Here is a 57671-nt window from a genome sequence, read left to right as displayed (position 1 = left end):
AGGCGCTGGGCGCCATTACCGCGATGGTGCTGGACCGGGCGGCCGTGATCGGCATTTCCGGGCCGCTCTCCGCCGGTGTCGAGGGAATAGAGAGCATGGCCGCCGGGCTGGTGCCGATGGTGCCGGTCGCCGCGCCGGATCATCCGCTGGGCCGCATGGATCTGATCGCGCCGGGGGCGGGGCGCAACTATACGCAGCTGGTGCTGACCGACCGATCACGCTTCACCGAGGGGCAGGATTTTTCCGTGAGCAGCCCCAAGACCTGGCGCCTCGCCGATCTGGGCGCGAAACATGCGTTGCTGCGCGAAGGCATTGGCTGGGGCAATATGCCGCTGCCAATGATCGAGGGGGATCTGGTCGCGGGCACGCTGGTGCGGCTGGCCATGCCCGACCATAGCGGCGGCACCTATCGCTTTTCGGGCATCTGGCGCCGCGATACCCCGCCGGGGCCGGCCGCCAGCTGGCTGCTCGACCAGTTCGTCGGGCTGGGCCGGGACGACATAGAGCCGGACGGCATGAGCGACGTCTGATCCGTCACCCAGCCGCCCGGCTTTCTGTTCGTTCAAAACCTTAATGTCGGAAGGCCACCCCAACTCCGTTCGCTTCGAGCCTGTCGAGAAGCGGCTAGCAGCGCAATTGGCGTTTCTCGACCTTGGCCTGTCCTGAGCGCCTGCCTCGCAGGCAGTCGAAGGGCTCGAAACGAACGGAGGTTGTGAGGCCGTTCCTTTTAGCGCTGGATGAAGGCCAGGATATCGGCGTTCAGCACATCGGCATTCACCGTCAGCATGCCGTGCGAATAGCCTTCGTAGATTTTCAGCGTGGCGTCGGGCAGCAATTCCGCCTGCAACACGCCGGCATTCTTGTACGGCACGACTTGATCGTCATCGCCATGCAGCACCAGCGTCGGCACCGTGATCGCCTTCAGATCGTCGGTCTGGTCAGTCTCCGAAAAGGCCTTGATCCCTTCATAATGGGCCAGCGCGCTGCCGTTCAGGCCCTGCCGCACCCAATTGTCGATGACGGCGGGCTTCACATCGACGCCATCCAGATTGAAACCGTAGAAGGGACCACTGGCGACATCGCGGAAGAATTGAGCACGATTGGCGGCGAGGCCAGCGCGCAGCCCGTCGAACACATCCATCGGCAGGCCGCCGGGATAGCGTTCCGTCTTCAGCATGATCGGCGGCACCGCGCTCACCAGCACCGCCTTGGCGACGCGGCCCTGCGGAAGGCCATGGCGGGCGACATAGGCAGCCACTTCGCCGCCACCGGTCGAATGGCCGATATGGATCGCGTTCTTCAGGTCGAGATGTTCGACGACAGCCGCGGCGTCGGCGGCATAATGGTCCATGTCATGACCGAAATCGACCTGGGTCGACCGGCCATGGCCGCGGCGATCATGGGCGATGACGCGATAGCCCTTGGACAGGAAGAACAGCATCTGCGCATCCCAGTCGTCTGAAGACAGGGGCCAGCCATGGTGGAACATGATCGGCTGGGCATCCTTGCTGCCCCAATCCTTGTAGAAGATATCGACGCCGTCAGTGGTGGTGATGAACTGGCTCATGGGATGGCTCCTTGCTGGGTCTCGGCCGGATCGTCCGGGCTGAGACAATGTCTAGCGCAACTTCATCGTTCAGATCATATGTATAAAATCCACACTATCATTCGATATTATTGAAAAGCTGGCGGCGGTCCCGAGGATCGCCGCCAGCTGTCCAACTCGCTGTCTCGCTTATGCGGTCAGGTCGAACCTGTCGGCATTCATCACCTTGGTCCAGGCGGTCACGAAGTCGCGAACGAACTTCTCACCAGCGTCGGAGGATGCATAGACCTCCGCCAGGGCGCGCAATTGCGAATTGGCGCCGAAGGCAAGGTCGGTACGGGTTGCCGTCCACCGTTGCTCGTTGCTGGCCCGGTCGGTACCAACGAACGTCTCGTCGCTCTTGTCGTCCACCTGTTTCCAGGCGGTACCCATGTCGAGCAGGTTGACGAAATAGTCGTTCGTCAGCTGCCCGACCCGATCGGTCAGCACGCCATGCTGCGACCTGCCATGATTGGCGCCCAGCACGCGCAAGCCGCCCACCAGCACCGTCATTTCGGGCGCGGACAGGCCCAGCAGCTGCGCCCGATCGACCAGCAACTCTTCGGTCGGCACATTGTAGCGCGTCTGAAGATAGTTGCGGAAACCATCGGCCTTGGGCTCCAGCACGTCGAAGCCGTCGGCATCCGTCTGATCCTGCGACGCATCGGTACGGCCCGGCGTGAACGGCACCGTGACGCTATGGCCGGCCGCCTGCGCCGCCTGCTCGATGCCGACGCTGCCGCCCAGCACGATCAGATCGGCAACCGACGCGCCGCTGTCGCTGGCAATGCCGTCATACACTGCCAGTACCCGCGCCAGTTCGGCCGGTTCGTTGACGTCCCAGTCCTTTTGCGGGGCCAGACGCAGGCGACCGCCATTGGCGCCCCCGCGATGGTCCGACCCGCGATAAGTGACCGCAGACGCCCAGGCGGTCTTGACCAGATCGGCGACCGACAGGCCCGACGCGGCGATCTTCTGCTTGAGCGCGGCGACGTCCGCCTCGCCGAGCGCAGGCCCGGTCGCGGCAGGGATGGGATCCTGCCAGATCAGGTCTTCGGCGGGGACTTCGGGGCCGAGATAACGGACCTTCGGCCCCATGTCGCGATGGCACAGCTTGAACCAGGCGCGAGCGAAGGCGTCGGCGAAATAGGCGGAGTCTGCCCGGAATTTCTCCATCACCGCGCGATAGGCCGGGTCTACCTTCATCGCCATGTCGGCGGTGGTCATCATCGTGGGCACCTTGACGCCGGGCGTATGCGCCTTGGGCGCCAGCGTCTCTTCGGGATTGCCGACCGGCTGCCACTGCTTGGCGCCTGCTGGGCTGCGGACCAGCTCATATTCATGGTCCAGCAGCATGTCGAAATAGGTCATGTCCCAGGTGATCGGCGTCGGCGTCCAGGCGCCCTCGATCCCGCTGGTGATGGTGTGATCGCCCATGCCGCTTTCATGACCGCTCTGCCAGCCCAGGCCCTGCTGCGCGATATCCGCGCCTTCGGGTTCTGCGCCGACCAGCGATGCGTCGCCTGCACCGTGCGCCTTGCCGAATGTATGGCCGCCTGCCGTCAGCGCGGCCGTCTCCTCGTCATTCATGCCCATGCGGGCGAATGTTTCGCGAATGTCGCGGCCCGACTGGAGCGCGTCGGGATTGCCACCTGGCCCTTCGGGATTGACGTAGATCAGGCCCATCTGGATCGCGGCCAGCGGGCTTTCCAGCGCCATGTCTTTTTCGGGCTGGATGCGGGTTTCATTGGCCTCGTCACCGACCCAATTTTCTTCCGTGCCCCAGTAGATGTCCTTCTCCGGTTCGAACACGTCCACGCGTCCGCCGCCAAAGCCGAAGACGGGGCCACCCATCGATTCAATCGCGACATTGCCGGCCAGGATCATCAGGTCGGCCCAGCTCAGCTTCTGCCCATATTTCTGCTTGATCGGCCACAGCAGACGGCGCGCCTTGTCCAGATTGCCATTGTCCGGCCAGCTGTTGAGTGGCGCGAAACGCTGCGACCCCGAAGAGGCACCACCACGCCCGTCGCCGGTGCGATAGGTGCCGGCGCTATGCCAGGCCATGCGGATGAAGAAGGGACCATAATGGCCATAATCCGCTGGCCACCAGGGCTGGCTGTCCGTCATCAATGCGGTCAGATCCGCCTTCAGCGCATCATAGTCGATCGACTTGAACGCGGCGGCATAATCGAAATCCTTGTCCAGCGGATTGCCCGACAGGCCGTTCTGCTGGAGGATATCCAGCGACAGCTGATTGGGCCACCAGTCGCGATTGGTTCGGCCCAGCAATGTGCGCCGCGCGGCCGGATCCTTCATCGGACAACCCAGCGGGTCAGAGGTCTTGGCATCCATGGGTTATACTCCTGTCATTTCCCTGCGGCATTTTTGTAGAAGGGCAGACGGCCCGATCCAAACCGGGAATCTTGCTCTGTCTGATCGATAATATCGGTCGAAGGCGTGACGATGACGGCCACCGGTCGATGGTCGCAAGCTGCACGGATGGGCATGGCGAAGCGTCCCGTCATCACGAGGCGTTCAATGCAGAAAGGGCGAAGACGTTCCAGTTGCGAAAGGAACGCGGATATCAGTTGCGCGGCGTGAGGCCGCCCAAGGCGATATCGACCAGTTTCTCGGCAACCTCGTCCGGCTTCAATGGCCCTTCCGGATCATGCCAGCGTGCCGGCCAGTTCAAAGCCCCAGCCAGCGCGAAGGAGGCGAAGCGCACATCCACCGGCGCGATCGATCCGTCGGCAATCCCCTGCGCGATCATGCCGCGCACCGCTTCGTCAATCTCCCGCTTGCGCGCGCGGAAACGGGTGGCGCTATCCATCGACAGCACTTCCTCACTGGTGCGGATCACGCATCGGCCGAAATCGTCCATATTGATGCAGGCATAGCGCAGCAGGAAGGCGCGCAGCCGGTCATGCCCGCTGCCCGGTGCCCCGGCGGCCACATCCGCCGCCTCGCGCAGCATGGACAGGCCGCGATTGACGCATTCGACCAGCACCTGCTCCTTATTGCCCAGATAATGATAGATGGTCGGCTTGCTGATGCCCAGGCTGGCCGCGACATCATCCAGCGAAGCGGCATGATAGCCGCGTGCGTTGAACATCCGCACCGCCGCCAGCAGCACGGCCTCCCGCTTTTCCGCCCGGTCCTGTTCCCTCTCCGACTTGCTGCGAAAGGGCGAGGTGAGGGCGGGGGCAGGCGTGATGGCGACGGACTTGGGCAATAGCGGCTCCTTGGGCGCTGCGAGCATTGACAAGAAACACCGGGACAATCAATATACTCACCAGTAGATAAAATACGAGAGAGTATATGCTGACGGAGATTCAGGCCGCTATCCGCGACACCGTGCGTGATTTCGCACAGGATATGATCCGTCCGCACAGCGCTCGCTTCGAATCGGAAGGCGGCTATCCGCCCGCCTTGTTCCAAGAAATGGCCGGCCTCGGCCTGTGGGGCATGACCGCACCCGAAGCCTTTGGCGGGGCGGAGGCCGACGCCGTCTCCTACGCGCTGGCTCTGATGGAGATCGCAGCGGCGGACGGCGCGCTGTCCACCATCGTCTCGATCCAGAACAGCATCCTCGTCTCGGGCCTGCTCAAGGATGGCAGCGATGCGCAAAAGGCGCGTTTCCTGCCGGACCTGATCGGCGGACGCACGATCGGCGCCTTCGCCTTGACCGAAGCCGACGCCGGCTCCGATGCCTCGGCCGTGCGTACCCGCGCGGTGAAGGTGGACGGCGGCTGGCGCATCAGCGGTGCCAAGCAGTTCATCACGTCGGGGAAGATTGCCGGTCTGGTGATGATCGTCGCCGTCACCGATCCCGACGCCGGTAAGAAGGGCCTGTCCGTCTTCATCGTGCCGACCGACCGTCCCGGCTATGGCGTCGACAAGGTCGAGCATAAGATGGGGCAGGGCGCGTCCGACACCTGCGCGCTGCGCTTCGACGATATGTTCGTGGAGGATGATCTGCTGATCGGCCAGCCGGGGCAGGGCTACGCACTCGCGCTCGCGAACCTTGAAACCGGCCGCATCGGCATCGCCGCCCAGTGCGTCGGCATGGCGCAGGCTGCGCTGGACATCGCGGTCGCCTACGCCAAGGATCGCAAGAGCTTCGGCAAGGCGATCATCGATCATCAGGCGGTGGGCTTCCGTCTGGCCGACCTCGCCACCCGGTTGGAGGCGGCGCGCCAGCTCGTCCTGCATGCCGCCCGGACCAAGGATGCGGGCCTGCCCTGCCTGTCCGAAGCCTCCATGGCCAAGTTGTTCGCCTCCGAAGCGGCCGAGGCGATCGTGTCCGGCGCGATGCAGACGCTGGGCGGCTATGGCTATCTGGAGGAATATGGCGTGGCCAAAATCTATCGCGACGTGCGCGTGTGCCAAATTTACGAAGGCACGTCGGACATTCAGCGCATGGTGATCGCGCGCAGTCTTTAATTACGCCATTTCAGGAGAGAGATCATGCAGGACGATCCCGTCGTCATCGCCAGCTATGCCCGCACGCCGATGGGCGGATTTCAGGGCATATTGTCGTCGGTCAAGGCGACCGATCTGGGCGCCGCAGCCATCAAGGCCGCCGTCGAGCGCGCCGGCGCGTCGAGCGACGCCATCGACCGCATCTATATGGGCTGCGTTCTGCCCGCCGGCCTTGGGCAAGCCCCCGCGCGTCAGGCGGCGCTGGGCGCTGGCCTTGGCCTCAGTACGGAAGCCACCACCGTCAACAAGATGTGCGGTTCGGGCATGCAGGCCGCGATCATGGCGCATGAGGCACTTAGCTGCGGCGCGGCCGACATCGTCATTGCCGGCGGCATGGAAAGCATGACCAACGCGCCCTATGCCCTACCCAAGCATCGCGGTGGCGCGCGCATCGGCCATGACCGTATCATCGACACGATGATGATGGACGGGTTGGAGGATGCCTACGAACCAGGCAAGGCGATGGGCGTCTTCGCCGAAGAAGCGGTTCGCGACTATCAGTTCACGCGTGAGGATCAGGATGCCTACGCCATCCGCTCGCTCGAACGCGCCAATGCGGCGATCGGCAGCGGCGCCTTCGCCCGCGAAATCACGCCGGTTACGGTCAAGAGCCGGGGCGGCGACACGATCGTCGATACCGACGAGCAGCCGGGCAAGGCCAAGCCGGACAAGATACCTTCGCTGAAACCCGCCTTCGTCAAGGATGGCACCATCACCGCCGCCAATGCTTCCTCCATTTCGGACGGCGCAGCGGCACTGGTCATGACCCGCGCCAGCGTGGCGGAGAAGCTAGGCCTCAAGACGGTGGCTAGGGTCGTCGCGACCGCCGGCCATGCGCATGAGCCGTCCAAATTCACCACCGCGCCGGTGCCTGCCATGCGCAAGGTGCTGGACAAGGCCGGCTGGACGGTCGCCGATGTCGACCTGTTCGAGGTCAACGAAGCGTTCGCCGTGGTCGCCATGATCGCCGCGAAGGAACTGGGCATTCCGGACGATCGGATCAACGTCAATGGCGGCGCGACCGCGCTGGGCCATCCGATCGGCGCATCGGGCGCCCGCATATTGGCGACACTGATCGCGGCGCTGGAAACGCGCGGGCTCAAGCGCGGCGTGGCGAGCCTCTGCATCGGCGGTGGCGAAGCGACCGCCATGGCCGTCGAACTGATCTGAACGGAGAGGATTGAAATGGACATTAAAGGCGTAGCGGCGATCGTCACCGGCGGCGCATCCGGGTTGGGCAAGGCGACCGCCACAATGCTGGCGCAGCAGGGGGCGAAGGTCGCGATTTTCGACCTGAATGAGGATGCCGGACGCGCGACGGCGGAGGCGCTGGGCGGTGTCTATGTCGCTGTCAACGTCGCCGACGATGCCAGCGTCGCGGCCGGTCTGGACGCTGCGGAGGCTGCGCATGGCGTCGCCCGCATCCTCGTCAACTGCGCGGGCATTGCGCCGGCAGTCAAGACGGTGGGCAAGGAAAATGTGCCGCACCCGCTCGATACTTTTGCGAAGACGGTGACGGTCAACCTGATCGGCAGCTTCAACGTCATTTCCAAATTCTCCGCCCGGCTCGCTGCGGCGGACGAGGTGGACGGCGAACGCGGCGTCATCGTCAACACCGCCTCGGTCGCGGCCTATGACGGGCAGATCGGCCAGGCGGCCTATAGCGCGTCCAAGGGTGGCGTGGTCGGCATGACCTTGCCGATCGCCCGCGATCTGGCCCAGCACAAGATCCGCGTCATGACGATCGCGCCGGGGATCTTCCTGACGCCGATGCTGGAGGCATTTCCGCAAAATGTGCAGGACGCATTGGGCGCTCAGGTGCCGCACCCCAGCCGGCTGGGCAAGCCCGCCGAATATGCCCAATTGGTGGAAAGCATCGTCCGCAACCCGATGTTGAACGGGGACGTTATCCGGCTCGACGGCGCGATCCGCATGGCGCCCAGATAACGGAAAACCCCCGGCCCGGCGTGCAGTCCGGAACGGGGGCTGGGGAGACCGGCCTTCAAGGCCGGATCTGGAAGGCCCTCACCCTCCGTCCGCATCCAGCGGGCGGAGGGCATTTTCTGTGACCCTATTCCTCGATCATCAGCGCGCCGAAGGGCGGCAAGACGCCCGGCGTGGCCCCATTGACGGCGGCGAGCAGCTTGTTCGTCGGTGCGATCTCTTCGGGCCATGCGGCCGGTTCGCCCGACAGGTTGAACAGGCAGAGCAAAGACTGGCCATCGGCCTGACGGCGGAACAGCAGGCGCTGGTCGTCGGCCACCACTATCTCCAGACTGCCGTGGCGCAGCGCAGGGTTCGCCTTGCGCAGGGCCAGCATGGCGCGGGTGTGGTTGAGCAGGGAGGCGGCATCCCCCTCCTGCGCATCGACGGCGCGAGCGATATTCTCGTCGCCGACCGGCAGCCAGGGTTCGGCGGTGCTGAAGCCCGCTTGCGCCGCGTCGGCCGCCCAGGGCAGGGGCGTGCGCGCACCGTCGCGCGACAGGGTGAGCGGCCAGTTGGCGATCGCTTCGGGGTCTTGCAGTTTCTCAAATGGGATATCGACCTGGGTGATGCCCAGTTCCTCGCCCTGATAAAGGATCGCATTGCCCCGCAGCGCGACCAGCAGCATCGCCTTCAACCGACCGAAGGCGGCGCGATCGTCCGGCGAACACCAGCGTGACAAGGCACGCGGCGCATCATGATTTTCGAACGCCCAGCTTGGCCAGCCAAGGCCCGGCTCGTCGGGCCAACGCTCGACCGTTTCGGCGACCAGCGCAGGGGTCAGCCTGTCGGCATAGAGGAAGTTGAAGCCATAAGCGCTGTTGAGATGGCTTTCGCCCGCCGTATAGGCCTTCATCTCCGTCTCGGAGAGGTCGCCGCCGACTTCGGCCACCGTAAAGATCGCGCCATATTCGTCGCACAGGGTGCGGATGCGCTTGATGAAATCGACCACGCCGGGGTGCGACTGGCTATATTGCTTGATCTGATAGTCGAAGGAGCGGGTGCGCGGCTTCCCCGTATCGGGCGCAGGCGGATTGTCGCGCAGCAGCGGATCGTGCATCGAATGGTTGAGCGCATCGAGACGGAAGCCATCGACGCCGCGATCCAGCCAGAAACGCATCGCGTCCAGCAATGCATCCTGCACCGCCGCATTATGGACGTTGAGCTGCGGCTGGCTGCTCAAAAACTGGTGCATATAATATTGGCGGCGACGCCCGTCCCAGGTCCAGGCCGGGCCGCCGAACACCGATTGCCAGTTATTGGGCGGGGTGCCGTCGTCCCTGGGATCGACCCAGACGAACCAGTCGGCCTTGTCGCCCGTGCGGCTCGCCCGGCTTTGCGTAAACCAGTCGTGCAGATCGGACGTATGGGCAAAGACCTGATCGATCGTGACTTTCAGCCCCAAATCGTGGGCGCGCGCGACCAGCGCGTCGAAATCCGCCAGCGTGCCGAAGATCGGATCGACATCGCAATAATCGGCGATGTCATAGCCGAAATCGCGCATCGGGGAGGTGAAGAAGGGCGATATCCAGATCGCATCCGCGCCCAGCTTTGCGACATGGTCCAGCCGCTGGGTGATGCCATTGAGGTCGCCGATCCCGTCGCCATTGCTGTCCTGAAAGCTGCGCGGGTAGATTTGGTAGATCACCGCGCCCTTCCACCAGGGCTGATCGGTCGATGTCGTCGCAAGCGTCATGAAGGCGTTTCCGTTTTCAGGGTTTGGCGGCGCAGACGGCATAGCCGAAAGCAGGGAGCGAGAGGGCAAGGCTGCCCGGCGCCTGGGGAGCGGCCGGACAGCTGCCGGCCAGCGACGTGAAGCCGCCGCTGGCTGTGTCGACCGCGATATTGCTCGTAACAGGCGCTGCGGACGTATTGAAGGCGACCACAACCTCGCGGCCCGTGTCGGGATCGAAGCGGGATACGGCGAAGAGGCCGGGCTTGTCCGATCCGGCGCGCAGGAGAGTCGCGCCGCGCGACAGGGCAGGGGTATCGCGGCGGATCTGCGCCAGCCTGGCGATGGCGCGATAGAGTGGATGATCGGGATTGAAATTGTCGGTCGCCGTCGTTGCCTGCGTACCGACCAGCCGGTCCGCATTATATTCGGCGACCCTGGACGCGACCATGTCCTGCCGGGCCTGCTGGTCGTTGCCGGTGCCCGCGAACCCCTGCTCGTCACCATAATAAAGCGTCGGCACGCCCCGCAAAGTCAGCAGCATCGCATAGCCCAATATGGCGCGCGCCAGTTCCTCGTCCGCGCTCATGTCGGGCTTGGCCTGACGCAGGAAATAGGCAAAGCGGCCCGCATCATGATTGCCCAGGAAGGTCGGCAGTTGCAGCGCCGCCGCCTTGCCGCCTTCATACAACGCATCGTCATCCCCCAGCCGCGCGAGCATCTCGGTGCCGGTCTTGCCGCTGGCCGCATCGACGGCGGCGCGCATGAAGGCGAAGTCCAGCACGGCGGGGAAGCCGGCATTGCGGGTCCAGCTGGCCAGCAGCGCCGGATCATAGGCGTCGGTCGCAACCTCGCCGAAGATATGGAAATGAGGAATGCCCTTCGCCGCCGCATGGGCGCGGATGGCGGGGATGAAGGCGCGCCAGAATTCGGCATTCACATGCCGCGCGGTGTCGATGCGATAGCCGTCGATGCCGAACCGGTCGATCCAGCCCTTGTAGATGGCGATGAAGCCGGCGACCACGCGCGGGTCTTCGGTGGCAAGGTCGTCGAGGCCGACGAAATCGCCATATTGCGAACTCTCGCCCTTCCAGTCGGTGTCGCCGCGATTGTGATAATAGATGGGATCGTTGAGCCAGGCGGGAACTTTGATCTTTTCCTCCCCCTTGGGCACGACCGGCGTGTAGGCGAAGGCGGGATCGGTCAGCTTCGCCCAATTGGCGGCGCTGCCGTCGCGGTCGCCGGCAAAACCGTCATTGATCGGCTTGCCCGCTGCGCCACCCCGGCGCGACCAGGGATAGTCGGCCTTGCTGCGATAGGGCGCCGCGCTGCTCGGGCTTTCCCGATATTGGATCACATCGGCCGTATGGTTGGCGATGATGTCCATATAGACTTTCATGCCGCGCTTGTGCGCCGCATCGACCAGCGCCTTGAAATCGGCATCCGTGCCGAAATGGGGATCGACGGTGGTAAAGTCCGTCACCCAATAGCCATGATAGCCCGCGCTTTCCTGTCCCTTGGCGCCCTGCACCGGCTTGTTCTTGAATATCGGCGCCAGCCAGATCGCGGTCGCGCCCAGGCCCTGAATATAGTCCAGCTTCGCCGTCAGCCCCTTCAGATCGCCGCCATGATAGAAAGCGCGCGATGTCGGATCATAGCCGGTCTGAAGCGGTCCGCCCTTCAGGCCACCACGATCATTCTTCGGGTCGCCGTTGGCGAAGCGATCGGGCAGCACGAAATAGACGATTTCCTGTTCCGGGCCACGGGCGCGCAGATCGGACAGCGTATCCGCCTGCGCATGTCCCACGCCGATCAGGGCCGCAGCCATCCCGGCGGCCGTCACGAGGAAAGTCGTGGCCGTTCGACCCATCATGGGCATCCCTTTGCTTGAACCTTGAAAAAGGCCCGGCGACGCGCAGCCGCCGGGCCACTCTACACATCAGAAGCGGTAGTTGAAGCCCGCCATGAAGCGGCGGCCATAGCTTTGATAGTTGCGGACCTGGATCGATGCGCCGGTATCCACCGACACGAAGGGTTCGTCGGTCAGATTCTGGCCCTGCACGAACAGCGACAGGCCATCGAGCGCGCTGCCCTTCTGGAAATCATAGCCGACCTGCGCGTCGACGATGGTTTCGGCGAGCGCCCGGCGCAACTCGCGCTCGCCACCAAAGCCGACGAACTGGCCGACGAAGGCGGAACGATAGCGGGCCGAAGCACGGGCGTTGAAACCCCATTTCTCGAAGAAGAGCGTGCCGTTGGCGACCCAGCGCGAATAGTCGGGCAAGTCTTCCGATGCGGCGCCGACGCCCGGCTTGATGCTGGTCTTGGTATAACCCACGCCACCGGTCAGGCCGAAACCGTCCAGTGCCGGCATGATAATGTCGAACGGCACCGTTCCGGCGACTTCGAAACCGTACAGCTTGCCGCCCTTGCCGTTGACCGGGCGGGTCAACGTGCCATCGGGATCGGTAACGCCCGGCGGCAGAACCACGGGCAGGCCGGTATAATCGAACGCGGCCGTTTCGCGGTAGACATAGCTTTGCAATTTCTTGGCGAAGAGTTGCAGGCTGACATAGCCCTTGGTGCCGAAATATTTCTCGAAATTGAGGTCCGCCGCCCAGGCACGATAGGGGCGCAGATAGGGATTGCCGCCGGTGCCGGTGATGACGCCGCTGGCCGTGTTATAGCCATAGTCCAGGCTGACCTTCATATCCTCGAACCGGGGCCGCTGGATTTCGCGCGCGGCGGCGAGGCGGACCACGAAATCGCTGGGGAAGCGCAGCGACATATTCATGCTGGGCAGCACATCCCAATAAGTGTCGCCTCGCGTCGTTGGCACCAGCGAAGCCGCCGCCAGGTTGACGAAGCCGCGCGACTTCTGTTCCGTATTCTGCGCCAGCACGCCGAAATTGCCGCTCAGTTCGGCCGATCCGACGTCCGATTTGATATTGGCCATCAGATAGGCCGACATGACCCGCTCGGTCACGGAATAGGCCTTGGCCGGCACGTCCTTGCTGGGATTCAACGTCTTGATATAGACGCCGTCGGCCAGCAGCTTGAACGGATCATAGGACAGGATCGGGCCGACGCCGATGAAGCTCAGGTCCGTCGCCGCCAGACGATATTGTTCCGGCAACACCAGCGACGTCGCGCCATTGGCCAGATTGAGCACATATTCTTCCGGCGTCTTCGACTTGGTGCGATCGACATAGCCCAGGCCCGCGGTGATCTTTGACAGGAAGCTGCCTTCGATCTCCTTGCCGAACTCGACCTGATAGCTTTTGATCTCATCGTCGATGATGCGGTTGTTATAATAGCCTTCCTGATGGCCGAGCGGCGCGCCGCCGCCCCAGCCGAGCGGGTCGGTCAGCACCATCAGATTGGGGTTGCTATAGTCCAGCTGATGGCTGGTGAAACGCGTGCCCTTGCCGTCGCTGACGAAGTCCAGCCTGTCGGTCGCGCCATTGCCGGGGCCATAGCCGGTGCCGGCATTGGATTCGAGCGACAGCTCGTTGCGGTCGGTGCGCGAATAGCCGAAGTCGAAACTGGCCGACCAGCCATCGTCGCCGGTATATTTGGCGTTGAACCCGCCCGAAAAAATCTTCGACTTGCGTTCATAGCCATGGTTGTTGACCACGGCTTCTACGCCAGTGAAGGTGCCTTTGCTGATGAAGTCGCCGTCGGTGCCGATGCTGGCGGGCACCAATGTCGCGCCGCTCCAGTAGAGCGGAAATTCGACGCCGCGCTTGATCTGCTTTTCCTTGAAGTCGCCGTAAAAACCATCGAACGTCAGCAGCAGCGTATCGGTCGCCTGCACCTGCACCGCGCCCTGAATGCCCAGACGCTTCAATTGCGTGGATACGCCGAACGGCTTGATGCCGCCGATCACCTTGTCGCCATTGGGCCCGTCGGCATAGCCCCAGGCCTCGAACTCCTTGGACTGATAGGGTTCGTCATTATAGGCGGCCGACAGCGACACGCCGATACGGTCGCCGGCAAACTGGCCGACATAGGTGCCGGTCAGGCGATAGCCCTTGTCCTTGCTGTCGGCATTCACCTTGCCAAGGTCGGTATAGACGCCGCGCGCGCCGACCGAGAACAGTTCCTTGCCATAGTCGAGCGGGCGGATGGTGCGGATATCGACCGTGCCGGCCAGACCCTGATTGATGAGGTTGGCCTGCGGCGACTTGAACACATCGACCCGGCTGACGACTTCGGAGGGATATTGGTCGAATTCGACGTTGCGCTGTTCGCCGGTCGATGTCTGCGGCCGGCCGTTGAGCGTGGTCGAGGACAGGTCGGCGCTGGCGCCGCGGATAGCGATCGAATTGGCGCGACCGAACAGGCGCTGCGACGTCAGGCCTGGCAGGCGGGCGATGGATTCGCCGATCGATGCGTCGGGCAGCTTGCCGATATCTTCGGCCGACACCGATTCCACGATCTGCGCGGCATTCTTCTTCACATTGACGGCGCTTTGCAGCGCGGCGCGGAAACCCGTGACGACGATCGTATCGCTACCGCCTTCCTGCGGTGCCTCCTGCGCGAAGGCGGGGCTGGCCGTGGCCATGATGGCCAGAAGCGAAGCGCCCAGCAAATGGACGCGGTTATGATGTTGAGCCACTTTATCCTCTCCCCCAAAGACACCGGACAGACCCTATTCGCCGATGCTGGAATCCCTCGCCGCCGGCATGGCTGTTCAGCGCCATGTCCCTGCGGGTTCGCCTTTCATACGCTGCCCGCGATCCTCCCCGCCAGCAGGCATACGTATGCGCATATTATGCGAGGCCATGGTCTGTGACCGGATTGTCACGCTTACCCCTGTCGCGAAGGCCGCAATTGCCTTGTTTTCTCAGGCCATCTACCATGGCCGGGGCGCATCGGTCCTTCGCGCCGGGAGAGGAAAGATGGGGCGTCCGCCCGGCAACAAGCCGACCAGCTTCGACATCGCCTATCTGGCTGGCGTCTCGCAGCCCACGGTCAGCCGCGCGCTGCGCGGATCGCGATCGGTCAGCCGCGCCACCCGCGAGCGGATCGAGGCGATCGCCCGCGACCTCAACTATTCGGTGGACAAGAACGCGTCTTCACTCCGGTCGCAGCGGTCCAACACCATCGCCTTACTCTTCTTCGAAGATCCGACCCCGGACGAATCGAACATCAATCCCTTCTTCCTCGCCATGCTGGGATCGATCACCCGCCAATGCGGCGCGCGCGGGCTGGACCTGCTCATTTCCTTCCAGAAGATGGAGGATGACTGGCATGTCCGCTATCAGGACAGCCATCGCGCCGACGGGCTCATCCTACTCGGCTATGGCGACTATACGCTCTACCAACGGCGACTGACCGAACTGGTCGATCATGGCACGCATTTCGTGCGCTGGGGGTCGGTGGGGGCGGACACGATCGGCCCGACGGTCGGGTCGGACAATGTGGGGGCAGGCAGGCTCGCGGGCGATCATCTTTTGGGCCTCGGCCGCCGCCGCATCGCCTTTCTCGGCCAAGCCGACGAACATTATCCTGAATTCGCCGATCGCTATGTCGGCCTGTGCGATGCGATGGCGGCGCAGGGTATCGCGCCCGATCCGGCGCTTCAGGTTGATGCGCTGACGGCGGAAGATGCCGGCCATGCTGCCGCCCGAACGCTGATCGGGCGGAACGCGCCCTTCGACGCGATCTTCGCCGCCAGCGACCTGATCGCGATCGGCGCGATGCGCGCACTGGCGGAGGCGGGCCTCACCGTGCCGGGCGATGTCGCCATCGTCGGTTTCGATGATATTCCAGCCGCCAGCCTGACCACGCCGCCGCTCACCACCATCATGCAGGACATGAAAGGCGCGGGGCAATTGCTGGTCGATACGCTGGTCGCACAGGTGGAGGACAGGCCGCTACCACCCACCATATTGCCGGCGCGATTGGTTGTCCGGCGCAGTACCGGCGGGTAGCTAACCCACAAGCCCCTGCGCACGAATATTCATGGCAGGCCCCAATTCGTGACGCAGGCTCTCCACGGCCATCTGCACCTTGGGCAGCAGATGGCGGCGCTGGGGATAGACGGCCCAGATCGGCTCGTCCGCCGGCTGGCAATCTTCCAATATCAATTCGACCATGCCGTGCTTCAGATAGGGCAATATGTAGAAGTCGGGCAATTGGCAGATGCCCAGGCCCGAAATACAGGCCTCCATCACGGCATCGCCGCTATTGCAGCGGAACCGTCCCTTGGGGTGGTGCACCGCCGCCTTCCCGCCGACGGCGAAATGCCAGGTCGTGCTGCTCCCCGCGATACATTCATGCGCAGACAAGTCGCCGACCGTCCTCGGCGTGCCTGGGCGGGCGAGATAGGCGGGGGCCGCGCAAGTATGCAGCGTGCGGGATGCGACCCGTGTCGCGATCACGCGGGGATCCGCGACATGGCCGGTCCGGATCGCCAGATCATAGCCCTCCGCCACCAGATCGACGACGCGATTGGACAGGTCGATCGTCACGTTCAGCTTGGGATGGGGCATGGCGAAACGGCGGATGATGGGTGCCACGAACCTTTCACCCATGGCCGTCGAGCATGTCACGCGCAACTCCCCCTGCGGTTCGCCCTTTTCCCCGATCAGCGCGATCGCATCGTCCCGCTCCTGCGCGATCCGTTCGCATCGTTCGAAAAATATCTGTCCGGTGTCGGTCAGACGCACGGTTCGGGTCGTGCGATGGAATAGTTGCGCCTGGACCCGCTGCTCCAGCGCCATGATCGATCGGCTGACATGGGTGGGCGACATGCCGATGGCGCGCGCGGCGCGGGTGAAGGACCGGGCCGTCGCCACCGCGATAAATTCGTCTATCCCGTCCCAAGCCGACATATTATCCCTCAGATGACATAGTCTATTTCAAAAAATCCCTATTAACGCATAAGTGGAGCAATGATAGAGCGGCTGCATCATCGCAAAATCAAGGAAGTCGCATGAAGACCCGTGCCGCCGTCGCATTCGAAGCCAAGAAGCCGCTCGAAATCGTGGAAGTCGATCTGGAAGGCCCCAAGGCCGGCGAAGTGCTGGTCGAAATCATGGCGACCGGCATCTGCCATACGGATGCCTACACGCTGGACGGTTTCGACAGCGAAGGCATTTTCCCGTCCATCCTGGGCCATGAAGGTGCGGGCATCGTGCGGGAAGTCGGGGCGGGCGTCACCTCGGTCAAGCCGGGCGACCATGTGATCCCGCTTTACACGCCCGAGTGCCGCCAGTGCAAAAGCTGCCTCAGCGGGAAGACCAACCTGTGCACCGCGATCCGCGCGACCCAGGGCAAGGGGCTGATGCCGGACGGCACGACCCGCTTCAGCTATAAGGGGCAGCCGATCTTCCATTATATGGGCTGCTCGACCTTCTCCAACTTCACCGTCCTGCCCGAAATCGCGCTGGCCAAGATCCGCGAAGACGCGCCGTTCCAGTCGAGCTGCTATATCGGTTGCGGCGTGACGACGGGCGTGGGCGCGGTCATCAACACGGCCAAGGTGCAGGTGGGCGACAATGTCGTCATTTTCGGGCTTGGCGGCATCGGCCTCAACGTGATTCAGGGTGCGCGCCTTGCCGGCGCGAACAAGATCATCGGCGTGGACATCAATCCCGATCGCGAAGAATGGGGCCGCAAGTTCGGCATGACCGACTTCCTCAACAGCAAGGGCCTGTCGCGCGAGGACACGGTGGCAAAGATCGTGGAACTGACCGACGGCGGCGCCGACTATACGTTCGACGCCACCGGCAATACCGATGTTATGCGCACCGCGCTGGAGGCCTGCCATCGCGGTTGGGGCACGTCGATCATCATCGGCGTGGCCGAAGCGGGCAAGGAAATCGCGACCCGTCCTTTCCAGCTCGTCACCGGCCGCAACTGGCGCGGTACGGCCTTTGGCGGCGCCAAGGGCCGGACCGATGTGCCCAAGATCGTCGATATGTATATGACCGGCAAGATCGAGATCGATCCGATGATCACGCATGTCATGGGCCTGGAGGAGATCAATACCGCCTTCGACCTGATGCATGCCGGCAAGAGCATCCGCTCCGTCGTCGTCTTTTGACGCTGGAGCGAAACGGACACGCCATGGGACTCGAAACCCTCTCCACCAACCGCAGCTTCGGCGGCGTGCAGGGCGTGTACAAACACGCCTCTGCCGCCACCGGCACCGACATGACATTTTCCGTCTATGTCCCCGACCATGCACCCGGCGCCAAGCTGCCGGTGGTCTGGTATCTGTCCGGCCTGACCTGCACGCATGCCAATGTGACGGAAAAGGGTGAGTTTCGTCGCCTGTGCGCGGAACTGGGCCTCATCTTCATCGCGCCGGATACGTCGCCGCGCGGCGAGGGCGTGGCGGACGATCCCGACGGCGCCTATGATTTCGGCCTTGGCGCCGGCTTCTATGTCGACGCGACACAGGCGCCGTTCGCGCCGAACTACCAGATGTGGACCTATGTCACGCAGGAACTGCCGGCGCTGATCGCGCAGGCTTTCCCGACGGACATGGATCGCCAGTCGATCATGGGTCACAGCATGGGCGGCCATGGCGCGCTGACCATCGGCCTCACCTTCCCGGATCGCTACAAGGCCGTGTCGGCCTTTTCCCCCATCGTCGCGCCAACCCGGGTGCCTTGGGGGCAAAAGGCGCTGCCCGGCTATCTGGGCGACGACCAGACCGCATGGCGCAAGCATGACGCCGTCGCGCTGATAGAGGATGGCGCGCGCATTCCCGACCTGCTGGTCGATCAGGGCGACGCCGACAACTTCCTGACGAACCAGCTGAAACCGGAATTGCTGGAGGAAGCGTGCAAGGCGGCGGGCATCGCGCTGACGCTGCGCCTGCAACCGGGCTATGACCACAGCTATTATTTCATCTCGACCTTCATGGCGGATCATCTGCGCTGGCATGCTGATCGTCTGGGAAGTTCGTGACGGTCATATCGGAAGGCCGCCAGTCGTCATCGCTTATAAGGATGAAAGGAAACCGATGAGCATTGATCTGCTGGGCCGCTATTATGCTGCCTTCAATCGTAGCGATGCCGCCGCCATGCTCGACCTTCTGACCGACGACGTCGTGCATGAGCCGTCCCAAGGGGCCGTGCGCGAAGGCAAGCAGGTTTTCGCCGAATTTCTCGACCATATGAACCGCTGCTACAAGGAAGAGGTGATCAACCCTGTTTTCCTCGTCACGCCGGATGGGGGGCATGGCGCGGCGGAGTTCATGCTCGCGGGACGCTATCTGGAAACGGACGGCGACCTGCCGCCGGCGCGGGGGCAGGACTATCGGCTACGGGTCGGTACTTTCTTTCAGTTCCGCGACGGCCTGATCGCGCGGGTCAGCAACCATTATAATCTGGCCGACTGGCTGGCGCAGGTGCGATAGCCTAGTCAGGCGTGCCTTTTCGCGCCATTCTGGCATAGCTGTCATCCATGACCGTCAGCCTTTCCATCGTCGATGCGCGCAGGATCGCGCTGGCTGCCCAGGGGTTCGGACGCACGCGTCCGGCATCGCCGACCAAACTCCATCTGCGCAAGACTACCGATCGGCTTGGCCTGCATCAGATCGACAGCGTGAACATCCTTGCCCGCGCCCATTATATGCCCGCCTTCTCGCGGCTGGGCGCTTATGATCGCGACTGGCTGGATGCGGCGGCCTGGGGGCGGCCGCGCGATCGGCGCCTGTTCGAATATTGGGCGCATGAAGCCTCGCTGCTACCGGTCGATCTGCATCCGCTGCTGCGCTGGCGCATGGCGCGCGCGGACCGGGGGGAGGCAGGGTGGAAGGGGCTGCGGGTCTTCGCCAATGAGCGGCGAGCGGACGCCATGGCCCTGCTCGACCGCATCCGTGCGGAAGGCCCGCTCGCCGCCGCCGACTTCGAAGGCGGGCGCAGCCGCAGCGGTTGGTGGGAGTGGGGGGAAGCGAAGCAGACTCTGGAGTGGCTGTTCTGGGCCGGCCATGTCACCACCGCGACACGCCGTGGCGGGTTCGAGCGGCTTTACGATGTGCCCGAACGGGTTATACCCGCCGCCATCATCGACCTGCCCACGCCGCCGCCGCATGACGCCCGAAAATCGCTGATCGACCGATCCGCCAGAGCATTGGGCATCGCCACGACGGCGGAATTGCGCGACTATTTCCGGCTTCAGCCCGATGACACGCGCGCCGCCATCGACGAACTGCGCGACGAAGGCGTGCTAATCCCGGCCCGGATAGAAGGGGCGAGCCAGACCGCCTATCTCCATCGGGACGCGCCTGCGCCCCGCCCCGTGCGGGCTGCGGCGTTGCTGTCGCCCTTCGACCCGCTGATCTGGGAGCGGTCACGCACTTTGCGCCTGTTCGATTTCCATTATCGCATCGGCATCTACACGCCGGTCGACAAGCGCACCCATGGCTATTACGACCTGCCGTTCCTGCTGGGCGACAGCATTGTCGCCCGCGTCGATCTCAAGGCGGATCGAAAGGCCGGCATATTGCTGGTGCAATCCCATCATCTCGAAGCCGGCGCACCGCCCCACACATATGACGCATTGCAGGCGGAATTGCACTTGCTCGCCAACTGGCTCGGCCTGTCCTACCGGGGAGCGTAAAGCGCCCCTCGATAGGATCGATCTCCTCAGCGATAGCCCGCTGCGACAAGGATGGCGAGCAGGTTCATCCGCTTCACCTTCAGGGAAGGCGCCGCGCTGACGTCGATCCATTCGTCCAGCGAATGGCCGCGCCCGCCCGTCGCCGCGCGCGAAATGGTGATGCCGGGGATGCCCAGGTTCATCGGCACATTGGCGTCGGTCGAAGAGAAGCTGAGCCGCGCGCTCACGCCCTCGGTCGCATAGGCGGCGATGGTTTGCTGCACCAGCGGGCTGGCCGCGTCGGTGTTCCCCGCGGGCCGATCGCCGATCAACTGCTTATCCACGCTGATCGCGCCATCCTTGGTCGATCGCGCCGCATTTTCCGATGCCACGCCGGCATCGACCTGCGCCAATACAGCCTGCTCCAGCTTCGCCAGTTCCGCCGCGCTTTCCGATCGCATGTCCAGCTGCAGCCAGCTTTCGCGCGGGATCGCGTTGACGGAAGAACCACCACCCACAACGCTGGCGCTGAACGTGGTCTTGGGCGATTTGGGCACCGGAATCTTGTAGATATTGACGATCGCCTGGCTCATCGCCGTCATCGGATTGACGATGCCGAAGGCGCCGAAGCTGTGGCCGCCCGGTCCCTTGAACGTCAGCTTGTAGCGCTTGGACCCCACGCCACCATTGGTCAGGCCATCGACCGACCCGTCGTCGATCGAAAAGAAGCTGGCGATGCGATCCTTATATTTACCCTTCAGGAACAGATGCTTCACGCCGCGCAGGTCGCCCAGCCCTTCCTCGCCCACGTCGCCAACGAACAATATGTCCATCGGCGCCTTGATCTTCGCAGCGGCCAGAGCCTTGATCAGGCTGAGTTGGGTGGCAAGGCCCGCGACATCGTCGCCGATCCCCGGCGCATGCAGCGTGTCGCCCTCGCGCCTGACCGTGACATCGGTGCCTTCGGGAAAGACGGTGTCGAGATGCGCCGCCACGACGACCAGCTTGCCGCCCGGCTTGCCGCTGCCGCGCAGCAGGCCCAGCACATTGCCTTCCTCGTCGATTTCCACGTCGGCAAGGCCTGCGGCGTGGAACATGTCGGCATAGGCCTTCGCGCGGACCGCCTCCTTGAAGGGCGGGGCCGGGATCTGGGTCAGGGCGATGATATTCTCGACCCACTGCCCATGTTCCTGCTCCAGCGCGGCGAGCGCGGTCTTGACCGCCGGACGTGCCTTCATCGTCGCCATCAGCTTCGTGTCGGCAGGGGAGGGTGCGGCGCTGGCCGCTATCGCAGGCAGGGCGATGAGCGAACCCGCCAGCATCATGTTCAACAGCGACCGATTCATTCTCATGCCCCTTATAATGGATGACGGCGCCGACAGGGCGCCGTCATCTGTATCTTAGATCAGAAGCTGACCTTCGCGCCCACCGTCATGTAACGGCCGATGCTGTCATAATGGATCGAACCATAGGTGGTCAGCGGCGGATCGCGATCGAACAGGTTGTTCACATTGGCGAACAGCGTGAAGCGATCGGCGATGGTCGCCTGCGCGCCCAGATCGACATAGACGCGCGCGGCAATGTCGTTGTTGGCGATGTTCAGCAGGTGGTTGAACTTGCCGCCGCCGACATAGCGAACGCGGGCATCGATCGACACGTTCTGGCTGGTGTAGTTGATGCTGCCCGTCGCGCGCCAGTTCGGCGTGCCGAAGTTGACATTGTCGCCCACGTCGCCGGCCCGGTCGACCGTGCTGGTGCCGTCGTTGATGATGACCTTGGGCACATAGGTGGCCAGACCGCGGAAGCGCATCGTGCCGCCCAGGCTGTCGCTGACCTTGTTCAGCGGCAGGGTGTAGGTCGCCTCGATATCCACGCCCTTGGTCTTATATTCGGCCAGGTTGATATAGGTCGTGTAGAGGGTGGTCGGCGCACCGGCAGCATTACGTTCGATCTGGCTGCACAGCACGGTGTTGCCGTTGGCGCAGTTGGTGATGACGTCCTGCGCACCCAGCGAGGTGATCGCGTCCTTCAGCTTGATGTTGTAATAATCGACCGACAGGTTGAAGCCCGGCAGGAACGTCGGCGTAAATACCGCACCAAGAGTCAGCGTGCTGCCGATTTCCGGCTTCAGATTGGCGTTGCCGCCGCCAAAGCGGGTGATCGCATAGGTCTGGCCGCCTTCCACGACGGTGGTGAAGCTGGTCGTGCTGGTAGTGAACAGTTCGGCCAGGCTGCCCGAACGGATGTCACGCGAACGCGACACACGGATCAACAGATTGTCGAAGATGCGATCGGTCAGGCCCAGCTTCCACGACCAGATGCCGCCGCTGGTGCTGTAGCGGCTGTAACGGGCCGCGCCATTGACGTCGATCTTGCTGAAGGGCTGGTTTAGCAGCGGGATGGCGACTTCGCCGAAGCCTTCCTGCACGTTGAACCCGCCATCAAGCGGTGAGAAGTTGAAGCGGCTGAAGCCCTTGGCGGCCGAGGTTGCGTCCAGGCTGTTGGTGACCTGTTCTTCCCAGCGCGCTTCGGCGCCGAAGGCGACCGACACGGGGCCGGCCCAGGTTTCGAACAGATCGCCACGCAGGCTTGCGCCGGCGCTGTCGAGCTTGGTCGTGTAGACGACGCGCGCGGTATTGCCGAACACATAGTCGATCGCGTCCTGGCTGGCCGTACCGGTGCCCAGGATGTTGAGCGGGCGGCAAGCCGTATTGGCGTTGGTCAGCGCCGCGCGGCAGACGATGTTACCGCTGGAATCGCGCACGGCGTCCAGAGCGGCGGTCAGGTTCGCGCCGGTGATCTGGTTGTGATAGCTCTGCATGTTGCGCATTTCGCCATGGCTGTAATAAGCCGAATAGCGCCACTTGCCGTCCGCAAAGCTGCCGTCGACGCCGACTGCGCCTTCCACATTCTGGCGATAATAGTCGAAGGTGCGATAGCCATAATCTTCGAACACGCGGCCGATCGACACGCGGGTTTCGCCGGCAGCGGCCAGCTGGCTCTGGATCGCGGGGGACAGATAGGGATTGGTTGCAGAGATGCTGTACGAACCGCTTTCCGCATAGAAGGGATATTTCGCCCAGATGCGGCTATAGCTGCCGTCGGCCCAGAATGTTGCATCGCCCATTTCGAAGCTGGCGCGCGCATAGCTGTTGACGCGCTGATAGGGGTTGGTCAGCGAATATTCGTCATTGGTCGCAACGCCTTCACCGCCGACCATCGTGGCGCCGTTGACCATGCTGCCATATTGGAACGGGCGAATGGTGCCGTCCGCATTGAAGGTCTGGCCCTTCAGCTTGCCCGTGGTGATCAGGCCGCCCAGGCTGGTGTTGGCGGCATTGACGTCGCGCACCAGGATCAGCTGCGAGCTGCCGACAGGCGTGAACAGGTTGGAACTGCCGACATTCTTGCGCGAATTGCGGTCAAGGATGCCCTTGTCCTGCTGATATTCGCCGCCGATCATGAAGTGGCCGCGACCGTCGGCGAACTTGGTGCCGAACGTGCCGTCGAAGCTGTAGCGATAGCCGTCCCCGCGCGAGGAAATGCCGTTCTGCGCGCCGATGGTCAGGCCTTCCAGCTCATCGTCCAGGATGATGTTGACCACGCCGCCGATCGCGCCCGAACCCCAGGCCGCCGATGCGCCGCCGGTGACGACTTCGACTCGCTTCACCAGGCCCTGCGGCACGGTGTTGAGATCGACTGCGCCCGTGAAGCGGCGGTTGTTGAGCAGGGTCAGCGTGCGCGTGACGCCCAGACCGCGAAGATCCATCGCGGACGAGGATGAATTGGTGTTGGCGACCGTGCTGGCCGGCGACTGGGTCGCGCGGAACTGGGGCAGGTCGTTCAGCACCTGCGCGATGCTGGGCCGCGCGCCCTGACGCAGCTCGGTGTCGCCGATGATGGTGGTCGGCGTCGGCGCCTCGAAACCCTTGCGGTCGATGCGCGAACCCGTGACGACGATCGCCGGTTCGGCTTCGTCGGCGGCATCGGCCGCAGGTGCATTCGTCTGCGCCATCGCCACGCTGCCATGCGCCAGCGATAGGATCAGGCCGGCAGTGCCAGCCATCAACAGGTTGCGAAACCCGGTCTTATAGTCAGTCATATATCGTCCCTTTTCGTCTTCTTGCTTTTTTGTCCGCGACCTGAGCGGCTCTCTTTTATGCGTTTGAAATCTGGTCAGTCGGCCCGGCGGAACAGCACGTCATAGGCACGGCTCTCGCCAAAGCGCAGGGCGATGACGGCGCCATTGGCGTCGCGCTGGAACTTCACCGTGATGCGGCCGGCGTCGGGCATCGCTTCGCCCGTGAACACGTCGGCATAGGCGGGACTGAGCGTCTGGTCGGCCCAGCGCGGACCGCTATAGACCAGCCCCTCGCCCTGCTGGCGGAAGGTCAGGCAGGCATGGGTATCCACACCGCAAAACTTCCCGACATAGGGTTTGGCGTCGAAGGTCGTGACAGCCTCCACCTTGCGATAGGCGATCTTCTCGCCTTCGCGATTTTCACGCACCAGACCGTTCTTGCCGAAGGCGAAGATATCCTCGCGCTGTGCCCATCGGCCGGGGCCAACCGGGGTCAGCAGCTTGCCGTCGGCGCGCAGGCGGCCTTGCTCGTCGCTATCGAACTTGACCGGGAAGCCGTTCACGCCGTCGGCATAGACGCCCGAAGGCAGCGGCCCCTTGGGCGTGTAGGACTTGTCCTTCCACGCCGGCAGGAAGACATCCGCAACCTCGCGGCCCAGCACCGGCGTGTCGGCATTGCCGGTATTGCACAGCAGCGACACGGCCAGCTTCTGCTTGGGATAGCGCGCCATCCAGGCGCGATAGCCGCCGGTCGAACCGCTATGGCTGACTTCCTGCTGGCCATGATGGTCCAGGTTCACCAGCGCCAGCGCATAGGCGATCGGGGTGCCGTCGTTCAGCTTGGTCGGCGTCTGCATCTGCGCGGTAAAGCCAGCACCAAAAGTGCCAGCATCCAGCGCCGCCTGCCACTTCACCAGATCGCCCACGGTGGTCAGCAGGCCGCCATTGCCATAGGCGTCCTCAATCACCTGATCGTTGCGATAGACGCCGTCCTGATAGTCATAGGCGCCGGTCCGGCCGGCGACCACTTCGCCATGATCGTCGCGCCAACTGGTATGGGTCATGCCCAAGGGCTTGAAGATGCGCTCGCTGGTGAAATCGGCGAGCGACTGGCCGCTGACCCGCGCGACGACGATCGCCGCCAGATTATAATTGCTGTTGCTGTAGAGATAATGCGCGCCCGGTGCGAAGTTGAGTTCGCTCTGGCGCGACGCGATCTCCAGCACATCGTCATTGCTGGCGGTACGGCTGTTGCGCGGCCAGCCTTCAATCGCGGCGACCGATCCCCAGTCGCGCAGGCCACTGGTGTGATGCAGCATGTGGCGGATGGTAACGGGCGCGCTGTAGGTGGGCAGCTCGGGCAGATATTTGCGGATATCGTCGTCCAGTGACAGCTTGCCCTCGCGCGCCAGCATCAGGATGGCGGCGGCGGTGAACTGCTTGGAGTCCGACCCGGCCTCATAGATGCTGTCCGGGGTCGCGGGCACGCCCTTTTCCAGGTCGGCCATGCCATAAGCGCGAGTCGCGATCGCCTGTCCGTTGCGCGACACGGCGACGGCGCATCCGGGCGAATCCTTGCTGTTCCATTTGGCGAACAGGGCGTCGAGGCGCGCCAGCGCAGCGGGCTCGGCCGGTGCGGCAACCTGTGCCAGAGCGCCGCCTGACAGCGGAACGGCCATGCAGAACAATATCCCCGCGAACGCGGAGCGACCCGTCATCATAGTTCTGATTCCCCTTGGAAAATGGCGAAGCGCTTATTTGCGCGTCATTTTTTTGCGACCCGAAGGCTGTGGATTGTCATCCCGCCATTCGTCTTCCCCATTATCCTAACCGGAGTCGCTGTCATGAACCTGACACAATGGGTCGGACACGGGCCGATGCGTAATCAAAGGCAAGATCGGCGCCGACACACTTCGCATTTGCAATCCCACGCATGATGCGTATCGCAATTTAATGTCCATCGCGGGAAGGCGCCCGCGGGACGGAGGGTTTGTCAGTTCATGCGTTTGTTGCTGGTGGAAGATGATGAGCGGCTCGCCCGCGGCATGGTCGCCTCGCTGGAGGCGGCCGGATTTGCCGTCGATATTCTCACGACCGGCGAAGACGCCCTGAAGCTGGCCGACCAGGAACCCTATTGCGCCATCATACTTGATCTCGGCCTGCCCGATATGGACGGGCTGGATGTGCTCAGCCAGTTGCGCGCGCGCGGCGCTGCCACGCCGATCATCATCCTGACCGCGCGGGACATGATGGATGATCGCATCCAGGGTCTCGATCGCGGCGCCGACGACTATATGGCCAAGCCCTTCCACCCCCGCGAGCTGGAATCCCGCATCCGCGCGCTGGTGCGGCGCAGCCAGGGGCAGCTGGACCCGATGCTGCGCATCGGCACGCTGATGTTCGACCGGTCGAGCCGCACCGTCTATCTCGATGACAAGATGCTGGACCTGCGCCGCCGCGAACTGGCGGTGCTGGAAACGCTGATGGGCCGACCGGGTAAGGTCATCGCCAAGGAACGCCTGTCGGCCGAAATCTTCAATTTCGACGATGCCGTCACCCCCAATGCGCTGGAAGTCTATGTCGGCCGGCTGCGTCGCAAGCTCCAGCCGTCCGGCCCCGCGATCCGCACCGTGCGTGGGCTAGGCTATATGATAGAGGCTGCCTGATCCGCATAATCTGCTAACAGCGCGCTGATGCGGAACCTGCCCCCTTCGTTGCGCCTGCGCCTGACCGGCGCGGTCATGATGCCGCTCGCGGCCCTCGTCCTGCTATTCGGCATCATCACCGCCTGGGTGACGCATGATACGGAGGCCGACACGGTCGACCGCGTGCTTGTCGGTTCGGTCCGCACGCTCAGCCTCGTCTACAACAGCCGATCGCCGGAACGGGAAAGCCTATTGCCGCTCGCCGTCCACTTGCTCCAGCGCCGTGCGCGACCGGTCGTTCATTACAGCGTCTATCGCGGGAAGGAGTTGCTGGCGGGAGACGCCGCGCTGCCGCCCCCGCGCGATTATGGCGAAACATGGAATGGCGTGATCGACCCGCATCCGCCGGCCACCTTCGTCAACGCCTATCGGGCCAATCCTACGGTGCGCGGCTATCTCAATCCCGCCGATGCCAGGCAGGTGACGCAGGCCGCCTATCTGCGCGACGGCATATTGCACGGCAAGCCTGCCCGCATCGCCACGGAAATCCGCCGCCCTGCCGGCGAAACCGGCCTGATCGTCATTCAGATCGCCGACTATATCGACGATCGCCGCGCTTATGAGCATCAGTTCATGATCCGGGTGTTGATGGTCGGCCTTGCAGTGCTGGTCGTTACGGGCCTGCTCTTCTGGTGGGCGATCCGCTGGGGTCTGCGCCCCCTGATCGACCTCACCAGCCAGGTGGAAACGGCGCAACAGGATGCCTCGCCCGCTTTCCGTCTGGAAAGCAGCGGCAGCGATCCGACCGAAATCCGTCCCTTCGTCGATGCCTTCAACGGCCTCATGACCCGACTGGAGCGCGCGAGCAATTCGCTGCGGCAATTCACCTCCAACGCCTCGCATCAGATGCGCACGCCGCTTGCCGTCGCGCGCGTCCATCTTGATGTACTGGAACGCTACGGCCCCCATTCGCCGCAGGGACAAGCGGCGCTGACGGATATTCCGCACGCGATCGACTCCCTCGAACTGCTGCTGCGGCAGATGATCGCACTGGCCCGCAGCGAGGATCAGGGGGACATGCAGATGCGCCCCGTCGATCTCGCGGCCCTCGCCGCCACCGTGACTGCCGATCGCGCCGCGCAGGCGCCCGCCACTCTCGATATCGCCTATGACAATCGCATGGACGGTCCGGTCATGGCGCTTGGCCAGGCGGCGTTGGCGGGTGAATTGCTGGGCAATCTGCTGGACAATGCCATCCGCTATAACCGCCCCGACGGTGCGGTCGCGGTCAGCGTCTGGCTGGACGATCAGGAGGCGGTGGTCGAAATCGACGATAACGGCCCCGGCATCCCCCCCGATCAGCGCGACAAGGTGTGGGAGCGTTTCTATCGCATCACCGGCCGCACGTCGGCGCCGGGCACCGGGCTTGGCCTGCCGATCGCCCGCGCGCTGGCCGACCGGCTGGGCGCAGAGATAGAATTGCGGGATGGGCGAACGGGGCAGGGACTGTGCGTCCTCATTCGTTTCCGCCGAGCCCCGGCCTGACGGACCCGATATCGTCATGTGACAGGTTCATGTCAGCCGCCTTGGCTAAGTCTCCATGGGTCTGCCGCTTATCGGCATCGTCCAAGGGGACCGCCTTCATGTCTGCCATCTTTTCCCGCCGCGCGTTGCGCACCCTGCTCTGCGCCGGTGCCGCCGCCATTCTGTCCGCCGCCCCGACGGTCCATGCCGAGGAAGAGGAAAGCGGCGGCCAGTTGAGCACGACCACTGTTCACAGCACGCCCATAGCTGGCGATTTCAGCTTCGCGGCAGTGGGCGACCTCATCTATCTGCGGCCGATGCTGGCGACGATCGAAAAGCAGTCGCCCGACATGCTGCGCATCCTGCGCGGCGCCGACATCACCTTCGGCAATTTCGAAACGACGGCGCTCGACCTCAAGACGTTCAAGGGATCACCCCAGGCCGAATCGGGCGGCACCTGGATGCTTGCCGATCCCGCCGTGCCGGCCGACGTGGCCAAGATGGGCATCGACATCGTCGGCCACGCCAACAACCACACCACCGACTGGGGCGTGGAGGGCATGGCCGAGACGCTGGACCTGCTCGACGCGGCGCATCTGACTCATGCGGGCACCGGCCACAACATGACCGCCGCGCGCGCGCCGGCCTATCATGACGGTCCTTCTGGCCGGGTCGGCCTGATTTCGGCCACCACCAGCTTCACCCCCATGTCGCCGGCCGCCGATCCGCTGGGCAAGGTGCCCGGCCGTGGTGGCGCCAACGCCATCCGCAGCACCGAAATCGGCCTTGTGTCTGACGCGGACCTGGCCACCATCGCTCGCCTCGCCGGCACCAAGCCCGGCACGCCGGTCAAGATGAAAGGTCGCGAATATCGCGCGACCGCCAATCCGGCCACCCCGATGAAGATCGAATATGATCTTAATGCCAGGGACGTGGCAGCCAATCTGCTGTCCATTCGCCAGGCCAAGCAGAACGGCAATTTCGTCGTGTTCTCGCTGCACAATCATGAACCCGGCAATGCCAGCCAGATCACCGCCAACTTCGCCCAGCCGCTCGCGCATCAGGCGATCGACGCCGGCGCGGACGTCTATGTCGGTCATGGCCCGCACCAGTTGCGCGGTATCGAGATCTACAAGGGCAAGCCGATCTTCTATTCGCTCGGCAACTTCGCGATGATGAACAATTCGCTCGATGACCTGCCGGCCGATATGTACGACCAGTTCGGTATCACGCCCGGCACCGTCACCGCGCCAGAACTGCTCCAGGCGCGCGGAGCAAAGGAATTTGGTGATCCCAACCTGTATGAAACGGTGATCGCGGTCAGCCAGTTTCGTGATGGCAAGCTGAGCGAAATCCGTCTCCACCCGATCGACCTCGGCGTCAATGTCACCGGTGCAGGCCGCGGCGTGCCGCATATCGCCGACGCCATCGTCGGCGCCCGCATCCTGGAACGGCTCCAGCGCCTGTCGCAACCCTATGGCACGCAAATCACCATCGAACGCGGCGTCGGCGTCATCCGGCTGAACAACGCCAAGTAACGCGCCTCCCGGCCTGAAACATCCGCCTCCGCGCCTTCCATCGGGCGGAGGCGGGAAGGGGCCGTTCGCCCATTTCCAAATCGCCTGCCATGCGCCTATCATTGGCCGATCGGAAACGACGGATAACAGGGGTGATCATGCAAAGGAAACCGAGCCTTGGGGTCTGAAGAGAGCGGCCCGCTGGCCTATTTCCTGCGCACGGATGACGACCGCTTCATGCCCACCGCCCATGTCGGCGGGGCCTGGAATGTCACCGAACAGCATGTCGCGCCGGCGATCGGCCTGCTCGTCCATGCGGTCGAGGCGGATCATGCCGCACGCCGCACCGACCTCTTGCAGGTCGCCCGCCTGTCCTACGACATATGGGGCGTCATCCCGATGGAGGCGGTCGATATAGAGGTTATCGTGCTGCGCCCCGGCCGGACCATCGAACTGGTCGAGGCGCGCCTCAGCCATGGTGGCCGGCCAGCCATCATCCTGCGCGCCTGGCTGACCCAGGCCTATGACAGCAGCGCATTGGCGGCGGCCAACTTCCCGCCATTGCCATCGCCCGAAGCCATGCCCGCCGGCGATCCGTCCGCCCTGTGGGACGGTGGCTTCATCGCAAGCGTGCAGGTACGGCACGAAGCGGAGGGGCAGGGGCGTGCCCGCTGCTGGGTCCGCTCGCCTTTCGCCCTGCTCGATGGCGAAACCGTATCGCCCATTGCGCGGATGATGGGGCTCGCCGATATCGCCAACGGCCTTGCGCCGCTGGCCTCGCCACGGGACGCGGTCTTTCCCAATCTCGATCTGACCGCTCATATCTTCCGGCAACCGGCGGGCGACTGGTTGGGCTTTGACGTATCGGTATCCGCCGGCGAAAGCGGTATTGGCCTTACCCACAGCATCTTGCACGACGCGGTCGGCCCCTTCGCCACCGTGTCGCAATGTCTGACGGTACGACCCCGACCGTCAGCCTGACCGCGCCTCAGCCGATCGCGGCCACCAGCGACCGGGGCACTCGCAATAACGATCCATGCCGTGCGCCTGCCGGCATGGTCAGGCGATCGCTGACATCGTCCCACACGGCCATGTCGCGCGTCATCGCCGCGCCCCACCGCCCTTCCTTATAGACGTCATAATAGCAGACCAGCGCATCGCCGATCCGCGTCGCCATCGGCCCTTCGACCCAGGCGGGGGAAAAGGGTTTGGACAGCGGTCCGAACGGCCCGGTCGGGCTGTCCGCCTTTGCAACCTGCAAATATTTGCGCTGCGGTTCGACCGTCTCGTCCTTGACGATCAGATAAAGCGCATCGTCCGGGCCGCGCGCGAAACTGCCGTCGATTACGCTGAAACCGGGATCGTAGAGCGGCTTTGCGGCCGAGAAGCTGACGAAATCTGTCGTACTGATATGCCACAGCCGGTGATTATAGCCCGATTCCGATGCGCCCGCCGTCTCGGTGAAGCGGCCGCTCACCGTGCTGGACCAGAAAATCTCGGTGCGGCCGGTGCGCGGATCATGGATCGCCTCGGGCGCCCAGCAATTGCGCGTCCCCGGCACGTCGGCCATCACCGGGATCGCCTGCTGCGCCGACCAGTGGATCAGGTCGCGACTGGTCGCATGGCCGATCGTCACGCCTTCCCAAGCGGTGGTCCAGAGCAGATGATAGACCCGTCCATCGTGAAAGAGGAAAGGATCGCGCAGCAGCTTCTTTTCCCCCACCGTCGGTACCAACAGGCTGCGCCCGCCTACCAGCGTGCGGAAGGTGAAGCCATCCTCGCTCACCGCCAGCTTCAGCCCATCCGCCTCGCCGGCCTTCCCCGTGGTGAAATAGGCGAAGAGCAGCAGATCGTCCTTGCGCGCCGCTCGCCCGGTCGCGCAGGCGGCCAGCGTCATGGCGCCCAGCCCAAGGGTGAAGTCCCGGCGTCTCATCGATAGGCCTTCGCCATCTCGCCATAAAGTTTGAGCAGGTCGTTGGCGACATAGTCGCCGCCCTTGCCCATGGGACCGGTCGGCTCGGGCTTGGGCGCGGCCTGCGCGCTCACGAGGCCACCAGGCGCTTCGGCGCTGTTCAATCCTTGCGCAATCAGGTCCGGCTTGGCGCCTTCGCCCGCATTATGGCCATCCTGGTCGAAGATCGCCTCCTGGTGTCGCGTCGGCTCCCAGATAAACGCCCCCCAGCCATGTTTGCCCGGCAGGGCATGGACCAGATCGTTGATATAGCGCTTCCGGCTCGAATATTCCGCGACCAGCAAGCCCTTGTCGGGATAGCGTTTGACGAACTCGCTGAAGCTGGTTGCCCAGTCGCCTTGCGCCCGCTGCTGGTAGCAGGAAAAGCCGATCACGTCGAAATCGACCTTGCGCGCGATCAGCGCGTCGGTCCATTCGCGCACGATCGGCCAATGGCGGCCCAGATGATTGTGCAACTGGATCTTCACATCCGGCTCCGCTCGCCGCGCACCCGCAATGCCGGCGCGCAGCAATTGCGCGAACCCGTCGAACCCGCCCACTGCGCCGACTTTGGCATGATTGGCGTCGGTCACCGGATTGCCGGTCGACGTGGACAATTTCACCCGCCCATGGGGCCAGAGCATGCCGAAGGTCGTCTCATTGCCGATGACCGCCATATCGACCGGCGCGCCGCCCGCGCGCATCGCGACCAGCGTGTCGTGCGTATGCGCCTCGACCGCCTTGGCCAGTTGCGGCAGATCGTAACCGGCCCACGCGGCGGGCACGCCCTGATGCTCCGGGTCCGCCCATGTGTCGCTATAATGAAAGCTCAGCACCAGATAGAGGCCGGCCTCGCGAATGCGCCGACCCAGCTTGATCGTCTGCGCCAGCCCCGCCCAGGCCTTGTCCGGTTCGCGCTTCGCATAGCCCTTGGCCGGATCGACGAAAATGCGCAGCCGGATCGCATTGAAGCCGGCATCGCGCAGCAGCAGGATCGGGTCTTTCTGCACCCCATCGATGAAATAGCGCGCGCCGGCCGCCTCATCCTCTGGAATCCAGCTGATATCCGCGCCGATCAGATAGGGGCCGGGCCGTGCGCCATTCTTGGTGCCGCCAAAAGCCACCTGCGGCAGCGCCATCCCCAACGCCGCAAGGCCGCTGGCCGCCAACATAGTCCGCCGATCGGGCATGCCTCTCTCCTGTTGTTATTGTGGCGGGTTGGGCCCCCGCTCCAGCCTCGTCTTATCGCGCGAGCCACCCGCCATCGACGGCCAGCACATGGCCATGGATATAATCCGCCGCCCGCGACGCCAGGAACACGGCCGCGCCGCCGATGTCGCTGGCCTCGCCCCAGCGTCCGGCCGGGATGCGCTCCTGTATCTGCCGGTTGCGCGTCTCATCGGCCTGCAAGGCGGCGGTGTTGTTGGTTGCGATATAGCCCGGCGCGATCGCGTTGACGTTCACGCCCCTGGCCGCCCACTCGTTCGCCAGCAGCTTCGTCAGCCCCGCCGCCCCGCTTTTCGACGCGGTATAGCTTGGCACCCGGATGCCGCCCTGGAAGGACAGCAAGGAGGCGATGTTGACGATCTTGCCGCTGCCTTGCGCGATCATGTGCCGACCCGCCGCCTGACAGAGGAAGAACAAAACTTTAAGGTTGGTGTCGATCACCGCGTCCCAGTCTTCTTCGGTGAAGTCGACGCTGTCGGCCCGGCGGATGATCCCGGCATTGTTGACCAATATGTCGAGCCTGCCCAGTTTCTCGATCGTCTCGTCCACCACCCGCTGCACCGGCTCGATGCTGCTGAGATCGGCCGATATGATCTCCGCCCGGCGGCCGAGCGCATGGACCTGCGCCACCGTCTCTTCCGCCGGGGTGCGCCCCACCGCCGCGATATCGGCGCCCGCCGCGGCCAGCGACAGCGCGATCGCCTGGCCGATACCGGTATTGGCGCCGGTGACGATCGCCACCTTGCCGGAAAGATCGAAGATTTGGGTCATGGACTATTCTCCGCATCATCCCCGCGAAGGCGGGGATCCTTCTCCCGGTCGTGCCATCTGTGGCCTGGTCAGGAGATGGATACCCGCCTTCGCGGGGATGACGGCAAGGGGGTTAGGGGGGCGGTCGATTACGCCAGCTGGCAGATATCCAGCACGTTCATGTCGGTATAATCCTGGTTCTCGCCCGCCATCGCCCAGATGAAGGCATAGGCCTTGGTGCCCGATCCCATATGCACCGACCAGGGCGGGGAGATTACCGCTTCCTCGTTCGCCATGACGATGTGCCGCATCGCTTCGCCTTCGCCCATATAGTGGAAGACGCGGTCGCTCGGCCCGTCCAGCTCGAAATAGAAATAGATCTCGCTGCGACGCTCATGGATATGCGGGGGCATGGTGTTCCACACCGAACCGGGCTTGAGCACCGTCAGGCCCATCACCAGCTGCGCGCTCTCGCAGATGCCGGGGATGACCATCTGATAGATCGTCCGCTCGTTCGATTCCTCAAGGGAGCCGCGTTCCAGCGTGGTCGCATCCGCCACCGAGATCAGCTGCGTCCTGAACCCCTTATGCGCCGGGCAGGAGGCAAGATAATAGCGTGCGCCAGCCCCCGCAAATTCCACATACTTCGCGCCCATCGTCACATAGAGGCAATCCTTGTTGCCCAGCGTGAAGACTTCGCCATCGACCGTGACCGTGCCGGTGACGCCACCGACATTGACGATCGCCAGTTCGCGCCGCTCCAGAAAGGGATGGCCCGCCGCCGAGGCCGGCTCGCTGTGCGCCGGCAGCGTCACCGGCGCATCCACCACCGCCACGCCGCCGATCACGAACCGCTCCGCATGGGTATAGTTCAGCACCACCTCACCATCGCGGAACAGACCGCCGATCAGATAACGATCCCGCAATTCGTCGTTCGATACGCACTCCATCATGTCGGGATGCGTCGCATAATAGGTCTTCTCGAACATCTGAATCTCCTTGGAACTTTGCGCTTTTATAGCGGCCGCACCATCAAAAGGAAGGATTTATTCCCTGAATGTGGAATGATGTCTTAACATACGGACACATCACGGCGCTAGCCTGACATGCACCGGCGCCTCGCGATCCACGCTGATGATGCCGTCCTTTTCCGTCAGTTCGGCAATCTGCAACACACTGCGCCGCTTCCAGTCGGGGTTGGCCTTGGCCGCACCCTCGCCATCCTGATGCACGAAATACAGGATATAGGCGCGTTTCCCCGCAACGATGATATCGGGATGCTGCCCCTTGGCGCGATCGGTCGGCTGCAAGCCCGGCGTCGCCAGGATATGTCCGGGCTGCGTCGTCCAATGCGCCCCATCGTCGGACCGCATCACCAGCAGGCCCTTCCATGCATCGGAAATCAGCCAGTAACGCCCCTTCCACCGAAATGCCTTCGGCCCTTCGCCCGGCGTCTGGGTCAGCCGGTCCTTGACCGTCCAGTGGACCAGATCGTCGCTGTCGGCGGTAACGATGGCCTTGTTCTGCCGCTCGTCATTGAAGAACAGCCGATAACCCCCTGCCTTCTTTCCTTTGCCCGGCAGCGCCAGCACGCTCGCATCGATCACCCGGTCGGACCCCAGATCCAGCCGCTCGCCACAGGTCCAGCTTTTCAGGTCCGGGCTGGTCAGGTGGACGATGAAGCGCGGCGCATTCCAGTCGCGGAACACGCCCGGCACCACCGTCAGCCACATATGCCACTGTCCCGCCAGCCATTGCACCTCAGGTGCCCAGAGCGTCTCGCCGGTGCAGGCCTTGGGAATATCCGCCGTCCCGCCATAGCGCCAATGCGCGCCATTCTTCGACCGCGCGACACCGATCGCCGTGCCATGCACCCAGCGCACATCCTTGGCATCGTCCATAGGCAGGTCCGCGCGCCGATTGGTATAGAACATCACCCATTCGCCCGTCTTGCGATCCCGCACCGTGGAGGCATCGGCCGCGCCGTCATGCACCGGATCGCGAAACAAGGGCTTGGGCGCGACCGGCCCACTCGCAGCGGCCGCCAGCATCAGCAGCGCACCGATCATCGCAGCAACTTCAGGTCGATCGCATCGGCCATGACGCGGAACCCAGCATCATTGGGATGCAGCGCATCGCCCACATCATAGGGCTTGGCCATGCGCGCAGGATCGGCCAGATCGGCAATCGCCTTCGCCAGATCGACAAAGCCGTCCGCCTCGTCATTCTGGCGAATCCAGTCGTTGACTGCGACCCGCACCGCCTCGCCTTGCTCGCTCCAATAGCCCGCACCCTTATAGGGCAGGATGGTGGCCAATATGATCTTCACGCCCCGATCATGCGCCCGCGCGATCATCTGGCGATAGGCACCGACAAGCGCGTCGCGGGTCGGGATCGGCCGCTTCTGCGCAAAGGCCGAGCCGATATCGTTCACTCCCTCGAGCACCACCACATGGGTCACGCCCGGCACCGCCAGCACATCGCTGTCGAACCGCGCCAGCGCATTATTCCCATCGCCCTCGCTCAGCAGCCGGTTGGCGCTGATCCCGGCATTGGCGACCCCCACAGACGTACGCCCCGCCTTTTGCAGCCGCTCCGCCAGCAGATCGGGCCAGCGGCGATTGCTATCGGTCGTGGCGCGCACGCCATCGGTAATGGAATCGCCCAGCGTCACGATAGTCGTGCCGGCCCGGCGATTTTCCACTTCCACACCGGACAGGATGATGCGCGGCCCGATCACCGTCGCATCGGTCAAGCTGGTCGCCCCGGTCTGATCGCCCGGCGCGGTCCAGCCGGTCGCGGCGGAATAGCTGTGGACCGTTGCTTCCGGCGCGCCCTGCGGCAGATGCAGGCTAATCGTCAGCCGGGTCAGCGGCTTGACCGGCAGCGCGATCGGATCGCTCAGCAACGGCGCGCGCGCCGGCACGGTCGCGCCCTGCGCCCCGTTGAAGGTCACGACATGGTCGGACCCCGCCATGATCGCGCCATTCTCATCCGCCAGCGCGACATGCACCGCGCCCAGCAGTAGCGGTTGTGTCGACATCTCGTTGGACAGGCGCAGGCGGATACGCTGCCCGCCGCTGCTGATCCGCACCACCTGTCGCACGGTCCGATCCTGCAACTCAGGGCGCTTCTCCGGTGGCGCTTTCGACACCAGGGGCGCCGCCATCCAGCTCCGCGACCAGCCATCGGCCAGCGCCGGCGTCGTCATCAGCGCGCCCGTCAGCACCACGCCCAGCATCATGCTCCGCTTCATCATCATCCCCTTGTTCACCCCGCCGATCGGGCCACCGGATTGTTGCCCCATAGCTGGTCGTAACGCCAGCCGGACAGATCCTCGACCACCATGGCGGCCGCGGGGGAGGAGGGGGTGGTGGCCCCGCTCCGCAAATGCTCGATCTCGCACATCAATATGTCGTGGGTTGCGGGGCTGAGGCGGAAGCGCGTGGACACGATGATGCCAAAGGCCAGACAGCCAACCGTCCCCACGCCCAGCAGCAACGCCATGGTCAGGATCGCGCCATGGCTCTGCGCCTGCGCGCCCGATACGAAGCCACCCGCCTGCATGATGAAGCCCACGGCCACCACGGCGGCGGCCTGCGTCGCCTTGCGCACGAAAGTCATGACCCCGGCAAAGCTGCCCTCGCGCCGCTGGCCGGTGACGATCTCGTCCACATCCGCCATATAATTATATGTCGCCCAGGGAATGTAATTGAGCGCCCCGCGCCCCAGCCCTACCAGCACGATCGGCAGCCAGATCCACGGAGACGTCGCCGGCACGCCCAGCAGCCACAACGCCAGCAATGCGAACACGCCCACGGCGAAATCCGCCGCCGCGACCTGATAGGCTTTCGCCGGTGACGCGCGCAGCGCCAGGTTGATGGCGATGATCACCGCGGCGAACTGCACGATATACATGGTGCCCAGCAATCCCGACGCGATCGCCATCGACCCCGACATTGCGAAGATCACGAAGAAGGTGAAGGCCGCGTTGAAAATATCCTGGCTGATATAGCCGCCCAGATACATGCCCAGATGCAGCCGGAACGCTCGGATGCGCATGGTCGAGAACAGGTTGCGATAGAGCGCCTTCAACGCCTGTCCAGCGCCGCCCGCACTTTTGCGTTCCGGCGCCACGTCCAGTGCGCCCGGCATATGCCGTTCCCAGCTGAACAGATAGAGCAGCCCCGCCGTCACCATGAACAGGGCGGCGAAGATCAGGCCCATGTAGAAGAAAGTGTCGGCGCTGTCCCGGCCCAGCGCATTGATCAGCCACAGTGGCAGGAAGCCCGCCAGGATCGCCGAAGCCTGTCCGAACAATATGCGCGACCCCGCAAATTTCGCCTTGGTCCGATAGTCGGTCGACATTTCGGCCGCCAGCGTCTCGAACGGGATGATCGCCATCGCATAGACCAGCTCGAACAGCACATAGCTGACCAGATAATACCAGAATCCCTGTCCCGGCAGCCACATCAGCGCGAAGCTTGGCAACAGCGGGATGGCGGCCAATATGAAGAAGCGCCGCCGCCCCAATTTCCGGCCCAGCCAAGTCGATCCGAAATGATCGGAAATATAGCCGATCATGGGCGAGGCAAACGCGTCCAATATGCGCGCCACGGCAAAGATAGTCGCGGCCTGTCCGGCGCTAAGCCCACAAAATTGCGTGTAGAAAATCAGCACCCAGCCGGAAATGACGGCCATCGACCCGGCGCCCAGAACATCGTTGGAGCCATAGGCGAGGTAATTTTGCAGGCGGACGGGTCGGGTGGGTTCAGGCACGTTCAATCTCATCCTCGCCTTGGGTCGCGCCTGTGATTCTTATCCTTGGGCACGGGCATTAAATGCCACATAGTGGACGTCTATCACGCAATATGAAATTAATGCAAGGCGCGATCAGCCTGAACGGGCATGAACCGCACCGCCTCTATCATCACCCCGCTGTCGCTGGCCGACACCGCCAGATCATGCCCGCCGCCCGCCAATTCTCCGGCTAATGTCAGGCTCAGTCGATTGTCCAGCACCCCCATCGCCCAGTCCCGACTTCCCGTCTCGCGCGTCACGGCCAGAGCATGATCCACGCCATCGACGCGCACCGTCAACTCCAACGGATCGCCATCATGGTCGGCATAGGCAGGCAGCAGATCCACCACCATCTGCCAACGCCCGGCGGGCAGGGTGACGGCAGCCTTGGCTCGCCCGCCGATGCCCGTTGCGGCAAGCATATCGCCCTGCCGGCCCAGCCCATCCACCAGCCGCCATCCCGCCTCGACAGCAAAGTCGCGTGGCGCAACCACTGTCCAACTCGCTGTCTCATTTGCCATGCGTTCATGGCCTGGAGCCGGCGCCACGGCATCCACCGGTGGCAGGATGGGCGGGGTCAGACGATAGCTGCGCCATTGCCCGTCAGCCGGCTCCACTGCCATCATGCCCCGCCATTTGCCGCCCGCCACCGCGCGATTATAGTGCCGGGTCAGCGCGCCGATCGCGGCATCGGCTTCATGCGCCACCTGCCCCCGCCGCATCGCTTCGGCCAGGTCGACGTCGCGCAGCCGATCATGCGCTTCGGCCGCAAAGAAGCGCCGGTTCGCCGCCGCAGACGCCCGCACCGGATAAGCCACCAGTTCGAAAAAGGCGTCCCGCCGCTCAGGTGCGACCAGCGGCTCGATCCGCCCGAGCGCCTCTTCCATCGCCGCGAAACCCGCCAGTCGCTTGTCCGCTTCGTCGATCGTCAACGGGCTTTGCCGCGCTTTCTCGGCCGGCAGATGATATTGCAGATGTTCCGGCCGCCGTTCGAAATTCAACCGATGATAATCGCGCAATATGTCTGCGACCGGCCGCGCCACCGTCGCCCCGATCGTGTCCGCCGCCCATCGTTCGACCCACCGGTCGACAGGCTCGGCGCGCGTCCCTTCCACATCCCATGCCATGCGCAGGAAATAGTCGGTGCCCAGTTCCGCCGGCTTCAGATCGCCGACATTGACCACCCACATCGTCCGCGCGCCCTTGTCCCAGGCCCGGCCCATTTCCTGGCGGATCAGCGCCGGCGGCGTAGTCGACAGCCAGAGGTAGGAAAGAGGCGCGCCCAGATAGGACAAATGATAATAAACGCCCGAACCGCCTTTGCGCGCGCGCTCGGCGGCATCGGGGAAATGGCGGATATACCCGAAATTATCGTCCGGCCACATCAGCGTCACATCGTCCGGCACCTTCAGCCCCGCGCGATAGACGTCCAGCACTTCCTTGTACGGCGTGAAGACCTGCGGCGCGGCGCCTATGCCGGCCTTCCCCAGCATCGCCCGTTGATCGGCAAAGATCCGTTCCAGCGTAGCCCGCCGCTCTTCGACCGTTTTCGGCCCGACCATGCCGCTATCATGAATGCCCCGCATCCCCAGCGTCCACACGCTTTCGTAAGCCGCATCGGTCGTTACCCGTTCTTCCCAATAGCGGCGCACACCATCTGGGTTCTTCAGATAGTCGAAATCCGCCGCCGGCGCGGTCCATTCGCCCACATTGTTCCGCAACATCGGTTCGGCATGGCTCGATCCCATGACGATGGCATAGCGATCCGCCAACGCCGCATTGGCCGGATCGGCGTTGAATGGCCGCGTCACCTTGTGCATCGCCGGCCACAATATATTGGCCTTCAACCGCAACAATAGTTCGAAGACTTTCTCATAAGTCTGCGGCCCGAGTGGCTTCTCGCCCGGCGCATGCGTACCGGCCGCCCAGGGCACCAGCCCCCAATCCTCATCGTTCAAGAATATGCCGCGATATTTGACCGAAGGTGGCCCGAACCGCTGCATGCCCTTCGCCACATAGAGCGCATCTCGATGCAGCGGCGCAACGTCCGCCCACCAGTGCCAGGGCGACATGCCGATCGCGCGCGCGACTTCATAGGCGCCATAGGCCGTACCACGCCTGTCGCTCCCCACGATCACTAGCGCCTGGGCCACGCCTGGCACCGGCCGATCGACGGTTAAGATCAGGAAACTCTCCCACGCGCCTTTCAGCCTGCCGACGTCGATCCGCTTGGCTGCCACCAGCCGGTCGATGGCGGCATTACGCCCCAGCGTGCCGATCCAGACCTGCCCCGTGCCGCCTTCGTTCGCGCCGCTGATGGTGGCGATATCCCGGCGCAGGTCCGCAGCGGCGATCCACACCACCTCATGGTCCGCCGCATCGGTGACGATCCGCGCCATCCGTCCCTTGGCTGCCAGCATGAAATCGCCCGCTCGCGCCCGGTCATGCACCCACTCTTCCGCGCGTGCCGGCGTACCCAGCAAAAATGCCGCCAGCCCGATCAGGCCGACGGCATGTCCGCGCAAAAGGCGAAAGAGGTACAGTCCTTCCACAGCCGTCCCCTTGTCGCCGCCTGCCTCAGATATAGGTCCGCAAAAACTCGCCCAGCGCGCAGATGGCCAGGCTCTGGCCATAGGGCATGGAGGTGAGCGCGATATCCTTATAGAATTGCTGGCTACTGCCCATCGCGGTGCCGAAGCTGACCTGCTGCAACTCGCCGGCCGCATCGATATTGGCCAGAACGCCGCGCACCGCCTTGATCCCGACCTCCTCATAATGACGCGGCAGATAGCCTTTCCGTACGCCCTTCAGGATACCGTAAGCGAAACCGGCCGTGGCCGACGCTTCCAGATAGCTGGTCGGATCGACGATCAGCGTATGCCAAAGGCCCGTCTCGGCATCCTGCGTTTCGGCCAGCGTCTTCACCTGCGCCGTCAGCGTGTCGATCAGGAAGGTGCGGAAGAAATCGCCCTCCGGCAGATCCAGTATCTCGATGATCTCGGGAATCGCGATCGTCACCCAGCAATTGCCGCGCGCCCAAAGCGCTTCGGCATAGTTGTGGCGACCGTTGAAATCCCAGCCATGGAACCACAGCCCCGTCTTCGTATCGTAGAGATATTTGATATGGACCAGGAACTGGCGCTTTGCTTCTTCGATATAGGCGGGGCGGTTCAGCAGCAGGCCGATCTTGGCCAGCGGCAGCACCGACATCATCAGCGTGTCGTCCCACATTTCGCCCGGATTTTCGTCATTATAGACGATATGCTGGAACCCGCCTTCCTCGGTCTTGGGCAGGCCGTCGGGCGCCATCAGCCATTCGGCCCAGGTGTCCAGATAAGGGATGTAGCGCGGGTCCGGCTCATATTCGTACAGATAGGCCAGCGTGATGAACGGGGCCATCGTGTTGATATTCTTGGTCGGCGTACCTTCGGCAAAGCGATCCTCGAACCATTGTTTGATGATCTCCAGCGCCTTGTAATCGCCGGTCTGCTCGAAATAGCGCCACATGCCGAACAGGCCGACGCCATGGGTCCATTCCCAGCCGGCCCACCCCTTGGTGTCGATGATCCGTCCATCATCCAGATGGAGCAGGAATTCGCCCGTCTCGTCCTTGATGTTGACGAGATTGTCCATCAGCCGGTCGATGGATTCGACGACCTCGCTGCGTGGAACGTCATGATGGGTAGCGGCCACTTACTTGGTCTCCTTGAGGTCTGAAGGTGCGTTTGGCGCGGCAACCATCTGCACTGGCAGACCGCCTTTCACGGTATGAAGGGTGATAAGGCGTACGCTTTCCAGCGCGTCGCCCGGCTGGCCATCGGACGTGACGGCCAGCGCGATATGGTTCTTGCCCCGGTGATTGATTATGCCCTCGGGGATAGGGAAAGTGCGTTGCGGCCCGACATGAGCGATGAACTGCCCCATGTTCCAGCCATTGACGAAGATCAGCACGCGATAGCGCACCGGCGAACGCGGCTTGGACGCATCGCCGAAGCTGAGGCCAATGGTCGCATCCTGTCCCTTGGGGACGTTCAGCGCGAAATCGGTGCGATACCAGCTGGTCCCGGCCTGAACCTGCGTCGCGGGCAGGCTGACCTTGCCCCACCCCTTGTCGTCGAAACCGGGCAGGTGCCATCCCATGCGTTCGCCATGGAGGCCGCCATTATTGGCCGGCCCGCGCACCGGATCGGGCAGGTCTTCGCCGCCCTGCTTGCCCTGGATCTTCCACTCGATCGGCACGGCGAAGCTGCGCCCGCTGGGGCCGCCCTCCAGCGAGGCGGAGATCAGGCCGCGCGCTTCCTTATGGAAATCGTCGCTGTCCAGATCCCAATTATGGCCGTTGTTGCGCACCATCACCGACAGGACATGCTCGCCGCTCTGCGCGCCGGCGGGCAGGGCAAAGCGCGCCGTCCCGGTGGTGATCGGTCGAGGGAGTCCAGTCGGCGGCTCGGCCTCGCCGATAAACTGTCCATCGATCCAGGCCTGCACCAGTCCCGCGCCACCTGCCCCGTAGAAGAGCGAGAGCGCCTTGGTGTCCGGCGTCCCGCTAAACCGCCCGCGATACCAGACATCGCCGTCATGAAAGCCATAGGCGTCCATGCTCATATTGGGCTGACCGTCCGGGCGGATCGTGGTCGGTGCATAGGATCGCCGGTCGATCGCCTGCCATGCACTGTCGTCGAATGCCGGATCGGCTTCGGGCGATCCCTTGGCCATGCGCCAGTCGGTCAGCGCGGGCAGGACGATATCGGCCGGTCCGCTCAGCGGCTGCACAGCGACAAGGCTGCCTGCCGCGCCAACCGTGGTCGCCACCTTCGCGCCATTCCAGATAACCGCGCGGACGCCCTTGGGTGCCCACACCTCCAGCCCATCGGCTCCATCCGTATCGCCGGTCAGTGCAAGCACGCCGCCCTTTGCCACGGCCGAGCGCACCAGTGCCGGCCCGCGCACCAGCGCATCGCCCTGCCGCCAATAATGGGCGCCTTCCGCCTCGTCGGCGATGATCAGCGTCAGCGGAGGGCGATCGCCACCCTCGATCCGCACCACTGAGCGACCTTGATGGGTATAGCCGAGTTTCAGGTCGCCCTTCGCCGCGTCAAATGCGCTCGAAACCTGTCCCTCCACCACCGTCACCGTGGGGGCGGCGGCATAGCGCAGCACCGTCTCGCCCGGCTCGCCCGCGCGGCCATAGAGCAGCATCACGCCATCCTGCGACGATTGCAGCTCCGACGTCGAATAGACCAGCCGCTGCCCGGTCAGCGTCACCCCCGCGACCAGCCACTTAGCGTCGAAGCCATTCAACTGCATCGGCACGCTATAGCGCCCGTCGGGCAGGTCGGCGGTAAAGCTGAAACTATCGTTCGTCTGCCTGTTAGAAGGCTTGTGCGTCACCATCAGGAAGCGCGCGTCCGTCTCCCGGCTTTTATTGTGGTAGATCTGGATATTGGGTGACGAAATCTCCGGCCGCCCCGCCGGGATCATGCCCGCCAGATCGGGGACGGACGCGATCAGCCCGCCCAGCTGCTTCATCTCCATGGCCTTGTCGCGCAGCGCTCGCGGTTCGGAAATGGCCGACCCATAATCATAGCTGGTGAACACGACCGGCGCCGGCAACCAGCCCCAGCTGGTGCCGCCATAGCTCATGTAGAAGCTCTGGATGCCGATCCCGTTGGCCAGGTTGGTGCCATAAAAGACCCGCTGGAACCGCTTGCCGCGCTGGATGGCGTTGCAGTCATAGCCACCATTCGACCCCCAATAGTCGAACCAGCCGCCACCGAACTCCGCGAGAAACCCCGGCGTATCCGGCGAAGCGGACGCGCCGCCCTTCGCCCCGCCCGGACCATAAAAGCCCCAGTCGGGCGCGGCGACGTCGCGGGTCGGCTTGCCCTCCACGGTGCAGGTGCCGCCGGGATAGCCGTCGAACGCGTACATGTCGTTCGGGCCATGGACGACCTTGTCGACCTTGCTGCTCTCGGGCGTCCAATAGCCATTACGCCCTTGATCATTGTGGAACAGCGGGACGGTGATGCCATCGGCCCGCGCCTTGGCATAGAGATGATCCATATAGCGTCGCTGCGACGGGGTCGTCAGCGCCAGCTCATTTTCGATCTGATGCAGGATGACGCCATAGCGGCGCTTGGGGTCGGCGTTGATCTGGTGCTTGGCGATGATCGGATTGATGTGGCTCAGCCACTCGTCGGCGGCCTTCAGATAATCGGGGTCGTCGGTGCGGGCGCGGGCGCGCTGGTTGACCAGCCAGCCCGGAAAGCCGCCTCGCGACAATTCCGCGTTCACATAGGGACCGGCGCGGGTGATGACGTAGAGGCCTTCCTCCTCCGCCATGGTCAGCAGCCGGTCGATGTCACGGATACCGCTGAAATCATATACGCCCTGCTTCGGGCTGTGATAGCCCCAGTCGAAATAGAGCGCGACCGTATTGAACCCACTGGCCTTCATCTTCTGAAGGATGTCGCGCCACAGATCGGGGGAGGGCAGGCGAAAGGGGTGGAACTCGCCGCCCCAGATCACCATCCTCTTGCCATCGACCATCAGCGAACGGGCGTCATAGGACACACGCCCGAACGTCTTGACCGGGGCGGACAGGTTGGCGGTGGGCTTCGCCTCCTGCGCAACGGCAGGCGTGGCAAGAGCAGACCCCAGAAGCAAGGCGGCGATCAGCGAACGCATGGCTTCAGTCCATGTGAAACAGCAAGGGGAGCGGCCATTCCTTGGGCTGGTTGCCGGGCTGCACCTCCATCAGCGGGGCCATATGGTCCCACCAGCGCTGCATGATCGGATGATCGGGCAGCGTGTCGCGGCTGTTATCCTCGCGCAGCTTCAGCACTGCGAAAAGGCTCAGCGTCTCTTCATCCAGGAAGATGGAATAGTCGTGGATGCCAGATTGCGACAGCAAGTTGGACAGCTCTGGCCAGATTTCGTCATGGCGCTTGCGATACTCGTCCACCACGCCGGGCTTCAGCTGCATCTTGAAGGCGTGGATGGTCATTGCTCTCCCCTCGCTCCCGTTATCAAACCATATTGTGGAACGTTCTACCTATATTTGGTAGCATCGTCCCATATGTTCGTCAACGCCATAGCGGCGTATTCCGCACGGAAAAGCGCTGCACATCCTCCAGCGCGAAGGGCGGCCGCTGATCAGCTGCCATCGTCTCGACGGTCAGCCGGTCGATAGCCAGCCCGTCCACATGCCGGGCCCACAATGCCCAGCTGGGCAGCACGCCGAACATGCTCGGTTCCGGATAGACATCGGGCAGTTCCTGAGGCCGGCGTGCCGCGTCCGCTACCGTTCCGCCACCGCGATAGGACAGGTGCACGTCGCGCAGCGTCACGTCGCGGATCGGATGACCCGCCAGTCCTGCGATTGCAGCCGGGAAGCGATGGTCGATCCCGCGTGCATCCACATCGCGGATCGTCACGCCTTCGATCGCGCCGACACCCGTCCCTTCAGGCCCTCTCCGCCGGTCACCCAGCCGCAGGAACAACGGGGCGGTCGTGACGTCGCGCATCGTCAACCGCTGCGCCACGATCTGCTCCATGACGCCACCGTCCACCGTCTCCAGCGCCAATCCCCGACACCGGGTGAAGCGGCAATCCTCAATCCGTACGTTGCGATATCCGCCATTGCTCTCGGTGCCGAGCTTGATCCGTCCCGTCACCCGATCGCGATCCGGCGCGATTTCCTGCGTGGTCCTTTTCGTCCCATCCACCAACGATCCCATATCATAGCCCGATACGTCGCAATCGCGGATCAGGATATTCTCCGCGGCGATGGCGCGTCCCAGCGCATAGCTGCTCTTCACCACGATCCCGTCATCATTGGGTGAATTGACCCGGCAGCGTTCCACCACCACGTTACGCACGCAGTCCAGGTCGATCCCGTCCCGCTCGGTATCGATGGTCAGCCCCTCGATCCGCAGGTCGCGCGTGCCCGTGGCCAGTATCGCAAAATGCCCGCCCTTCAATATGGTGAAGCCCGATAGATGGATGTCGCGCCCATTTTTCAAGGCGATTGCCTTGTTGCCCAGTCCTTGCATCATGGCGGCATCCGGTTCCAGATGGCCGATTTCGGCAGCGGTCATGCCCTGCATCGACAGCGGGCGCTCGCCCGCCTGTTTCTTCCACCGCGCGCCTGGCCCATCGCGGGTTAGGCCCAAGCCGTGGATCAATCCCGGCCCTATGATCGCCACCTGCTCGACATCGTCGCCCCAGATCAGGCTGTTGCGCCAATGGCTATGCCCGAAATCCTGGTAAAGCTGCTCGATCCCGGCCTCGGGCAGGTCGTAGCGTCCCCCATGGCGCGCCGGATCTGCGGCCTCGATCACCGCCCCTTCGCCCAGCAGCAAGGTCACCCGACTCTTCAACCGGATCGAGAAGCAGAGATAGCGGCCACGCGGCAGAATGACGGTGCCGCCCCCGGCGCGAGACGCCGCCTCGATCGCGGCATTGATCGCCCCGCTGTCGATCGCGATGCCATCGCCCTTCGCACCATGATCGCGCACGTCGAAACGCCGGGCCGCATGCGCCGGAAAGATCGGCACAATCAGCGCGGCGGCGCCCAGTGCCAGTTCGCGGCGGCTCATCCGCATCAATTGCCCGCCGGCCGCTGGTCGCTGCGGATCAGGCTGGGGACGATCGACACCCCGTCCAACTGCGGCCGGCTCGGTATGAAGGCCGATGCAACGACATGCCCGGCCAGGGTCGGCACCTGCGCCCTGATCCGTTCCGCCACTGCCCGCGCCAGCAACCAGGCGCCTGCATTGTCATGATGCGTCTTGTCCTTGCCACCATCATTGAAGATGGTCGGCGCCACGTCCGGCCCCAGCGCTTCATAGATCGCCCGGCTGTCGGCGTTCAGGTCGATCAGCGGTACCTGCTCGTCCGCCGCAACCTTGCGCACGGCCGCCGCATAGGCCCCCAGCGTATCCTTGATCCGCGCGGCCTCGTCGAAATTGCGCCGTTCGGGCGACGTCACCAACACAGGCAGCGCGCCGCGCCGCCGCGCCTCGGCAATATAGGCGCGCAGATAGGCGGGATAGGTGGTCGCCGCGTCGGCATAGGTCTGCGGCCACTCGGCTTTCTGGTCGTTATGGCCGAACTGGATGAACAGCCAGTCGCCCGCCTTCATCCCCGCCAGCAATTTGTCGAAGCGCAGGTCGGTCAGGAAGGATTTGAGCGTAGCACCCGATTTGGCATGATTGGCGACGATCACCGCGTCGTCCAGCATCGCCGGCAGCATCTGTCCCCAACTGGCGGCCGGTTCGGCATATTGGTCGGTCACGGTCGAATCGCCCGCCAGGAAGATGGTAGGCGCATGTGCCGGCTCGATCCGCACCGACTGGACAACGGGCTTGCCCAGAAATTCCAGGGTCAGCTTCTCGTCCCACGTATATTCCAGCATATCACGCGCATCGACCCGCACTGTCCTGCCACCCGGCGCATTGGCCGGGGGCGGGGTCAGGGCAGGGGTGCGCACATTGACCAGAAAGCTGCGCTCAACCGTTTCGCCCGGACGCGTGACGACATGGTTCAGCATCATGCGCCGTGCTTCGGCCTTGACCGTGGTGTCACCCGCCTGTCGTCCGCCCAGCGTCAGCGTGACGCGATAATCGCCCTCAGGAAGCGCGGTGGAAAAAAGGAAGCCCCGTTCGTCACGGCTCGGCTCCACGCCATGACCGCCCGTTTCATAGACGCGGCGGCGATCGGGCGACTCCGGAGTCAGGTCGAACAGCTGCGCCGCCGGAAGCGGCGCGGCGGTCAGCATCAGCGCAAGGATAGCGGACATGCGATAAACCATCCGATCGGGGACAAAGGAAAGGGGGCGCCACAGCGGAGCGGCGCCCCCTCCAGGTCAACGGCCCGTGCAGAGGCGCGCTGAACTTTTAATCCCGTTAAATAGTGTGATGATCCATATATCGGGACATGCCGACGCGTCAATGCCTCCGGTGATGGAACGGCCGATAAAATGATCCACATTGTGAAATGCAAAATCACATGATGATTTTTCTTTCTTTTGTCCGACCACGGATATAGGATGACACTCGAGTTCACATAGTGGAACCATAAGATCGACCTCCGGGGAGGAGGCGGTCAGGACATTGGGGAGGATATTTATGCCTGTACGTTCCGCGTTCGCTCGTCGCAGCTCGGCCCTCGCGATCGCCTCGACCTTGCTGGTCGCCCTGCCGGCCATGGCCCAGGAGCAGCCTGTTGCCGATCAGGCCGCCGATCCGGCAACTGCCGACATCGTCGTCACCGGCTTCCGTGCCTCGCTCAACAGCGCGCTGGGCATGAAGCGCAACGAAGCGGCCGCCGTCGATTCGATCGTGGCGGAGGATATCGGCAAATTCCCCGATTCCAACCTGGCCGAGTCCATGCAGCGCGTGCCCGGCATCGCGCTCGCCCGTGGCGATGGTGGTGAAGGGCGCAACATCTCGGTCCGTGGTCTGGGCGCCGGTTTCACCCGCGTCCGCATCAACGGCATGGAAGGGACGGCGCAGACCGGCTCGTCCGATATCTATGGTGCAGGCAACAACGGCCGCAGCTTCGACTTCAACGTTTTCCCGACCGAAATCTTCTCTGCCCTGTCGGTGCGCAAAACCACCTCGGCCGATATCGAGGAAGGCTCGCTGGGCGCCACGGTGGATCTCTCCGCGCCCAAGCCGATGGACCAGAAGGAAGACTTCGTCCTCGCGGCGACTGCGCGCGGCGTTTACAATGAACTGTCGAAGAAAGTCGATCCGCGTGCCTCGCTGCTCATTTCCAAGAAGTTCGGCGACAGCGGCTTCGGCATTCTCGGCTCGGTCGCCTATCAGAAACGCCATCTTCGCGAAGTCGGCTATTCGGCGGTGGACATCCTGTCGGCCAATGCCAATGGCGGTTTCTGCTCGCCGCTGGGCGCGCCGATCAATACTGCCGGGCAAAATGCGACACAACTTGCTGCGCGCGGCGTGACTGCGGCAAATTGCAGCACGAACAATCCCCGCACCAGCACCGCCGCCGCCTATCAGGCGATTCAAGATCTGCGTCGCGACGATTTGCCAGGAACGCCGGGCAGCGGCGCCTTCCTGCCGCGCCTGCCCCGCTATCTGAACAGTCAACAGAATCAGGAACGTATTGGCGGCTCGTTGACGCTGCAATTCCAGCCGGACGATGCCACCGACATCTCGGTCGATTTCCTCTACTCGCGATTTGAAGTCACCCGTCGCGACAATTACATCGCGGCTATCTCGTTCGCCCGCAACGCCTCCAACCTCGGACAGCCGATGACCTCGGTGCGGGACATCGAATTCGACGACAATGGCTCGCTGCTCTATGGCCTGTTCAACGGCGTAGACGTCCGCTCCGAAGGGCTCGTCGATCATTTCGTCTCGACCTTCAAACAGGCAAACGTCAATTTCAAGCGCCAGTTGAACGACAGCCTGGAAGTCAGCGGTATCGTTGGCTTCAACCAGTCCGTCTGGGACGGGAAGAAGCGGCTTCAGACCTTCATGGATGCGATCGACACCAATGGTTTCTCGATCGACTTCCGCGATGGCGGCAGCACGCCCAAATTGGGCTTCGGCGTGGATGTCAGCAATCCGAACAGCTTCAACTACGCGCCGACTTTGTCGAACGGCACGGTGCTGGGTGGCTTCAGCTTCCAGGGCAAGCCGTCCAAGAACACCACCGACAACATGACCGCGGAAACCAACCTGAAATGGACGGTCAGCGATGCCTTCTCCATCCGGGCGGGCGCACAATATCGGCGCAGCAACTTCCTCTCCACCTTCCTGCGTCCCTATAATGCCGACACGGTGGTCCGTGCATTGCCGGCCGGCACTACGCTGGCGGCCATCACCACCACCATCAACGGCGTCGACAAGCTGTGGGGCAATGGCGCGCCGTCCAGTTGGGCCGCGATTGATCCCGACAAATGGGCCAGCACCTTCGGTTTCGATGACGTGCGCTATTGCGGCGTGGAATGTGGTGCAGGCCGCAGCCGCGTCGTCGAGGAAGTCTCCAGCGGCTATCTGATGGCGAACTTCGATCTGGAGGAGGCGTTGGGCTTTTCCATTCGTGGCGACGCGGGTGTCCGCTACGTCAAGACTGACATGGTAGGATCGGGCTATATCAACATTGCCAGCGCCTCTTCCCCTACCGGCCTTGCCGGTCAGTATAAGGCGGTCCGCAACAGCTATGACGACTGGTTGCCGTCGGCCAATATCGTGATCGAACCGATCGATAACCTGTTGGTCCGTTTCTCCGGTGCGAAGGTGTTGTCCCGGCCTGAACTCGGTGTGTTGACGCCCACGGTGACGATCAACCCCACCACCCGCGTTGGTAGCATCAGCAACCCTCTGCTGAGCCCCATCCGTGCCAATACGTTCGATGCTGCGATCGAATGGTATTTCCGGCCTGGCTCTCTGCTGTCCGCGGCTTTCTTTTACAAGGATATCAAAAGCTATATCCAGAATGTGAACAGCCAGATCAACTTCAACGAACTGGGTCTGCCAGATGCGCTCCTGATCGGCGGCACAGCGGTTGCCACCGATCCGTTCACCATTTCGCAGCCGTTCAACACGCCGGGCGGTAAGCTCAAGGGCATCGAAATCAATGCCCAGATTCCCTTCACCTTCTTCGATGGCTTCTTGAGCAATTTCGGCCTGCTGGCGAACTACACCCATGTTACCTCGAAGATTAACTACATCCTCGCCAGCGCAGGTGGCGTACCCACCGTGACCACCACGGCGGACCTCGTCGGCCTGTCGCCCAACACCGCGTCGGCCACGCTCTATTATGAGGATGACAAGTTCAGCATCCGGACGACCGGCAATTTCCGCGATCAGTTCATCCGCGGCATTCCGGCTTCACCCGGCAGCGATCTCCAGGGCAATGCCAAGACCTTCTACATGGACGCGTCGGCCAGCTATAATGTGACCGATCGCCTCAAGGTCATTCTGGAAGCGACCAACCTGACCGACGAGCAGAACCGTCTCTATATCGACAGCACGCGTCAGGACACTTTGTTCGAAACACGGATCGGCCGGACTTTCACCTTCGGCGTCACCTACCGGATGTGATCTGAATTCACCTTTCTCCCCCAAACTCAAGGGCGCGGCCACCATGGTAGCCGCGCCCTTATTGTGTCTGCCTGTCCTATCGGACGGGTTCCTGATAGAATGGCGTCATACCGCATCTGCTCGCACTATAATTTCCCACTGGCGTTCGAAAATGTCCGAATTGGCGGGAAATGTGCGAAGTTAAGCGCCGGACTTCCTATTCAACGCGGCCCACTATAGCCCACGGCGCCGCTGATCAGCTCGGCCGATCGCATTACCTGCTCCGCCAGGCCGGGGCGCAAGTCGTCGGTCAGATAATGGGCCGCGCTGGCGATCGAGATGGCGATGCAGATCTGCCCCTTGGCATCGCGGATCGGCACGGCGATCGACCGCACCCCATCGCCCAGTTCGCTGTCATGCAGCACTTCGCCCCGCGCCTTGTGCCCCCGCATTTCCGCGACATAGGCCTGGATTTGCGCCGGCGTCACCTTGCCGTCCTTCGCCTCGACATAGAGGCGCTCCCACGTCGCCTCCACCTCATCCAGCAGCAGCGCCTTGCCCAGGCCCGTTTCGGCGACTGGCCTGCGATCGCCCGGCGCGGTGGCGACACGCAAGCGTTGCGTCCCCGTCACCCGCTCCAAATGGCGGGACCAGTCGCCTTCACGCTTGCCCACGAACACACAGAAGCCGGTGCGTTCCGACAGCAACTCCATGAAAGGGCGGGCGACCCGCACATAGTCGATCTGCTCGGTCGCCAGCACGCCCAGCTGCAATAATTTGGGGCCAAGCGCAAAGCCGTCGCGCGTCACCGACAGATAGTTTCGCGACTTCAACGCCTGCACCAGCCGGTGCGCGGTGGTCTTGCTCATGCCCAGCTTGCGAGCGAGGTCGGCCGCACGGATCGGCCCGTCGATCACCTCGTCCATGATGTCGAGCGCGCGCATCAATGTCTGCGTACCCTTGACCGTTTCGGCCCCGTCCTTCTTGTCGTCGCCGTCCTGCATGATCTTCTGCCTATTCTGCCGCCCCATATAGCGGGACGTTCCATATAGAGGAAAGCATATCAGTTAAATTGGACCTTTTGTCAGCTTCTTTGTTGCAGAGACGATGCTGGCGTATTCGTATGCGCACTTGTCCGGCGGGGCGGGTCATGGCAGCGATGCGGGTTCGATGTATCTGACGGAACGCCCGTTCGGTGCGCGGCAGGAGGGGACGGATGGGCATGGACAAGCCGAAACAAGGCTTTGCCGGATTGTGGAATATCAGTTTCGGCTTTTTCGGCATCCAGATCGGCTTTGCGCTGCAAAATGCCAATATGAGCCGCGTTTTCCAGTCGCTCGGCTCCAGCATCGACAATCTGTCGGTCCTGTGGATCGCGGCGCCGCTGACCGGCCTGCTGGTGCAGCCGATCATCGGCCATCTGTCCGATCGTACCTGGCTCGGCCGTCTCGGCCGCCGGCGTCCCTATTTTCTGCTGGGCGCCATCCTTTCAGCGCTGGCGTTGCTGGGCATGCCGCAGAGCGACGGGCTACTGATGGCGGCGCTGCTGCTCTGGCTGCTGGACGCCAGCCTCAATATCTCGATGGAGCCGTTCCGCGCCTTTGTCGGCGACATGCTGCGCAAGGACCAGCATACGTTAGGCTACGCCGTGCAGACCGCTTTCATCGGAGCCGGCGCGGTCGTGGGATCGCTTTTCCCCTGGCTGCTCGACCATCTGGGCGTCGCCAATGTCGCGCCAGCGGGGCAGGTGCCGGACACGGTGCGCTTCAGCTTTTGGGCGGGCGGCGCGGCGTTGTTCGCGGCGGTGCTGTGGACGGTGGTTACGACGCGGGAATATTCACCGGACGACATGCGCGCCTTTGCCGATGCGGAAGAAGCGCACCCGGCAGCGCCCGATCTGTCGAGACGAGCCATCGCCCCGTGCTTCGTCTGGATCGGTGCGGGCCTGATCGTCGCGCTGCTGGTCGATTTGGCGGGCATGGAAAAAGAGGTCTATCTGCTGGGCGCCTTGCTCGCGGGCTATGGCCTGGCCAGCCTGACCGCGATCCTGCTGGCGCGAGCCGGGCGGGGTGGCAATATGCTGGCCCATATCGTCGGCGACATCGGCGGGATGCCGCCGATCATGCGCCGGCTGGCCCTGATCCAGTTCTTCAGCTGGTCGGCGCTATTCATCATGTGGATTCACACCACCCCGGTGGTCGCCCAATATATGTTCGGATCGGCCGACCCCGCCAGCGCCGCCTATCAGGCCGGCGGCAATTGGGTGGGGGTGTTGTTTTCCGTCTATAATGGCGTTGCCGCCGTCGCGGCCCTCACGCTGCTGCCCTGGATTGCGGCGCGGATCGGCAAGGCGCGGACCCATGCGCTGTGCCTGGTCGCGGGCGCGGCTGGATTTGGCAGTTTCCTTGTCCTGCGCGATCCCGACCTGCTGCTCCTGAGCGAAATAGGGATCGGCATCGCCTGGGCGTCTATCCTCGCCATGCCCTATGCGATGCTGGCCTCCAGCCTGCCGCAGGCGAAGCTGGGCGTCTATATGGGCGTATTCAACATCTTCGTCGTGGTGCCGCAGCTGCTGGTCGCCACCGCCATGGGGTCGATCATGAAGGCGTTCTTCCCCGGCGATCCGATCTGGACCATGGCCTTTGCTGCGGTAACGCTGTTGCTGGCCGCATTGGCGACCCTGCGGATCAAGGCATGAGATCGGATGAGGTCCGCTTAACTTCGCACATTTCCCGCTTATCCTGATATTTCCGATCCCAAATAGGACATCATGTTGCGTGAGGCGTTCCGGCCTCACGCCCGTCCTTATAGCGAGCGGGGGCGGTGTAGGACAGGCCGAGTCGCAGAGCGCAACCCGCTTCCAAACCCAGCCGAAGCGTCGCGCGCCACCATGGCTTCCGTTACGGAAAGCGTTGCATCGCGCTACGCATGCAATTTTTGCAACCGCGAGCATATCGTTCGCACTTGCGGAAAAATGACAGGTCGGTCACAAGAAATGTGCCTTTCAGGCATCCTCTCCTAAAAACTTTCAGGGCTGGTCTTCGGATCGGCCCTTTTTTTGTCCGCTTCTGCTGGGCTGTCATCCAGCCCCTGGGGCATGCGCCATGTGACGCCTTCGTCCAGATAAGCCTCCAGTTCGCGCCAATGCCGGTCCCAGCCTGGACCGCGCCGGGCAGGCGGCACTTCCTGTTCGACCATCAGCCGCGCGCGCCGCACCGGGTTGGACGGTCGCTGCTCCATGCGCTCTACTATATCGCGCAGATCCTGGGGCCTGTCCTTGCTCATCATATCCTCCGCGAGACGTCCCGTCCCGTACGCCGCCTTTGCCCGCGAAGCAAAGTGGGAGGCAATGGCCTATCCGTGGTGCGGTGCAACGAATATTGTGTTAATGTCATGCTTCCGTCATAAAGCCCCATGTCATTGCCATCCGGCCCAACGGCCCCGCCCATCGCCCGTATCCAGCAAAATGTGCTGGCCGTAGGGGAACGTCACCTGCTTAACTGGCTGTGCGCCCGCATGCCACGCTGGGTCACGCCCGATCTGCTGACCGGGTTCGGCATGGTCGGCGCCTTCGCCATCTTCGCCGGCTATGCCGCCAGCAACTGGGGTGTCGACTGGCTGTGGCTGGCCATTGCCGGCTATGCAATCCAGTGGTTCGGCGATTCCATGGACGGCAGCCTGGCGCGTCATCGCAAGATCGAGCGTCCGTCCTACGGCTATTTCATCGACCATAGCTGCGATGGCCTTGCGACCTTGCTGATCCTCGCTGGCATGGGCGCCAGCCCCTATATTCGCATGGACGTCGCGCTGGTGGCGCTGGCCGGCTATCTCTTGCTGTCCATTCACGCCTATCTGTCGGCGCGCGTATTGGGCGAGTTCAAACTATCCTATCTGGCCGCCGGGCCCACCGAATTACGGCTGCTGCTGATCGGATTGACCATCGCGATGATGATGCTGGGCTATGCACCGGGCCTGTTTGGTGCCGTGTCGGGTTTCGATCTGTTCGTGGGTATCGTCGGCGCGATCTTGGTATTGCTGTTCATCAAGCAGACGCTGACCACGGCCAAGCGTCTGGCATTGACCGAACGCCGCTGATCAAAGCCGTTCTGGCCGGAGTCGGGCCGATCCGTGCGGGATCGGCCGGCCTGCCGTCAGCGATGCCGATGCTCTCGCGCGCCGCAGCGTGAGATCAACTGGTTAAGGCGCACTTCGTCCTGCGCGCCCGACGCAAATAATTGGCAAAACCAATCCAGACACCGTGCCAGTAGCAGCATGGTTCCTCTCCCTTATTATCAGCGCAGCATAACAGATTCGCAGCGCCGGAAAAGAGGGAGAGAGACGCGATCGACGCTTACTGATCGGCGCCGATCACCCGATAGAGCAGCACGCGATTACTCACCAGCGCCAGGTCCGTGGCAATAGCCGACTGGCGCGCGCCATAAAGTGCGCGCTGGCTGGTAAGCGCCGTCAGGAAGGTATCGATCCCCGACCGATAGCGCTGATCCGCCAGATCATAGGCGCGCTGGCTGGCCATCACCAGCCGGCGCTGCGCCGCCTGCTGCGCGTCGATCGTACCGGCCCGCGCAAGGCCGTCTGCGACCTCCTGAAACGCGGTCTGCACCGCCTTCTCATATTGGGCGACGTACAGGTCACGCTGCGCCTTGCTATAGTCCAGATTGCCGCGATTGGGGCCGCCGAAGATGGGCAGTCTGGCGGACGGGCTGGCCGACCAGGCAAAGCCGCTGCCGGTGAAGAGCGACGACAGCGCCGAACTGGCCACCCCGATCGCCGACGTCAGGCTGATGGTCGGGAACATCGCGGCGCGTGCCGCCCCGATATCGGCATTGGCGGCCTTCAACTGATGTTCGGCCTGCAGCACGTCGGGGCGCTGGAGAAGTATGTCGGAGGTGAGGCCCGCCGGCACCTTCGCGATGCCCGCGATCACACCGTCGAGCGACTGGGGCAGCAGCGCGTCCTCTACCGGTGCGCCGACCAGCAGGTCGAGCGCGTTGCGATCCTGCGCGACCTGCGTGATATTGGCGGCGACATCCGACGCGGCCTGCTCCACTATGGTTTCGGCCTGATGCACGTCCAGCTTGCCCGCCAGCCCGGCGACGTTGAGCGACCTTGTAAGGTCCAGCGTGCGCTGCGCACTGGCCTGCGTCTCGCGCGACAGGGCCAGCAATTCCTGATCCGCCGCCAATGTCGCATAGGCGGTTGCGGTTTCGGCGATCAGGGTGATGCGCGTGGATCGCGCGCCTTCCTCGGTCGCCAGATAGGTTTCCAGCGCCGATTGCGTCAGGTTGCGCACCCGGCCGAACAGGTCGATCTCGAACGCGCTGAAGCCAAGGTCGGCGCTATAGCTGTTCTGGCGATTGTCATTCTGCCGGCTGAAGCTGGCCGCCGCATCGGCAGTGAGCGTCGGCAATTGGGCGGCGCGCTGCACCTTATATTGCGCCCGTGCCGACTGGATGTTGGCGATCGCCACGCGCAGGTCGCGATTATTGGCCAGTGCCCGTTCGATGACCGTATGCAGCCGCGTGTCGCTGACCAGTTGCGTCCAGGGCAGGCCTGCCTTGGCGCCGGCCTGAACTGGGGCATAGGCTACCCCGCTCGGCAGGTTGGCCGGCACCGGCATCGCCGGGCGCACGTAATTTGGCGCCATGTTACAGCCGGCCAGCACCAGCAGCGACGCGGCGGAGAGGAAAGCGCGCATCATGCCGGGACTCCTGCGTCGGGCGCCGGGGCAGGCGGCGTGGACTTGGTCTTGTCGCTGCCGAACAGGCGGGCGATGGTGAGGAAGAAGAGCGGCACGTAGAAGATCGCGAGC

At 63.6% G+C, this 57671-nt stretch carries 44 protein-coding genes (2 of these 44 cut by a window edge); 16 read left to right on the top strand and 28 right to left on the bottom strand.

From position 1 onward, the window contains the following. Positions 1 to 530 carry the 3' portion of a LysR family transcriptional regulator gene (locus F4U95_RS00415; RefSeq protein WP_120253049.1) on the top strand. The gene continues 400 nt to the left of window position 1, outside the view, so 530 of the gene's 930 nt are visible here — the last part of the coding sequence; its start codon lies off the left edge, out of view; its stop codon occupies positions 528 to 530. A gap of 197 nt (positions 531 to 727) precedes the next feature. On the opposite strand, the gene F4U95_RS00410 is transcribed toward F4U95_RS00415, so the two are convergent. The 4 genes from F4U95_RS00410 to F4U95_RS00400 form a co-directional block, all read right to left on the bottom strand. After that, on the bottom strand, positions 728 to 1567 hold the full coding sequence (locus F4U95_RS00410; RefSeq protein WP_120253048.1) for an alpha/beta fold hydrolase: 840 nt from the start codon (positions 1565 to 1567) through the stop codon (positions 728 to 730). 168 nt (positions 1568 to 1735) lie between these two features. Further along, positions 1736 to 3940 carry a catalase/peroxidase HPI gene (gene katG, locus F4U95_RS00405; protein WP_120253047.1) on the bottom strand — a complete coding sequence of 735 codons (2205 nt, stop codon included), beginning with the start codon at positions 3938 to 3940 and terminating at the stop codon, positions 1736 to 1738. Between the two features lie 14 nt (positions 3941 to 3954). Further along, positions 3955 to 4113 carry a hypothetical protein gene (locus F4U95_RS24865; RefSeq protein ID WP_161600350.1) on the bottom strand — a complete coding sequence of 53 codons (159 nt, stop codon included), beginning with the start codon at positions 4111 to 4113 and terminating at the stop codon, positions 3955 to 3957. 59 nt (positions 4114 to 4172) lie between these two features. Then, entirely contained in the window at positions 4173 to 4820 is a 648-nt protein-coding gene (locus F4U95_RS00400; RefSeq protein WP_232016241.1) for a TetR/AcrR family transcriptional regulator, read from the bottom strand. Between the two features lie 86 nt (positions 4821 to 4906). Here F4U95_RS00400 and F4U95_RS00395 point away from each other — a divergent pair, with 86 nt between their 5' ends. Genes F4U95_RS00395 through F4U95_RS00385 form a run of 3 tightly spaced genes read left to right on the top strand, consistent with a single transcriptional unit; the run spans position 4907 to position 8017 of the window. Then, a complete protein-coding gene (locus F4U95_RS00395; protein ID WP_120253045.1) occupies positions 4907 to 6031 on the top strand; it encodes an acyl-CoA dehydrogenase family protein in 1125 nt (374 codons plus the stop codon). Between the two features lie 24 nt (positions 6032 to 6055). Beyond that, the gene (locus F4U95_RS00390) at positions 6056 to 7240 is read left to right on the top strand and encodes an acetyl-CoA C-acyltransferase (RefSeq protein WP_120253044.1); all 1185 of its coding nucleotides are present in this window, start codon (positions 6056 to 6058) and stop codon (positions 7238 to 7240) included. A 15-nt stretch (positions 7241 to 7255) separates the two neighbouring features. After that, a complete protein-coding gene (locus tag F4U95_RS00385) occupies positions 7256 to 8017 on the top strand; it encodes an SDR family NAD(P)-dependent oxidoreductase (RefSeq protein WP_120253043.1) in 762 nt (253 codons plus the stop codon). A gap of 124 nt (positions 8018 to 8141) precedes the next feature. Here F4U95_RS00385 and F4U95_RS00380 read toward each other — a convergent pair whose 3' ends face one another. The 3 genes from F4U95_RS00380 to F4U95_RS00370 form a co-directional block, all read right to left on the bottom strand. Then, complete coding sequence (locus F4U95_RS00380) at positions 8142 to 9749, bottom strand: alpha-amylase family glycosyl hydrolase (protein WP_120253042.1); 1608 nt, start codon at positions 9747 to 9749, stop codon at positions 8142 to 8144. 16 nt (positions 9750 to 9765) lie between these two features. Then, entirely contained in the window at positions 9766 to 11595 is a 1830-nt protein-coding gene (locus F4U95_RS00375; RefSeq protein WP_172598899.1) for an alpha-amylase family glycosyl hydrolase, read from the bottom strand. A 69-nt stretch (positions 11596 to 11664) separates the two neighbouring features. Continuing rightward, positions 11665 to 14292 carry a TonB-dependent receptor gene (locus F4U95_RS00370; RefSeq protein WP_170267462.1) on the bottom strand — a complete coding sequence of 876 codons (2628 nt, stop codon included), beginning with the start codon at positions 14290 to 14292 and terminating at the stop codon, positions 11665 to 11667. Between the two features lie 337 nt (positions 14293 to 14629). Here F4U95_RS00370 and F4U95_RS00365 point away from each other — a divergent pair, with 337 nt between their 5' ends. Beyond that, entirely contained in the window at positions 14630 to 15664 is a 1035-nt protein-coding gene (locus tag F4U95_RS00365; RefSeq protein ID WP_120253040.1) for a LacI family DNA-binding transcriptional regulator, read from the top strand. Here F4U95_RS00365 and F4U95_RS00360 read toward each other — a convergent pair whose 3' ends face one another. Beyond that, positions 15665 to 16567 (bottom strand): LysR family transcriptional regulator, encoded by a 903-nt coding sequence (locus F4U95_RS00360; RefSeq protein ID WP_120253039.1) that lies wholly within the window; start codon positions 16565 to 16567, stop codon positions 15665 to 15667. It abuts the gene before it with no gap. 101 nt (positions 16568 to 16668) lie between these two features. Here F4U95_RS00360 and F4U95_RS00355 point away from each other — a divergent pair, with 101 nt between their 5' ends. From F4U95_RS00355 to F4U95_RS00340, 4 genes are read left to right on the top strand one after another with little or no spacing between them, the layout of a single operon-like run. Continuing rightward, positions 16669 to 17781: an S-(hydroxymethyl)glutathione dehydrogenase/class III alcohol dehydrogenase gene (locus F4U95_RS00355; RefSeq protein WP_120253038.1), complete on the top strand. Its 1113-nt coding sequence runs from the start codon at positions 16669 to 16671 to the stop codon at positions 17779 to 17781. A gap of 23 nt (positions 17782 to 17804) precedes the next feature. Continuing rightward, on the top strand, positions 17805 to 18653 hold the full coding sequence (gene fghA / locus F4U95_RS00350; RefSeq protein WP_120253037.1) for an S-formylglutathione hydrolase: 849 nt from the start codon (positions 17805 to 17807) through the stop codon (positions 18651 to 18653). A gap of 55 nt (positions 18654 to 18708) precedes the next feature. Continuing rightward, entirely contained in the window at positions 18709 to 19104 is a 396-nt protein-coding gene (locus F4U95_RS00345) for a ketosteroid isomerase-related protein (RefSeq protein WP_120253556.1), read from the top strand. A gap of 47 nt (positions 19105 to 19151) precedes the next feature. Beyond that, entirely contained in the window at positions 19152 to 20309 is a 1158-nt protein-coding gene (locus F4U95_RS00340) for a winged helix-turn-helix domain-containing protein (RefSeq protein WP_120253036.1), read from the top strand. Between the two features lie 26 nt (positions 20310 to 20335). On the opposite strand, the gene F4U95_RS00335 is transcribed toward F4U95_RS00340, so the two are convergent. The 3 genes from F4U95_RS00335 to F4U95_RS00325 form a co-directional block, all read right to left on the bottom strand. Beyond that, positions 20336 to 21634, bottom strand: a complete 1299-nt coding sequence (locus F4U95_RS00335; RefSeq protein WP_120253035.1) for a M20/M25/M40 family metallo-hydrolase — start codon at positions 21632 to 21634, stop codon at positions 20336 to 20338. Between the two features lie 59 nt (positions 21635 to 21693). Next, positions 21694 to 24390: a TonB-dependent receptor domain-containing protein gene (locus F4U95_RS00330; protein WP_120253034.1), complete on the bottom strand. Its 2697-nt coding sequence runs from the start codon at positions 24388 to 24390 to the stop codon at positions 21694 to 21696. Positions 24391 to 24464: 74 nt separating this feature from the next. Then, entirely contained in the window at positions 24465 to 26090 is a 1626-nt protein-coding gene (locus F4U95_RS00325; RefSeq protein ID WP_120253033.1) for a serine hydrolase domain-containing protein, read from the bottom strand. A gap of 279 nt (positions 26091 to 26369) precedes the next feature. On the opposite strand from F4U95_RS00325, the gene F4U95_RS00320 reads away from it, so the two are divergent. The 4 genes from F4U95_RS00320 (at position 26370) to F4U95_RS00305 (ending at position 31036) form a co-directional block, all read left to right on the top strand. Beyond that, positions 26370 to 27035, top strand: a complete 666-nt coding sequence (locus F4U95_RS00320; RefSeq protein WP_120253032.1) for a response regulator — start codon at positions 26370 to 26372, stop codon at positions 27033 to 27035. A 27-nt stretch (positions 27036 to 27062) separates the two neighbouring features. Then, positions 27063 to 28559, top strand: coding sequence for a sensor histidine kinase (locus F4U95_RS00315; protein ID WP_120253031.1), 1497 nt, complete (start codon positions 27063 to 27065; stop codon positions 28557 to 28559). Positions 28560 to 28657: 98 nt separating this feature from the next. Further along, the gene (locus tag F4U95_RS00310) at positions 28658 to 30076 is read left to right on the top strand and encodes a CapA family protein (RefSeq protein ID WP_150424390.1); all 1419 of its coding nucleotides are present in this window, start codon (positions 28658 to 28660) and stop codon (positions 30074 to 30076) included. Positions 30077 to 30232: 156 nt separating this feature from the next. Further along, positions 30233 to 31036: a thioesterase family protein gene (locus tag F4U95_RS00305; RefSeq protein WP_232016239.1), complete on the top strand. Its 804-nt coding sequence runs from the start codon at positions 30233 to 30235 to the stop codon at positions 31034 to 31036. Positions 31037 to 31043: 7 nt separating this feature from the next. Here the strand turns inward: F4U95_RS00305 and F4U95_RS00300 are convergent, their stop codons facing one another. From F4U95_RS00300 to F4U95_RS00240, 13 genes are all read right to left on the bottom strand, one after another. Beyond that, positions 31044 to 31988, bottom strand: a complete 945-nt coding sequence (locus tag F4U95_RS00300) for a glycoside hydrolase family 43 protein (protein ID WP_120253029.1) — start codon at positions 31986 to 31988, stop codon at positions 31044 to 31046. Then, complete coding sequence (locus tag F4U95_RS00295; RefSeq protein WP_232016237.1) at positions 31985 to 33196, bottom strand: glycosyl hydrolase 53 family protein; 1212 nt, start codon at positions 33194 to 33196, stop codon at positions 31985 to 31987. The genes F4U95_RS00300 and F4U95_RS00295 overlap by 4 nt, the downstream gene beginning before the upstream one ends. A gap of 52 nt (positions 33197 to 33248) precedes the next feature. Next, complete coding sequence (gene kduD / locus F4U95_RS00290) at positions 33249 to 34004, bottom strand: 2-dehydro-3-deoxy-D-gluconate 5-dehydrogenase KduD (protein ID WP_120253027.1); 756 nt, start codon at positions 34002 to 34004, stop codon at positions 33249 to 33251. A gap of 128 nt (positions 34005 to 34132) precedes the next feature. Beyond that, positions 34133 to 34972 carry a 5-dehydro-4-deoxy-D-glucuronate isomerase gene (kduI, locus tag F4U95_RS00285; protein WP_120253026.1) on the bottom strand — a complete coding sequence of 280 codons (840 nt, stop codon included), beginning with the start codon at positions 34970 to 34972 and terminating at the stop codon, positions 34133 to 34135. A 99-nt stretch (positions 34973 to 35071) separates the two neighbouring features. After that, the gene (locus tag F4U95_RS00280) at positions 35072 to 36052 is read right to left on the bottom strand and encodes a glycoside hydrolase family protein (protein WP_120253025.1); all 981 of its coding nucleotides are present in this window, start codon (positions 36050 to 36052) and stop codon (positions 35072 to 35074) included. Further along, positions 36049 to 37290, bottom strand: coding sequence for an SGNH/GDSL hydrolase family protein (locus tag F4U95_RS00275; protein WP_232016235.1), 1242 nt, complete (start codon positions 37288 to 37290; stop codon positions 36049 to 36051). Before F4U95_RS00275 ends, F4U95_RS00280 begins: the two co-directional genes overlap by 4 nt. Then, positions 37254 to 38762 (bottom strand): MFS transporter, encoded by a 1509-nt coding sequence (locus tag F4U95_RS00270; protein ID WP_246171456.1) that lies wholly within the window; start codon positions 38760 to 38762, stop codon positions 37254 to 37256. The genes F4U95_RS00275 and F4U95_RS00270 overlap by 37 nt, the downstream gene beginning before the upstream one ends. A gap of 98 nt (positions 38763 to 38860) precedes the next feature. Beyond that, positions 38861 to 41335, bottom strand: coding sequence for a glycosyl hydrolase 115 family protein (locus F4U95_RS00265; protein WP_232016232.1), 2475 nt, complete (start codon positions 41333 to 41335; stop codon positions 38861 to 38863). Between the two features lie 25 nt (positions 41336 to 41360). Then, entirely contained in the window at positions 41361 to 42476 is a 1116-nt protein-coding gene (bglB, locus tag F4U95_RS00260; protein WP_120253022.1) for a beta-galactosidase BglB, read from the bottom strand. Further along, on the bottom strand, positions 42477 to 45470 hold the full coding sequence (locus F4U95_RS00255) for a glycoside hydrolase family 35 protein (RefSeq protein ID WP_120253021.1): 2994 nt from the start codon (positions 45468 to 45470) through the stop codon (positions 42477 to 42479). 4 nt (positions 45471 to 45474) lie between these two features. Beyond that, a complete protein-coding gene (locus tag F4U95_RS00250; protein WP_120253020.1) occupies positions 45475 to 45789 on the bottom strand; it encodes an L-rhamnose mutarotase in 315 nt (104 codons plus the stop codon). Between the two features lie 79 nt (positions 45790 to 45868). Next, the gene (locus F4U95_RS00245) at positions 45869 to 47389 is read right to left on the bottom strand and encodes a rhamnogalacturonidase (protein WP_246171455.1); all 1521 of its coding nucleotides are present in this window, start codon (positions 47387 to 47389) and stop codon (positions 45869 to 45871) included. Continuing rightward, on the bottom strand, positions 47389 to 48585 hold the full coding sequence (locus tag F4U95_RS00240; protein WP_120253552.1) for a rhamnogalacturonan acetylesterase: 1197 nt from the start codon (positions 48583 to 48585) through the stop codon (positions 47389 to 47391). The genes F4U95_RS00245 and F4U95_RS00240 overlap by 1 nt, the downstream gene beginning before the upstream one ends. Positions 48586 to 48913: 328 nt before the next feature. Here F4U95_RS00240 and F4U95_RS00235 point away from each other — a divergent pair, with 328 nt between their 5' ends. Beyond that, positions 48914 to 51862, top strand: a complete 2949-nt coding sequence (locus F4U95_RS00235) for a TonB-dependent receptor (protein WP_150411823.1) — start codon at positions 48914 to 48916, stop codon at positions 51860 to 51862. Positions 51863 to 52062: 200 nt separating this feature from the next. Here the strand turns inward: F4U95_RS00235 and F4U95_RS00230 are convergent, their stop codons facing one another. After that, positions 52063 to 52872, bottom strand: a complete 810-nt coding sequence (locus tag F4U95_RS00230) for an IclR family transcriptional regulator (RefSeq protein ID WP_246171454.1) — start codon at positions 52870 to 52872, stop codon at positions 52063 to 52065. A 191-nt stretch (positions 52873 to 53063) separates the two neighbouring features. Between F4U95_RS00230 and F4U95_RS00225 the strand changes: the two genes are divergently transcribed. Then, a complete protein-coding gene (locus F4U95_RS00225; RefSeq protein ID WP_120253550.1) occupies positions 53064 to 54539 on the top strand; it encodes an MFS transporter in 1476 nt (491 codons plus the stop codon). 320 nt (positions 54540 to 54859) lie between these two features. Here the strand turns inward: F4U95_RS00225 and F4U95_RS00220 are convergent, their stop codons facing one another. Continuing rightward, positions 54860 to 55126: a hypothetical protein gene (locus F4U95_RS00220; RefSeq protein ID WP_211364651.1), complete on the bottom strand. Its 267-nt coding sequence runs from the start codon at positions 55124 to 55126 to the stop codon at positions 54860 to 54862. Between the two features lie 129 nt (positions 55127 to 55255). On the opposite strand from F4U95_RS00220, the gene F4U95_RS00215 reads away from it, so the two are divergent. After that, a complete protein-coding gene (locus F4U95_RS00215; protein ID WP_120253018.1) occupies positions 55256 to 55936 on the top strand; it encodes a CDP-alcohol phosphatidyltransferase family protein in 681 nt (226 codons plus the stop codon). A gap of 256 nt (positions 55937 to 56192) precedes the next feature. Here F4U95_RS00215 and F4U95_RS00210 read toward each other — a convergent pair whose 3' ends face one another. Both F4U95_RS00210 and F4U95_RS00205 read right to left on the bottom strand, forming a co-directional pair. Further along, complete coding sequence (locus tag F4U95_RS00210) at positions 56193 to 57560, bottom strand: efflux transporter outer membrane subunit (RefSeq protein ID WP_120253017.1); 1368 nt, start codon at positions 57558 to 57560, stop codon at positions 56193 to 56195. Beyond that, positions 57557 to 57671, bottom strand: the 3' end of a protein-coding gene (locus F4U95_RS00205; RefSeq protein ID WP_120253016.1) for an efflux RND transporter permease subunit. The gene runs 3038 nt beyond the window's last position; 115 of the gene's 3153 nt are visible here — the last part of the coding sequence; the start codon falls outside the window, past its right edge; it ends in the stop codon at positions 57557 to 57559. Before F4U95_RS00205 ends, F4U95_RS00210 begins: the two co-directional genes overlap by 4 nt.

The organism is Sphingobium limneticum, from assembly GCF_008710165.1.
Classification (GTDB): Bacteria; Pseudomonadota; Alphaproteobacteria; order Sphingomonadales; family Sphingomonadaceae; genus Sphingobium; species Sphingobium limneticum.
Note: the sequence above shows the minus strand (reverse complement) of the source record. Positions and strands in the feature narration are given on the sequence as shown.

Excerpts from the sequence above, each read along its gene's own strand:
- F4U95_RS00325 (WP_120253033.1), bottom strand. The coding sequence starts at position 26,090 with ATGATGACGGGTCGCTCCGCGTTCGCGGGGATATTGTTCTGCATGGCC.
- F4U95_RS00215 (WP_120253018.1), top strand. The coding sequence starts at position 55,256 with ATGTCATTGCCATCCGGCCCAACGGCCCCGCCCATCGCCCGTATCCAG.
- F4U95_RS00365 (WP_120253040.1), top strand. The coding sequence starts at position 14,630 with ATGGGGCGTCCGCCCGGCAACAAGCCGACCAGCTTCGACATCGCCTAT.
- F4U95_RS00320 (WP_120253032.1), top strand. The coding sequence starts at position 26,370 with ATGCGTTTGTTGCTGGTGGAAGATGATGAGCGGCTCGCCCGCGGCATG.
- F4U95_RS00345 (WP_120253556.1), top strand. The coding sequence starts at position 18,709 with ATGAGCATTGATCTGCTGGGCCGCTATTATGCTGCCTTCAATCGTAGC.
- F4U95_RS00255 (WP_120253021.1), bottom strand. The coding sequence starts at position 45,470 with ATGCGTTCGCTGATCGCCGCCTTGCTTCTGGGGTCTGCTCTTGCCACG.
- F4U95_RS00225 (WP_120253550.1), top strand. The coding sequence starts at position 53,064 with ATGGACAAGCCGAAACAAGGCTTTGCCGGATTGTGGAATATCAGTTTC.
- F4U95_RS00245 (WP_246171455.1), bottom strand. The coding sequence starts at position 47,389 with ATGCGGATGAGCCGCCGCGAACTGGCACTGGGCGCCGCCGCGCTGATT.
- F4U95_RS00300 (WP_120253029.1), bottom strand. The coding sequence starts at position 31,988 with ATGAGACGCCGGGACTTCACCCTTGGGCTGGGCGCCATGACGCTGGCC.
- F4U95_RS00385 (WP_120253043.1), top strand. The coding sequence starts at position 7,256 with ATGGACATTAAAGGCGTAGCGGCGATCGTCACCGGCGGCGCATCCGGG.
- F4U95_RS00380 (WP_120253042.1), bottom strand. The coding sequence starts at position 9,749 with ATGACGCTTGCGACGACATCGACCGATCAGCCCTGGTGGAAGGGCGCG.
- F4U95_RS00390 (WP_120253044.1), top strand. The coding sequence starts at position 6,056 with ATGCAGGACGATCCCGTCGTCATCGCCAGCTATGCCCGCACGCCGATG.
- F4U95_RS24865 (WP_161600350.1), bottom strand. The coding sequence starts at position 4,113 with ATGACGGGACGCTTCGCCATGCCCATCCGTGCAGCTTGCGACCATCGA.
- F4U95_RS00220 (WP_211364651.1), bottom strand. The coding sequence starts at position 55,126 with ATGAGCAAGGACAGGCCCCAGGATCTGCGCGATATAGTAGAGCGCATG.
- F4U95_RS00335 (WP_120253035.1), bottom strand. The coding sequence starts at position 21,634 with ATGAATCGGTCGCTGTTGAACATGATGCTGGCGGGTTCGCTCATCGCC.
- F4U95_RS00330 (WP_120253034.1), bottom strand. The coding sequence starts at position 24,390 with ATGACTGACTATAAGACCGGGTTTCGCAACCTGTTGATGGCTGGCACT.
- F4U95_RS00240 (WP_120253552.1), bottom strand. The coding sequence starts at position 48,585 with ATGTCCGCTATCCTTGCGCTGATGCTGACCGCCGCGCCGCTTCCGGCG.
- F4U95_RS00230 (WP_246171454.1), bottom strand. The coding sequence starts at position 52,872 with ATGGGGCGGCAGAATAGGCAGAAGATCATGCAGGACGGCGACGACAAG.
- F4U95_RS00210 (WP_120253017.1), bottom strand. The coding sequence starts at position 57,560 with ATGATGCGCGCTTTCCTCTCCGCCGCGTCGCTGCTGGTGCTGGCCGGC.
- F4U95_RS00395 (WP_120253045.1), top strand. The coding sequence starts at position 4,907 with ATGCTGACGGAGATTCAGGCCGCTATCCGCGACACCGTGCGTGATTTC.
- F4U95_RS00295 (WP_232016237.1), bottom strand. The coding sequence starts at position 33,196 with ATGCCCGATCGGCGGACTATGTTGGCGGCCAGCGGCCTTGCGGCGTTG.
- F4U95_RS00250 (WP_120253020.1), bottom strand. The coding sequence starts at position 45,789 with ATGACCATCCACGCCTTCAAGATGCAGCTGAAGCCCGGCGTGGTGGAC.
- kduI (WP_120253026.1), bottom strand. The coding sequence starts at position 34,972 with ATGTTCGAGAAGACCTATTATGCGACGCATCCCGACATGATGGAGTGC.
- F4U95_RS00375 (WP_172598899.1), bottom strand. The coding sequence starts at position 11,595 with ATGGGTCGAACGGCCACGACTTTCCTCGTGACGGCCGCCGGGATGGCT.
- katG (WP_120253047.1), bottom strand. The coding sequence starts at position 3,940 with ATGGATGCCAAGACCTCTGACCCGCTGGGTTGTCCGATGAAGGATCCG.
- F4U95_RS00280 (WP_120253025.1), bottom strand. The coding sequence starts at position 36,052 with ATGATCGGTGCGCTGCTGATGCTGGCGGCCGCTGCGAGTGGGCCGGTC.
- F4U95_RS00235 (WP_150411823.1), top strand. The coding sequence starts at position 48,914 with ATGCCTGTACGTTCCGCGTTCGCTCGTCGCAGCTCGGCCCTCGCGATC.
- F4U95_RS00360 (WP_120253039.1), bottom strand. The coding sequence starts at position 16,567 with ATGTCGGCTTGGGACGGGATAGACGAATTTATCGCGGTGGCGACGGCC.
- F4U95_RS00275 (WP_232016235.1), bottom strand. The coding sequence starts at position 37,290 with ATGGGGCAACAATCCGGTGGCCCGATCGGCGGGGTGAACAAGGGGATG.
- F4U95_RS00310 (WP_150424390.1), top strand. The coding sequence starts at position 28,658 with ATGTCTGCCATCTTTTCCCGCCGCGCGTTGCGCACCCTGCTCTGCGCC.
- F4U95_RS00410 (WP_120253048.1), bottom strand. The coding sequence starts at position 1,567 with ATGAGCCAGTTCATCACCACCACTGACGGCGTCGATATCTTCTACAAG.
- kduD (WP_120253027.1), bottom strand. The coding sequence starts at position 34,004 with ATGACCCAAATCTTCGATCTTTCCGGCAAGGTGGCGATCGTCACCGGC.
- F4U95_RS00355 (WP_120253038.1), top strand. The coding sequence starts at position 16,669 with ATGAAGACCCGTGCCGCCGTCGCATTCGAAGCCAAGAAGCCGCTCGAA.
- F4U95_RS00315 (WP_120253031.1), top strand. The coding sequence starts at position 27,063 with ATGCGGAACCTGCCCCCTTCGTTGCGCCTGCGCCTGACCGGCGCGGTC.
- F4U95_RS00340 (WP_120253036.1), top strand. The coding sequence starts at position 19,152 with ATGACCGTCAGCCTTTCCATCGTCGATGCGCGCAGGATCGCGCTGGCT.
- F4U95_RS00370 (WP_170267462.1), bottom strand. The coding sequence starts at position 14,292 with ATGGCCACGGCCAGCCCCGCCTTCGCGCAGGAGGCACCGCAGGAAGGC.
- fghA (WP_120253037.1), top strand. The coding sequence starts at position 17,805 with ATGGGACTCGAAACCCTCTCCACCAACCGCAGCTTCGGCGGCGTGCAG.